This is a genomic window from Pleomorphomonas carboxyditropha, from assembly GCF_002770725.1.
GTDB classification, from domain to species: Bacteria; Pseudomonadota; Alphaproteobacteria; order Rhizobiales; family Pleomorphomonadaceae; genus Pleomorphomonas; species Pleomorphomonas carboxyditropha.
The window spans coordinates 56048-112520 of sequence record NZ_NQVN01000002.1 but is presented as its reverse complement, the minus strand read 5'-3'; the positions used below and the strand labels follow the sequence as shown (position 1 = coordinate 112520).

52 protein-coding genes and 2 pseudogenes (2 of these 54 cut by a window edge) are annotated in these 56473 nt (G+C 65.1%); 31 read left to right on the top strand and 23 right to left on the bottom strand.

The window, feature by feature from the left end:
* The 4 genes from CJ014_RS05040 to CJ014_RS05025 all read left to right on the top strand — a co-directional run.
* Positions 1 to 85 carry the final stretch of an ABC transporter substrate-binding protein gene (locus tag CJ014_RS05040; RefSeq protein ID WP_100079448.1) on the top strand. The gene continues 1130 nt to the left of window position 1, outside the view, so the window shows 85 of its 1215 coding nt (coding positions 1131-1215); the start codon falls outside the window, past its left edge; its stop codon occupies positions 83 to 85.
* Positions 86 to 159: 74 nt separating this feature from the next.
* Positions 160 to 1092 (top strand): carbohydrate ABC transporter permease, encoded by a 933-nt coding sequence (locus tag CJ014_RS05035; RefSeq protein WP_207765672.1) that lies wholly within the window; start codon positions 160 to 162, stop codon positions 1090 to 1092.
* Positions 1082 to 1936, top strand: a complete 855-nt coding sequence (locus CJ014_RS05030) for a carbohydrate ABC transporter permease (protein ID WP_100079447.1) — start codon at positions 1082 to 1084, stop codon at positions 1934 to 1936. The genes CJ014_RS05035 and CJ014_RS05030 overlap by 11 nt, the downstream gene beginning before the upstream one ends.
* A gap of 31 nt (positions 1937 to 1967) precedes the next feature.
* Entirely contained in the window at positions 1968 to 3035 is a 1068-nt protein-coding gene (locus CJ014_RS05025) for an ABC transporter ATP-binding protein (RefSeq protein WP_100079446.1), read from the top strand.
* Positions 3036 to 3063: 28 nt separating this feature from the next.
* Here the strand turns inward: CJ014_RS05025 and CJ014_RS05020 are convergent.
* Positions 3064 to 3234, bottom strand: a pseudogene (locus CJ014_RS05020) (DUF736 family protein); the annotation flags it as partial.
* A gap of 135 nt (positions 3235 to 3369) precedes the next feature.
* Positions 3370 to 4095, bottom strand: coding sequence for an SDR family NAD(P)-dependent oxidoreductase (locus tag CJ014_RS05015; RefSeq protein WP_100079444.1), 726 nt, complete (start codon positions 4093 to 4095; stop codon positions 3370 to 3372).
* A 93-nt stretch (positions 4096 to 4188) separates the two neighbouring features.
* On the opposite strand from CJ014_RS05015, the gene CJ014_RS05010 reads away from it, so the two are divergent.
* Positions 4189 to 4581: a winged helix-turn-helix transcriptional regulator gene (locus tag CJ014_RS05010; RefSeq protein WP_100079443.1), complete on the top strand. Its 393-nt coding sequence runs from the start codon at positions 4189 to 4191 to the stop codon at positions 4579 to 4581.
* A gap of 141 nt (positions 4582 to 4722) precedes the next feature.
* Entirely contained in the window at positions 4723 to 4881 is a 159-nt protein-coding gene (locus CJ014_RS27770) for a hypothetical protein (RefSeq protein ID WP_165790749.1), read from the top strand.
* A 193-nt stretch (positions 4882 to 5074) separates the two neighbouring features.
* Here CJ014_RS27770 and CJ014_RS05005 read toward each other — a convergent pair whose 3' ends face one another.
* The 5 genes from CJ014_RS05005 to CJ014_RS04985 are packed head-to-tail and all read right to left on the bottom strand — an operon-like array spanning position 5075 to position 9257.
* On the bottom strand, positions 5075 to 5968 hold the full coding sequence (locus CJ014_RS05005; RefSeq protein ID WP_100079442.1) for a sugar phosphate isomerase/epimerase family protein: 894 nt from the start codon (positions 5966 to 5968) through the stop codon (positions 5075 to 5077).
* Position 5969: 1 nt separating this feature from the next.
* Positions 5970 to 6416, bottom strand: coding sequence for a C-glycoside deglycosidase beta subunit domain-containing protein (locus tag CJ014_RS05000; protein WP_245427115.1), 447 nt, complete (start codon positions 6414 to 6416; stop codon positions 5970 to 5972).
* Positions 6417 to 6430: 14 nt separating this feature from the next.
* Positions 6431 to 7195 (bottom strand): ATP-binding cassette domain-containing protein, encoded by a 765-nt coding sequence (locus tag CJ014_RS04995; RefSeq protein ID WP_100079441.1) that lies wholly within the window; start codon positions 7193 to 7195, stop codon positions 6431 to 6433.
* Positions 7192 to 8211: an ABC transporter permease gene (locus CJ014_RS04990; RefSeq protein ID WP_100079440.1), complete on the bottom strand. Its 1020-nt coding sequence runs from the start codon at positions 8209 to 8211 to the stop codon at positions 7192 to 7194. Before CJ014_RS04990 ends, CJ014_RS04995 begins: the two co-directional genes overlap by 4 nt.
* A 56-nt stretch (positions 8212 to 8267) precedes the next feature.
* Complete coding sequence (locus CJ014_RS04985; protein WP_100079439.1) at positions 8268 to 9257, bottom strand: sugar ABC transporter substrate-binding protein; 990 nt, start codon at positions 9255 to 9257, stop codon at positions 8268 to 8270.
* A gap of 233 nt (positions 9258 to 9490) precedes the next feature.
* Between CJ014_RS04985 and CJ014_RS04980 the strand changes: the two genes are divergently transcribed.
* The 8 genes from CJ014_RS04980 to CJ014_RS04945 all read left to right on the top strand — a co-directional run bounded on the left by CJ014_RS04980 (position 9491) and on the right by CJ014_RS04945 (position 19185).
* On the top strand, positions 9491 to 10747 hold the full coding sequence (locus CJ014_RS04980; RefSeq protein ID WP_245427113.1) for an ROK family protein: 1257 nt from the start codon (positions 9491 to 9493) through the stop codon (positions 10745 to 10747).
* Between the two features lie 536 nt (positions 10748 to 11283).
* A complete protein-coding gene (locus tag CJ014_RS04975; protein WP_100079438.1) occupies positions 11284 to 12600 on the top strand; it encodes an ABC transporter substrate-binding protein in 1317 nt (438 codons plus the stop codon).
* A 91-nt stretch (positions 12601 to 12691) separates the two neighbouring features.
* Entirely contained in the window at positions 12692 to 13837 is a 1146-nt protein-coding gene (locus CJ014_RS04970; protein ID WP_133121807.1) for an SIS domain-containing protein, read from the top strand.
* Entirely contained in the window at positions 13834 to 14238 is a 405-nt protein-coding gene (locus CJ014_RS04965; protein WP_100079436.1) for a secondary thiamine-phosphate synthase enzyme YjbQ, read from the top strand. The genes CJ014_RS04970 and CJ014_RS04965 overlap by 4 nt, the downstream gene beginning before the upstream one ends.
* A complete protein-coding gene (locus CJ014_RS28030; RefSeq protein WP_100079435.1) occupies positions 14231 to 15154 on the top strand; it encodes a PfkB family carbohydrate kinase in 924 nt (307 codons plus the stop codon). The genes CJ014_RS04965 and CJ014_RS28030 overlap by 8 nt, the downstream gene beginning before the upstream one ends.
* Positions 15151 to 16098 carry a nucleoside hydrolase gene (locus tag CJ014_RS04955; protein WP_207765671.1) on the top strand — a complete coding sequence of 316 codons (948 nt, stop codon included), beginning with the start codon at positions 15151 to 15153 and terminating at the stop codon, positions 16096 to 16098. Before CJ014_RS28030 ends, CJ014_RS04955 begins: the two co-directional genes overlap by 4 nt.
* A gap of 3 nt (positions 16099 to 16101) precedes the next feature.
* A complete protein-coding gene (locus CJ014_RS04950) occupies positions 16102 to 18162 on the top strand; it encodes an ADP-ribosylglycohydrolase family protein (RefSeq protein WP_100079433.1) in 2061 nt (686 codons plus the stop codon).
* Between the two features lie 105 nt (positions 18163 to 18267).
* Positions 18268 to 19185, top strand: coding sequence for a phosphorylase family protein (locus tag CJ014_RS04945; protein WP_100079432.1), 918 nt, complete (start codon positions 18268 to 18270; stop codon positions 19183 to 19185).
* A gap of 129 nt (positions 19186 to 19314) precedes the next feature.
* Here the strand turns inward: CJ014_RS04945 and CJ014_RS04940 are convergent, their stop codons facing one another.
* From CJ014_RS04940 to CJ014_RS04920, 5 genes are all read right to left on the bottom strand, one after another.
* On the bottom strand, positions 19315 to 20316 hold the full coding sequence (locus tag CJ014_RS04940) for a LacI family DNA-binding transcriptional regulator (RefSeq protein WP_100079431.1): 1002 nt from the start codon (positions 20314 to 20316) through the stop codon (positions 19315 to 19317).
* A 181-nt stretch (positions 20317 to 20497) separates the two neighbouring features.
* Positions 20498 to 21574 (bottom strand): ABC transporter ATP-binding protein, encoded by a 1077-nt coding sequence (locus CJ014_RS04935; protein ID WP_100079430.1) that lies wholly within the window; start codon positions 21572 to 21574, stop codon positions 20498 to 20500.
* A gap of 2 nt (positions 21575 to 21576) precedes the next feature.
* Entirely contained in the window at positions 21577 to 23727 is a 2151-nt protein-coding gene (locus tag CJ014_RS04930) for an ADP-ribosylglycohydrolase family protein (RefSeq protein WP_100079429.1), read from the bottom strand.
* Between the two features lie 3 nt (positions 23728 to 23730).
* Positions 23731 to 24564, bottom strand: coding sequence for a carbohydrate ABC transporter permease (locus CJ014_RS04925; RefSeq protein ID WP_100079428.1), 834 nt, complete (start codon positions 24562 to 24564; stop codon positions 23731 to 23733).
* Positions 24565 to 24567: 3 nt separating this feature from the next.
* Positions 24568 to 25437: a carbohydrate ABC transporter permease gene (locus CJ014_RS04920; protein WP_245427112.1), complete on the bottom strand. Its 870-nt coding sequence runs from the start codon at positions 25435 to 25437 to the stop codon at positions 24568 to 24570.
* Positions 25438 to 25993: 556 nt separating this feature from the next.
* Here CJ014_RS04920 and CJ014_RS04915 point away from each other — a divergent pair.
* From CJ014_RS04915 to CJ014_RS04875, 9 genes are all read left to right on the top strand, one after another.
* Entirely contained in the window at positions 25994 to 27520 is a 1527-nt protein-coding gene (locus CJ014_RS04915) for a DUF4153 domain-containing protein (RefSeq protein WP_100079427.1), read from the top strand.
* Between the two features lie 7 nt (positions 27521 to 27527).
* Positions 27528 to 28232 (top strand): response regulator transcription factor, encoded by a 705-nt coding sequence (locus tag CJ014_RS04910; protein WP_100079426.1) that lies wholly within the window; start codon positions 27528 to 27530, stop codon positions 28230 to 28232.
* Positions 28229 to 29827, top strand: a complete 1599-nt coding sequence (locus tag CJ014_RS04905) for a sensor histidine kinase (RefSeq protein ID WP_207765670.1) — start codon at positions 28229 to 28231, stop codon at positions 29825 to 29827. Before CJ014_RS04910 ends, CJ014_RS04905 begins: the two co-directional genes overlap by 4 nt.
* Before the next feature lie 140 nt (positions 29828 to 29967).
* Entirely contained in the window at positions 29968 to 30852 is an 885-nt protein-coding gene (locus tag CJ014_RS04900) for a MurR/RpiR family transcriptional regulator (protein ID WP_100079425.1), read from the top strand.
* Between the two features lie 159 nt (positions 30853 to 31011).
* Positions 31012 to 32265, top strand: a complete 1254-nt coding sequence (locus CJ014_RS04895; protein WP_100079424.1) for an ABC transporter substrate-binding protein — start codon at positions 31012 to 31014, stop codon at positions 32263 to 32265.
* A gap of 77 nt (positions 32266 to 32342) precedes the next feature.
* Positions 32343 to 33212 carry a carbohydrate ABC transporter permease gene (locus CJ014_RS04890; RefSeq protein ID WP_100079423.1) on the top strand — a complete coding sequence of 290 codons (870 nt, stop codon included), beginning with the start codon at positions 32343 to 32345 and terminating at the stop codon, positions 33210 to 33212.
* Complete coding sequence (locus tag CJ014_RS04885; RefSeq protein ID WP_100079422.1) at positions 33202 to 34011, top strand: carbohydrate ABC transporter permease; 810 nt, start codon at positions 33202 to 33204, stop codon at positions 34009 to 34011. The genes CJ014_RS04890 and CJ014_RS04885 overlap by 11 nt, the downstream gene beginning before the upstream one ends.
* 49 nt (positions 34012 to 34060) lie before the next feature.
* Entirely contained in the window at positions 34061 to 34810 is a 750-nt protein-coding gene (locus CJ014_RS04880) for a glycerophosphodiester phosphodiesterase family protein (protein ID WP_100079421.1), read from the top strand.
* Positions 34807 to 35847 carry an ABC transporter ATP-binding protein gene (locus tag CJ014_RS04875; protein ID WP_100079420.1) on the top strand — a complete coding sequence of 347 codons (1041 nt, stop codon included), beginning with the start codon at positions 34807 to 34809 and terminating at the stop codon, positions 35845 to 35847. The genes CJ014_RS04880 and CJ014_RS04875 overlap by 4 nt, the downstream gene beginning before the upstream one ends.
* 319 nt (positions 35848 to 36166) lie before the next feature.
* Here CJ014_RS04875 and CJ014_RS04870 read toward each other — a convergent pair whose 3' ends face one another.
* The 3 genes from CJ014_RS04870 to CJ014_RS04860 form a co-directional block, all read right to left on the bottom strand.
* The gene (locus tag CJ014_RS04870) at positions 36167 to 37636 is read right to left on the bottom strand and encodes a glycoside hydrolase family 1 protein (protein ID WP_100079419.1); all 1470 of its coding nucleotides are present in this window, start codon (positions 37634 to 37636) and stop codon (positions 36167 to 36169) included.
* Between the two features lie 87 nt (positions 37637 to 37723).
* Complete coding sequence (locus CJ014_RS04865; protein WP_100079418.1) at positions 37724 to 39133, bottom strand: PTS transporter subunit EIIC; 1410 nt, start codon at positions 39131 to 39133, stop codon at positions 37724 to 37726.
* Between the two features lie 127 nt (positions 39134 to 39260).
* Positions 39261 to 40121: a PRD domain-containing protein gene (locus tag CJ014_RS04860; protein ID WP_100079417.1), complete on the bottom strand. Its 861-nt coding sequence runs from the start codon at positions 40119 to 40121 to the stop codon at positions 39261 to 39263.
* A 506-nt stretch (positions 40122 to 40627) separates the two neighbouring features.
* Here CJ014_RS04860 and CJ014_RS04855 point away from each other — a divergent pair.
* Together CJ014_RS04855 and ptsP are read left to right on the top strand one after the other, a co-directional pair.
* Positions 40628 to 42052 carry a glycoside hydrolase family 1 protein gene (locus CJ014_RS04855; RefSeq protein WP_280952320.1) on the top strand — a complete coding sequence of 475 codons (1425 nt, stop codon included), beginning with the start codon at positions 40628 to 40630 and terminating at the stop codon, positions 42050 to 42052.
* Positions 42053 to 42139: 87 nt separating this feature from the next.
* Positions 42140 to 44662 (top strand): phosphoenolpyruvate--protein phosphotransferase, encoded by a 2523-nt coding sequence (gene ptsP, locus CJ014_RS04850; RefSeq protein WP_100079415.1) that lies wholly within the window; start codon positions 42140 to 42142, stop codon positions 44660 to 44662.
* Between the two features lie 139 nt (positions 44663 to 44801).
* Here ptsP and CJ014_RS04845 read toward each other — a convergent pair whose 3' ends face one another.
* From CJ014_RS04845 to CJ014_RS04825, 5 genes are all read right to left on the bottom strand, one after another.
* A complete protein-coding gene (locus tag CJ014_RS04845) occupies positions 44802 to 46220 on the bottom strand; it encodes an amidase (RefSeq protein WP_100079414.1) in 1419 nt (472 codons plus the stop codon).
* Between the two features lie 79 nt (positions 46221 to 46299).
* Positions 46300 to 46500, bottom strand: a complete 201-nt coding sequence (locus tag CJ014_RS04840) for a hypothetical protein (RefSeq protein ID WP_100079413.1) — start codon at positions 46498 to 46500, stop codon at positions 46300 to 46302.
* A 73-nt stretch (positions 46501 to 46573) separates the two neighbouring features.
* On the bottom strand, positions 46574 to 47596 hold the full coding sequence (locus tag CJ014_RS04835) for an ABC transporter substrate-binding protein (protein ID WP_100079412.1): 1023 nt from the start codon (positions 47594 to 47596) through the stop codon (positions 46574 to 46576).
* A gap of 1 nt (position 47597) precedes the next feature.
* Positions 47598 to 48452, bottom strand: a complete 855-nt coding sequence (locus CJ014_RS04830; RefSeq protein WP_100079411.1) for an ABC transporter permease — start codon at positions 48450 to 48452, stop codon at positions 47598 to 47600.
* Positions 48453 to 48463: 11 nt separating this feature from the next.
* Positions 48464 to 49240 (bottom strand): ABC transporter ATP-binding protein, encoded by a 777-nt coding sequence (locus CJ014_RS04825; RefSeq protein WP_100079410.1) that lies wholly within the window; start codon positions 49238 to 49240, stop codon positions 48464 to 48466.
* Positions 49241 to 49272: 32 nt separating this feature from the next.
* Between CJ014_RS04825 and CJ014_RS27490 the strand changes: the two genes are divergently transcribed.
* The 3 genes from CJ014_RS27490 (at position 49273) to CJ014_RS04815 (ending at position 52130) form a co-directional block, all read left to right on the top strand.
* Positions 49273 to 49473 (top strand): hypothetical protein, encoded by a 201-nt coding sequence (locus CJ014_RS27490; RefSeq protein ID WP_133121806.1) that lies wholly within the window; start codon positions 49273 to 49275, stop codon positions 49471 to 49473.
* A 190-nt stretch (positions 49474 to 49663) separates the two neighbouring features.
* Positions 49664 to 51175, top strand: a complete 1512-nt coding sequence (locus CJ014_RS04820; protein WP_100079409.1) for an amidase — start codon at positions 49664 to 49666, stop codon at positions 51173 to 51175.
* A gap of 79 nt (positions 51176 to 51254) precedes the next feature.
* A complete protein-coding gene (locus CJ014_RS04815; protein ID WP_100079408.1) occupies positions 51255 to 52130 on the top strand; it encodes a DMT family transporter in 876 nt (291 codons plus the stop codon).
* A gap of 7 nt (positions 52131 to 52137) precedes the next feature.
* Here the strand turns inward: CJ014_RS04815 and CJ014_RS04810 are convergent, their stop codons facing one another.
* Positions 52138 to 52569, bottom strand: coding sequence for a MarR family winged helix-turn-helix transcriptional regulator (locus CJ014_RS04810; RefSeq protein ID WP_245427110.1), 432 nt, complete (start codon positions 52567 to 52569; stop codon positions 52138 to 52140).
* A 253-nt stretch (positions 52570 to 52822) separates the two neighbouring features.
* Between CJ014_RS04810 and CJ014_RS04805 the strand changes: the two genes are divergently transcribed.
* A complete protein-coding gene (locus CJ014_RS04805; protein WP_100079824.1) occupies positions 52823 to 53881 on the top strand; it encodes a substrate-binding domain-containing protein in 1059 nt (352 codons plus the stop codon).
* A gap of 17 nt (positions 53882 to 53898) precedes the next feature.
* Here the strand turns inward: CJ014_RS04805 and CJ014_RS04800 are convergent, their stop codons facing one another.
* Both CJ014_RS04800 and CJ014_RS04795 read right to left on the bottom strand, forming a co-directional pair.
* Positions 53899 to 55005 (bottom strand): NADH:flavin oxidoreductase/NADH oxidase, encoded by a 1107-nt coding sequence (locus CJ014_RS04800; RefSeq protein ID WP_100079406.1) that lies wholly within the window; start codon positions 55003 to 55005, stop codon positions 53899 to 53901.
* Positions 55006 to 55081: 76 nt separating this feature from the next.
* Positions 55082 to 55371 (bottom strand): annotated as a pseudogene (locus CJ014_RS04795) (FAD-linked oxidase C-terminal domain-containing protein); the annotation flags it as partial.
* Between the two features lie 96 nt (positions 55372 to 55467).
* On the opposite strand from CJ014_RS04795, the gene CJ014_RS04790 reads away from it, so the two are divergent.
* Both CJ014_RS04790 and CJ014_RS04785 read left to right on the top strand, forming a co-directional pair.
* Positions 55468 to 56217 (top strand): GntR family transcriptional regulator, encoded by a 750-nt coding sequence (locus CJ014_RS04790; protein ID WP_165790748.1) that lies wholly within the window; start codon positions 55468 to 55470, stop codon positions 56215 to 56217.
* Positions 56214 to 56473 carry the 5' end (the start) of a carbohydrate kinase family protein gene (locus CJ014_RS04785; RefSeq protein ID WP_100079404.1) on the top strand. The gene runs 649 nt beyond the window's last position, so the window shows 260 of its 909 coding nt (coding positions 1-260); the start codon lies at positions 56214 to 56216; its stop codon lies beyond the right edge, outside the window. Before CJ014_RS04790 ends, CJ014_RS04785 begins: the two co-directional genes overlap by 4 nt.

The window sequence follows — 56473 nt, the reverse complement described above, 5'->3', positions numbered from 1 at the left end:
TGTGATGCAATATGTACCCGTGGCGTTGACGGGAGACACGGAACCCAAGGCGGTGCTCGCCGACATTCAGAACCAGCTTCCCTAACCCTCGGTACCCGGCCGGTCTTCGGCCGGGTGCGCCGGCCTGGCCGACACGGCCCTGCCGGAAAGGAGAGGCCTATGATGCTGGACAAACACCGCAGTGCAATCACGCAATCAAAAACGCGCCCGAGAAGATGGTTTCGGGCCGGGGAAGGACGAACGGCATTCTTCTTCCTGCTGCCGGGCCTGATCGGCATTCTGTTGTTTCTCGTCCTGCCAATCTTTGCTTCGATCGCACTGAGCTTCACCGACTGGCAGTTGCTCGGTACGCCGCATTTCGTCGGCTTTGCCAATTATACCCGCCTGTTTACGGCCGATCCGCAATTCTGGACGGTCCTGCGCAATACCGTGTTCTTCACGGTAGAATATCTGATCCTCAACATCGTCGTATCGCTTGGACTGGCGACATGGATCTCCAGCCTGAAGTTCGGGCAGCGATGGTTCCGGGGGATCTTCTTTCTTCCCACCTTCACGCCGCTCATCGCGGTTGCGATCGTCTGGATGCTGATCTTCACCAGCGGCGGCCTTTTCGACAGTCTTATGGAGCGGCTCTCGCTGCCGTTTTCGGGCGTGCTCAACAGCCAAACCCTGGCCATGCAGGCGGTGATCCTCACCTCGATCTGGGCCGGCGTCGGGTACAATACGGTGCTGTTCAACGCCGCACTCGACATGGTGCCGGCAAGCTACCTGGAGGCCGCGCGGATCGACGGCGCCACAGCCTGGGATCGCTTCTGGAAAATCCGTCTGCCCTTGATCTCGCCGACGCTGTTCTTCGGCACGGTCATGACGGCGATCACCTCGCTGCAGGTCTTCGACCAGATCTTCGTCATGACCAAGGGTGGGCCAGGCTCGGCAACCGCAACGCTCGGCTATGCCATCTATCAGCGAGGCTTCCAGAATTTCCAGATGGGCTACGCTTCGGCCATCGCCTGGGTCATGTTCGCGTTGATCATGGCACTGACGGCGCTGCAATTCTGGTTCCAGCGTAAATGGGTGCATTATGACAACTAAGTCCAAGGCCAAGGCACGCCGAAGACTGGTGCTCGACGTTATCAATCATGCCGCATTGGCCATCGTCGCGGTTGCCTTCTTGTTCCCGTTCTTCTGGATGGTTTCCAACGCCGTGCGCTCCAACGCCGAGGTGATGGCGATACCGGTGCGCATCCTGCCGAAGGTTTTCGAATGGGGCAATTTTGTAGCCGCCTGGACCAGATTGCCCTTCGGCCGGTTCTTCCTCAACAGCGCCATCATCGCCGTCTGCGTTACGGCGATCACCGTCGTGGTTTCATGTCTTTCCGGCTATGCCTTCGCGCGGCTGAAATTCAAAGGGCGCGAGACGCTGTTGCTCGGATATATCGGCACACTCATGGTGCCGCCGCTGATGCTGATTATCCCGCTGTTTCTGATCATCAACAGACTGGGCATGGTCAATACCTTTCCAGGGGTTATCCTGCCGATCTCGTTCGGCACCTTCGGCGCTTTCCTGATGCGGCAATTCTTCCTCTCCATTCCCATGGAACTGGAGGAGGCCGCGAGGATCGATGGTGCCTCACGGCTACGCATCCTAATCGGCATCATCGTGCCGCTGTCGATGCCGGCCATCGGGCTTTTGTCGCTGTTCACCTTCATGGGGCAGTGGAACAACTTTCTCTGGCCATTGATCGTGATGACCGGCGCCGACAATGCAACGCTGCCGGTGGGGCTCACCATGTTCCAGACCCAGCAGGGCACGCAGTGGAACTATTTGATGGCGGGCGCGACCCTTTCCATGCTTCCCGGGATTTTCCTCGCGATCATCCTCCAGAAGCTCATCTACAACAGCATCGCTCTCAATGCGGGCATGGGCGGGCGCTAGGCACCTTGCAAACACTCTCGGGAGCTGGGACATGGCGAAACTGACGATCCGCAACGTCATCAAGCGTTATGGCGCGCTTGAGGTACTGCATGGCGTATCCGTTGCCGCACAGGACGGAGAGTTCGTAGTGCTCGTCGGCCCGTCGGGCTGCGGCAAATCCACTTTGCTTCGGATGATCGCCGGGCTGGAAAGCATAAGCGACGGCGAAATCGAAATCGGCGACCGTGTCGTCAACGATCTTGAGCCCAATGAGCGCGACATCGCCATGGTCTTCCAAACCTATGCGCTCTATCCGCATATGACCGTTCGCGACAATATGGCCTTTTCGCTCAAGCTTGCGCGTCGCAGCAGGCAGGAGATCGAACAAAAGGTCGATGACGCCGCCGGCATTCTCGATCTCACCGCGCTTCTCGATCGCTACCCACGGCAATTGTCCGGCGGACAGCGCCAGCGCGTGGCAATGGGGCGCGCGATCGTACGCAATCCGGCAGTCTTCCTGTTCGATGAGCCGCTCTCCAATCTCGATGCCAAATTGCGCGTGCAGATGCGCACGGAAATCAAGACGCTGCATCAGCGACTAGGCACCACCATGGTCTATGTAACTCATGACCAGATGGAAGCGATGACCATGGCCGATCGCATCGTGGTGATGCACGGTGGCGGTATCGAACAGGTCGGTCCCCCGCTCCAAATTTACGATGAGCCTGCCAACAGTTTCGTCGCCGGGTTCATTGGCTCGCCGTCGATGAATTTTATCGACGGTCTTGTCGTGGAACGGGGCGGAACGGCGGAGCTGCAAACGGAAGAGGGTGTGCACTGGCCACTACCGGAGAGCGCCCGCGCTTATCTCGGACAGTCGGTTCGCCTTGGAATCCGACCAGAGCATATCGCCGTCGGCCCGGACGGGGTCCAGGCCAGAGTAAACATCGTTGAGCCAACGGGCTCCGACACGCATCTGCAATTGCAGGTGGGCTCTCAATCGATCATTGCTGCTGTCAGGGATCGCCCCTCGGTATCGGTTGGCCAGCCTGTCCCACTCAGGATCGATGCGAATAAGGTACATTTGTTCGATCTGGCGAGCGGCAAGCGGCTGCACTGAACAAAGCCATCAGTGGGGGCACCGCAGTGGCGGCGCCGAAGGCGGCGCGGCCGACCATGATGCGGTGGTTGGGGGCGTTCTCGCCGGTGGCGCGGGTGTCGGGGACGATGCGCACGCCCTTGGCCTGGACGCTGAGGGGGGCGATGTCGCCGGTGAATTCGTTCGAGCCGGTCTTCTTGAAGGTGCCGATGGTCGCCATTTTCAAATCTCCGTTTTCCGTTTCCGAGCCCGTTCCATGCGGCCTCGATGGCGATCGACCGGAATGCCAAATGCTCGTGACCATGCGGCATGGGCTACGTTTCATCATCTTGAAGGGAGCAGCTACATTCTTCCATCAGGACTGAGGTAGTGGCGGCAGGATGAGTTCAGCCCTATCGCGTTTGTTGATCAAGACCCATATTTCTTCGGCGATGTCGTCGGGATCGACCACCGGAAAACTCGGGTCCAGTTCCTTGCCTCCAGCGGTCGCCGCGCGAAGGCCTGCGGAACGATCGATCATTGCACCGATATTCACGGTTCCAGCGTAGATGCCCTGCCGTGCCACCTCAGCATTGAGTGTAAGAGCATAATTACGTGCGGCCGCCATCAACGGACCAACCCCACTCAGCCCAGGCATCGTAACCAACGCGCTCAGTCCGCCGACGATGACGATCGCGCCATCACCGCGTGCCAACTGGCCGGGCAGCACAGAGTGCGCGACCTCGACGGGCGCGAATGTAAAAACGCTAGCCATGGACCGAAGAGTTGCCGCATCAAGATCCACGGCAGGCACGAACCCGACGTTGGACGGGAGGGCCGCATAAATAGCGACATCGATGGAACCGAAGCGTTGTTCAATGGAGCGCACGAGCGCAGGAATGCCGTCGAGATTGGTAAGATCGGCCGGGAAAGCGGCGGCCTCGATGCCTGTACGCGCGAGTTCGGCGACGCTCTGGTCGAGCGGATTGGCACGACGTGCAACGAGCGCTACCGCATATCCTTCCCGTCCGAACCGCGTGGCAAGCGAGGCACCAAGCCCGGACCCGGCACCAAAAATGGCAATCGTCTTCTTGTCAGCCATAACCTACTCCTGGAGGGCGGTATGTTTTGCTGACCAGATATGGTTTACTGACTGCCTTTACTGCAAGAACGCATATTTTAGAGGCCTAGTCACATGGATATGCCTACGCCCCCAGACCAGCCCGGTACCAACGCCGACTGTCGGAAAGTCAACGCCATCTTCGGCCGCCTGGGAGACAAATGGACTATTCTCGCCATTACGATGCTCAGCGGGCAGCCGCGACGTTTCAACGAATTGAAGCGCCTGATCGGTGGAATTTCTCAGCAAATGCTCACTCGTACGCTGAGGTCTCTGGAACGCGACGGCATGGTGACACGCCAAGTCTTTCCAACCGTGCCGCCCCAGGTCGAGTATGGTCTTACTGAGCGCGGCCAATCACTCGCTATACCCCTTATGCAACTCTCGATGTGGGTGCTGGGGCACATAAGCGACATTGAAGCCCACCAGGCATTATACGACAGAGAGGCTAAACAGCAGCGGAAGTGATTGGTTCGAGCAAGAGCCGTCTATCGAGCCTCGCGGCTTTGATCACCGGCCTTGCGCAGTCGCGCACGGTGAACCTGTCGCATCTTGCCAGCCATCTGACCGGCCGGGCGCTGCCCGCCTCGCACTATAGCCGCCGGGATTATGCCGTGGACGAAGGTCCTACCGGCCGCCAATGCCGCCGGCGCGAAGTGGTACATCATCGAGCAGGACGATCCCAATGCCCCCACCGATGCGGCTGCGTCGATCAAGGCCAGCGCCAGCTACCCGATGGACCATGTTCCCGCCGGCACGACGCGCTGAGCCACCAGATCTGTCCGGTTTGGCAAACGCTTCCGCCGACCCGTTTGGACCGGCGGAAGCTCTATCCGATAATCGGCGGTACGGAGTTTTGGTCTAGATGGGCTGTCTTGCGGCAATCCACAGTGAACGTGCGAAATCACAAGGCTCAAGTTCAAGACATCTCAGTCTAGTTGGTTTTGGAAGAAGGCACGGCTCAATGAGAAGGCTTTGTGCCGACCGATAAATGGGCCTTCAGCAAAGCAACGCACCGCCGGGTCTCGACGATGCAATCGCGGTCCGGATCGATATCGGGGATCCATCCTTCGAACTCGATGTCGAGGATATGGTCCTTTTCGCTCTCCCGGACCGCGCGCATCAGCTCGTCGAGCGGAAAATGCGGCTCGCTGCCCGTCTCGTCGAGCCGTAGCAGCTTGGCGTGGATGAGCGACGCATGCGGGAGACATCGCCTGAACAGGTCGATCGACGCCGGCTCCGTCGGTAGGCTCATGCTTTCGACGTGAGTCAGTGGCAAGTCCGGGGTTTCATGGCGCCAAGCCTCGAAGTCCGGCACCACTTTCAGCCGGGTGGAGCACAGGTCGGCGATCAATTTCAGGGCACCCTCGGGCGTCTGGTAGCGGCCGATCATCCGGCCCACTTCAAGGCCGATGTCGACGCCGTAATCGTCCGCTACGGGAAGGGTTTTGGCGAATACATCAGTCAGGATGCCGTATCCGCGCTCAAAGGAAAGGTCGGACGGCCCTTCCCCGATCGGAATGGTAATGCGCGGGCTGCCGACCAGGGCGGCGATGGCGAGGTAATCCTTCAACTGGTCGGCGACCGCGTCGACGCTGGTCAATACGCTAGCCCCGATCAGGTCGGTGTAGAACCAGAGCGAAGCTATCTTCACCCCGTTTTCGGCGGCAGCTTTGCGGAGCAAGCGATGGCCGTGCGGCGTGTCGTAGGGCGCAAGGCGAAGGTAATCTTCGTTGATTTCGATCTGGTCGACGCCCATGCCGGCGATGATGCCCATGAGGTCGTTGAGCGGAGTGCCCAATGTCAGGGTGAGCCGTTGCAGCGACCAGACGCTGACGGCGAGGCTGTGCTGCATTTCAGAGTGTTCCGGCAATGAGAGTGGCAGTTATGGTTTGCTCCAGCGACGGCCAGCAATCGTCCCGGTCGATGTTGGGCGTGTGGACATGCAGGGAAACGGCGAAAGTGCAGGTTACCTGATGCTCGCCAGCGGGTATGGGCGGCCCCTTGATTACGATCCTGGCCTCCTCGTGCATGTACCACCAGATGTCGGTGATCGAGGCGAGATGTTCGAAGGCGATCCACTGGTCCCGCACGACGAAGGCCATGCGCTCGGGGGGCACGGACTTGCCGTCGATGGCCACGTCGAGCTTGCGGATCCAGCCCAGCGGATGGTTAGGGTGCAGAAACTGGTTGAAAACCGGAATGGCGACATGGTCGGTGACGCCGTCCCGGTCGCGGTCGAGTTCGATGAACTGCTTGCCGAGCATTCCCTCGGAAATGCAGTAGTTCGTGCCTGCCGGCATTGGCTATGTCCTTATCAGATTGGGCTTATCTGGGCAGCCGGGGACGCAGAGCCCATGATGATCATGGAGAGTATCTGCTCCCGGGTGGCGTCTTTAGTGTCGACGCGGCCGACGACGCGTCCGCCGGCCATCACCACCATGCGGTCGGCGAGCTCGAAGACGTCTTCGATGTCGTGGCTGATGAGGATGATGCCGACGCCCCGGGCCTTGAGGCGCTCGACCAGTTCCTTAACCTGCGCCGTCTCGCCCGGGCCGAGCGCGGCGGTGGGTTCGTCCATGATGATAACCTTGGCGTTGAAATAGACCGCCCGGGCGATGGCGATCGACTGGCGCTGTCCGCCGGACAGGTTGCGCGCCGGCGAGGTAAGGTTGGTGAAGCGCGGGTTGATCTGCGCGCACACCTCGCGCGCCTCCGACAACATTTTCCGGCGATCGAGGAACAGTCCGGCCTGGCGGATTTCCCGGCCGAGGAAGAGGTTGCCGACGGCGTCGAGATTGTCGGCCAGCGCCAGCGTTTGGTAGATGGTCTCGATGCCGAGGTCCTTGGCATCGCGCGGCGAGCTAATGTTGACCGGCTGCCCGGAAATTCTGATTTCCCCGCTGTCGAGTGGCTGGGCGCCGGCAAGCATCTTGATGAGCGTCGACTTGCCGGCGCCGTTGTGGCCGAGCAGGCCGACGACCTCGCCGGGGGCGACCGCAAGGGACACGTCATCGACGGCTTGCACGCCTCCGAATGCCTTGCTGACATTGATCATTTCGACAATCGGCTGGTCGGTCATCGTCCACCCTCCCCACGCAGGCGCTGCATGCGCCGTTTGTCCAGCCGCAACAGGAGCTTGGCGGATTCGACATCGAGAACGAGGGCAAGAAGAATGAGCAAGCCCTGTACGATCACCTGGAAGTTGGCGTTGACGCCCAGAAGGTTGAGGCCGTTGCTGATCATGCCGAGGATCAGGCAGCCGAAGAAGGTGCCGATCATGTCGGCCTTGCCACCGAGCAGCGGTGTGCCACCGACGACCACCGCGGTGATGACGAGCAGCATGAGGTTGGAGCCGGCGGCGATCTGCGCGGACGCCGACCGGGCCGTGAGCAGCACGGCGGCGAGGGCATAGCAGGCTCCGGCCAGCGCGTAGACCTTCAGCCGCAACATTTCGATGTTGATGCCGGCGACGCGGACGGCTTCGGGATTGCCGCCGAGCGCGATGACATGCTGGCCGAACACCGACCGCTTGGCGACGAGGTAGAAGGCGATGGCGACCGGGAAGAGAAGGATCACCGGCAGCGGAATGACCGTAGCGACGCGGGTTCTGGCAATGGCCAGGAAGCCCTCGGGCAGGTTCGACACCGGGATGAGGTTGGACACGATGTAGAGCGTGCCGGTGAATAGCGCGCCGGTCGCCAGCGTTACGATGAACGGCGGCAGGTCGAAACGGGAGATCAGTGTGGCGTTGATCGCGCCGCACAGCGCGCCGAGCATGATGCCGATGACAATGGCGAACTCGAAGGGCACGCCATAATTGGCCATGAGCTTGGCCATGACGATGCCGATCAGCGGGATGACGCCGCCGAGCGACAGGTCGATCTCGCCCATCGCCAGGATCAGCGTATAGCCGAGCGCCACGACCGTCATCACGACGATCTGGTCGAGCAGGGCCAGGAGATTGGCCTGCAGAAGAAAATAGGGCGAGGTGGCCGACAGCGCCGCCGCCAGCAGAATGGCGAAGATGACCGCCTTGTTGGCAAGCAGCAACCGTCGGACCGGACTTGCGTCGGCGGTCGAAGCATTAAAACTCATGGCGAAACTCCGGTTCGGGGCCGGATGCAGATCCGGCCCCGCTGCCAAGAGGAAGGTCAGGGCTTGGATGTCTTGGCGAGATAGTCGCCGACATTGCTCGCGTCGATGGCGTAGACGGGACTGACGTAGTAGGTCTTGTCCTTGAAGGTGCCTTCGACGAGGCCCACCGCGACATCGACGATCTGGCCGTTGTCGGCCAGGCTGGTGCCGACTGTCAGGGTCTGGGTACCTTTCGACACGCGCTGCACGCCGTCGGCAGTCAGATCATAGCCGCTGACCAGCACGTCGGAACGGCCGGCATTGATCAGTGCGTTGGACGCGCCAAGGGCCATGATGTCGTTGGCGGCGGCCACATAGTTCATGTCCGGATGGGCAAGCAGCCAATCCTGGGTTAGGTTCTGCGCCGTCGTGGTCAGCCAGTTTCCGTAGCCTTCGGCCACGATCTTGATGCGGTCGGGGATCTGCTTGGTGAGTTCCTTGATGGTATCGGCGCGGCGGAGCTGGGCCGTCTGGGCCGGGGCGCCATAGATGAGGCCGACCTTGAGGACGACATCGGGATGGGCGTCGAGATAGGCCTTGATCCAATCGTTCGTCGTGTTGGCGTAGCGCGCCTCGTCATAGGCGTAGAAGGCCACGTCATAGGCGGCGGGCTCCGGATCGGACGGCCGGCGGTCGATGACTAGGACACCAGCTCTCTTGGCGGCCTCGGCGGCCGGCAGCGAACCAACCGCGTCGACGGCGCTGAAGATCAGCACATCCGGCTTCTTGATCAGTGCCGTCTGCACGTCGGAAAGCTGTTTGTCGACGCTGGTCTGAGCATCATAGGTCTCGAAGGTGACCTCGATGTCGTCGCGTTCGGCGTTGATCTGCTTGACGCGATCCAGCATGTATTGCAGCGCCACGTTCTGCGTTTCGTCGAGCACGTCGACGCTATAGGCGATGGAAATATGCCTGGGCGCATCCTTCGCAGCGGCAAGGCCGGTCGCTGCCAGCAGGGTTACGCCGGCGATTGTCGCCGAGGCGATCCAGAGAGTTCTCGCGCTCATGAAATCCTCCTTTTGCAAGTCCTCACGCACGACCGGACGCCTGGCGAGGTGCGCCACCGCTCGATGCAGTGTTAGTGAGGTCTCCTCCCGCACCATGTATCTGCACATGACGATCAATCTTTTGCATTATTAATGCAAAAGTGCAAGGGGCGTGTTACAACAGGTATCCCAATTGACTTGCTGGCCACCTGGTATCGTATTGAAGATCGGTGGGTTTCGGATCGGAAGAGAGCATGGGCGCGGACGTGCAAATGACGGCGTTGGCCACTGTACTGGACCATATCCGCAGTGGCCGGGCACGGTCGAAGCCCGAACTCCAGCGGGCAACCGGCCTCGGTCGAACGATCGTCGTCGAACGGGTCGCGCAACTGCTGGCCTCTGGTCTCGTGCGCGAAGGCGAGCTCGGGGCTTCGACGGGTGGGCGCGCGGCGCGTGAGTTGCAGATCAACGCCGAGGCCGGGGTGCTGCTCGTCTTCTACGTCAATCTCAAAGGCGTCGATGTCGGCATCACCGATCTTTCCGGACATCTTCTGCACCGGCAACACGCCGAGAACGACTTCGCCTCCGGCCCTGAACCTCTCGTCGAATGGCTGATCAAGACCTGGGACGGCCAACTTTCGGAGCTGGGCAAGACCAGGACGGACGTCTGGGGTATCGGAGGAGGTATTCCGGCCCATATCGACTTTGCCAGCGGCACGCTTATCGACTCGCCCTCGCTGCCGGCCTCCTGGCGCGGCTTTCCTTTCAGAAAGCATCTTTCGGCGCCCTTTGGCGCGCCGGCGTGGCTCGACACCGACGACAACCTCCTGGCCGTTGCCGAGCTCAGAACCGGCAACGCCCGCGACCACGAGAACTTCATCTACGTCCACGCCGATCTCGCATTGGGGTGCGGCATTGTCACCGGCGGCACGCTTGTGCGCGGAGCCCAAGGAGCGGCCGGCAACATTGGCCATATCGCTGCATACGGCACCGATGACGCCCTTTGCCGCTGTGGCCGGCGGGGATGCATCGAGGCGGTATTCGGTGGCGAGGCCTTGGTTCGCAAAGCGGTGGCCGCCGCCGAGTCCGGGGAGAGTCCCGCCCTTGCGCGCCAGGCCGACATCGATCTCGGTGCTATCGGGGAGGCAGCCCGGCTGGGCGACCCATTTGCCATCGAGCTGTCGCGGGCCGCCGGATACAACATCGGCCGAATTCTGTCAGCCACCATCAATGTCATGAACCCCGCGCTGCTGATCGTCGGCGGCCGTTTGCTCCAGACCGGCACGTTGTTTTTTGCCGCGTTGCGCGAGGCGATCCTTCATCACTCCCTGCCGTTCGTCACCGAAGGACTGACCATTCAGGCAGTGGAACATCCTCAGACAGCCGGCCTGATCGGCGCGGCAAACATGGTGCTCGACGAGCTGTTCTCGCCACAGGAACTGGCGCGGTGGTTTGCAGCCGGCTCTCCTGAAATAACGGTTCCCGAATCCGTCGAAGTTGAACACCCCTAAACCCGCAACTGTATTTGTGCGAGGCTCTGACGTCTCCTGGAATAGCTGGCTTTCAGGATAGCATTTGCGGTAGTTACCAATCTTCTTGCGACAGCGGCGACAACAAGCTTGTGGGGGGTTGCCGCGGCGAGGACGTTTCCACGACATGATGCAGTTTATGACAGCAGGCCTGTAGCCACGTGGATTGCCGGCATACTGTTTCCGTGCGCAATAGCTATATCCGCGGGAGCCAACTGGCCACCACCTTCCGCTTCAACTGTTCTCCATGGAGAAGGCGGTCCTTGGAAGCATATGAGCCGAAGCTGATGGCCCCATCCAAAACGTCTTATCGATTCCGAAGACCTTGCAGATTTCGACCGGTTTCCCACTTCCATAGCCCAACCTCCTCCTCGAACTGAAGGCGGAAATGCCATCTCCCTCCCGTGGGAAATGGACTTGACGCATTAAATGAAACGTTTAACTTCCTTGCTGGAGAGACCTGAATAACGGGCTCTCAGGGGAACGTCCGGAAAGGACACCAACAGGGAAGTTCACATATGTCGAAAGTCGCCATTGCAGCAGCATCGCTGCTGGTCGCCGCGTCTTCGCAGGCCCTGGCCAGGGAGCCGATCACGCTATGGTTCTGGGGAGCTCCGCCCAACCTGCAGGAAGCCTTTCAAAAGAACCTGGTCGAGCCGTTCAACGCCAGCCAGGACCAATATGAATTGCAGATGGACTACAACAACGACGTGGACAACAATGTCCGCGTCTCCGTACTGGCCGGCGAAGGCCCCGACCTGGTCTACACCTCGGGGCCGTCCTACATCGCCCCGCTCGCCAAGGCCGGCGCGCTTGAGCCCCTCGAGCCCTACGCCGAGAAATACGGCTGGTCCGACAGGCTGCTGAAGCCGGTGCTCGATACCTGCCAGCAGCTCGGCCACCTCTACTGCCTGCCGCCGTCGTTGATCTCCGACGGCATGTTCTACAACAAGGCGCTGCTGGCCGAAAAAGGCTGGGCCGTTCCCAAGACCCTCGAGGAGGTCGAGACGGTGATGAAGGCGGCGCAGGCCGACGGCCTCTACGCCTCGGTGACCGGCAACAAGGGCTGGCAGCCGGTCAACGAGAACTACGCCTCGATCTTCGTCAACAACATCGTCGGGCCCGCCAAGTTCTACGACATCCTGACCAGCGGCGAGGGCTGGACCTCGCCGGAAATGACCAGGGCGATCGACGAGTCCGCCCGCTGGTTCAACGCCGGCTATCTCGGCGGCAAGGACTATTTCTCGCTGAACTTCGACGAGTCGATTTCCCTGGTCAGCCAAAAGAAGGCGCCGTTCTTCTTCGCGCCGTCGATCGGCTTCCAGTGGGCGACCAATTATTTCAAGGATGCCACGGCCGACGATTTCGCCTTCGCGCCGATCCCCCGTCTCGATGCCGCGCAGCCCTATCCGATCTACGACATCGGCGTCGCCTTCACGCTGTCGATCAATGCCCATTCCGAGGTCAAGGACGGCGCCGCCCTTGTGCTCGACCGCATTTTCTCGCCCGAGTTCGCCGCCGGCATGGCCGAAGTCTGGCCGGGCTACTGGGGCATTCCGCTGAAACAGTTCCCCAGGGATCCCGAGGCCACCGGTCTTACCAAGTCCTTCCTCGACGCCATGGCCGATATGACGACCGCGGTCGACAAGGGCAGCTTCGGCTTCAAGATCGGCACGTTCTTTCCCCCTGCCACCAACCAGGTGATGTTCGAGGACATCGAATCCGTCTGGCTCGGCAGGATGAGCGCTGCCGATATGCTCAAGAAGGCAGAAACGACCTTCGCCGAAGAAAAGGCACAAGGGCTCACCCAGAATTTGCCCAAGCCTTCTCTCTGACCGCCAGTCCACGGCGCGGGCCTACTCCCCAGCGAGGCCCGCGCCGCCCGCTTTTTCTCTCCGTATCCGGACCCGTTCCGGGAGGTTGAACTTGTCTTCATCCAATCCAATGCGCGAACAGATCCTGGCGACACCCTCCGCCGCGCTCGCCGCGTTCGACGCGCTGGAACGCGGCGCACGCCTCGCCGTCGAGACGCCGGACATCTACCGCAGCCGCCGCGTCGTGCTGACCGGCAGCGGCGATTCCTGGTTTGCCGCCAAGGCCGCCGAGACAGCCTTTTGGTCCGATGGCGGCGTCGCTGCCGAGGTCAGGACGCCGCTGGAGGCCGGCCGTTACCAGTCGCAGTTGTTCCCGCGCCGCGAAATCGAGAATGCGCTGCTCGTTGCCCTATCCAACTCCGGAGCCGCCGCCCGGGTGGTGGAGGCCGCCGGCCTGTGGAAGGCTGCCGGCGGCCGGGTGCTTGCCGTGACCCGGAACGCCGAAGGCCGCCTTGCCGTCACCGCCGACCGCCGCCTCGTCCTGCCCGTCCCCGAGCTGCCGAGCGCGCCGGGGTTCTGTCCCTATGTGTTCGCGCTGCTCGGCCTTCAGCTCCTCGCCATCCGCTTTGGCGAAGTGCGGATGCGGATCACCATGGACGAGGCGCAGGCGCGCCGCGCCGGCCTCCGGCGGCACCTCGGTGACATCGGCGAGGTGATTGCCGCCCTCGACGCCCCCGCCAGGGCGGCCGCCGCCGGCCTCGCCGACCGCCGGCTGTTCGAGTTCGTTGGCGCCGGGCCGAATTTCGCGGTCGCCGAATACGGCGCCGCCAAGCTGCTCGAGGCATCGGGCCGCCACGCCCTCGCCCGCGACCTCGAGGAATGGACGCATCTCAACTATTTCGACGCGGCGCCGCAGGAGATCGCCACCGTCGTGGTGGTACCGGCCGGCAGCGTCGCCGAAAGCCGCGCCCTCGAACTCGTCGCCTACATGCATAGACTCGGGCGCCGCCTGCTGCTGGTCGGCGGCGGTGCGACGGCGGCGCTCGCCCGTTCGCTCGGCCACGCCGTGCTGGAGATCACCCCGCCGATCGCCGAGGGTTGGTCGCCGCTTCCGACCAGCGCCGTGCTGGCGCTGCTCGCCGCCCATCTCAGCGAGCAGGACGGTGCCGAGTACGGCCGCGGCGGCAAGGGCCCATGGGCCGACAGCTCCACCGCCGCCACCGTCCAGCAGAGCCTGCTCTGGGAGCCCGGCCGATGACGCTCACCAACCACAAGCTTTCGACCGACGGCAACCGCGCCTTCGACATCACCGCCGATATCCGCGAAGCGGTCGGCGCGTCGGGCATCCGCGAGGGGCTTTGCGTCGTGTTCGTGCCGCATACCACCGCCGGCCTGTCGATCACCTCCTTCTGGGATCCCAAGGGGCTCGAGGATGTGCATGACGACATCAACCGCCTGGTGCCGACCCGCATCGACTTCAAGCACCAGTTCGACACGCCGCAGGACGCCGCCGGTCACGTCAAGTCGGTGCTGGTCGGCGTCAGCCTGACGCTGATCATCAGCGAGGGCGCGCCGCTGCTCGGCCACTCCCAGGGCGTATTCTTCAACGAATTCGACGGGCCGCGCCAGCGGCAGTTCTTCGTGAAGTGTCATGGCTGAGCGGTCCGATCTCGTCGTCGGCGCCGTCCTGATGGATGACATCGTCTATGCCGACGGCACCAGCCGCCGCTCGGTGCCGGGCGGCGCCGGCCTCTACGCGCTGGCCGGCGCGGCGCTGTTCAGCCGCAGCGCCGTGCTGGTGACCGGCACCGGCCGCGATCTGCCCGACACATTCGGCCCCTGGCTGCAACGCAACGGCCTGTCGGCGGCCGGGCTCCGCCTCAGCGAAGAGCACGCGCCGCGCAACATATTGCGTTATATCGACGAACGGACGCGGACCGAGATGCCGGTCTACGGCATGGCGCATTTCCGGGCGATCGAACCAGGCCCCGACGACGTCGCCAGAGTGATCGGCGATGCCCGCTCGCTCTATCTGTTCCGCAACCTCGATGCCGCCTTCTGGTCCGGGCTGGAGCCGCTTCTCGCCCGCCACCGGCCGGTGACCCTCTGGGAGATCGCTCTTGACGCCTGCGCGCCGGCCAACCGCGTCGAGATCGAAGACCGGGCGCGCCGGGTCGCCGCCCTGTCGATCAACCTCGACGAGGCGTCGCTCATCTACGGCAGCCGCGACGAGGCGACGCTCATCGCCGGCCTGAGGGCCATCGGTACCGGTACGGTGTTCCTGCGGGCCGGCGCGCGCGGCAGCTACGTGCTGACGCCCGACGCCGTGCGTTTCGTGCCGAGCCTTGCCGGTGACGCCGTCGACGTCACCGGCGGCGGCAACGCCTTCGGCGGCGCGGCGTCGATCGGCCTCGCCGAGGGGCGATCGCCGGTCGAATGCGCCGCCATGGCGACGGCAGCCGCCCGCCTCGCCATTTCCCAATATGGCCCGCCCGAGAGCGGCAGCGAGCCGGTCCGCCAGGCCGCCGCCGATCTCACCGCCACCTTGATGTCCCGATTGGAGCAGACCCCGTGAAGAAGATCCTGATCGACACCGATCCCGGCATGGACGACACGCTCGCCATCATTCTCGCCGTGAAGTCGGCCGAGGTGGACGTGCTCGGCATTTCGTCGGTGGCCGGCAACTACCCGATCGACGTCACCACGCGCAACGCGCTGAAAACGCTGGAACTCCTCAAGCGGACCGACATACCGGTGGCGCGCGGCATGGGCAAGCCGCTGGCCCGGCCCCTCGCCAAGGATCCGTTCTCGCACGGCGCCGACGGTCAAGCCGAGATCTACCTGCCCGAGCCGGTGACGGCGCCGGCCGCAAGGCACGGCATCGACCAGATCATCGATACCGTCCGCGGCCATCCCGGCGAGGTGACGATCGTGACGCTGGGCCCGCTCACCAATCTTGCCATGGCGCTGATGAAGGAGCCGTCGATCGGGCCGGCAATCAGGGAGGTGGTCTCCATCGCCGGCTCCTTCGGGCTCAACCGCTATGCCTTCGCCAACGCCACCGGCGACACGCCGCAAAGCGAATGGAACGTCTTCGTCGATCCCGAAGCGGCAAAGCTGGTGTTCGAATCCGGCGTGCCGGTCCGCGCCGTCGGCATCGACGTCGCCACCCATTTCGACATCAACTTTTCCGAGGCGCAACTGGTGGCGCTCAGGGCGTCGCCGCGTCCGGAAGCCAACATCGTCGAAAAGATGGTGCGCTTCGTCCAGGGCCGCGGCTTCGAGTCCTACTGCGTGCTGATCGACTCGCTCGCCGTCGCCGCGGTGATCGATCCCAGCCTGATCGGCACGACGCGGGCGCGGGTCGGCGTCGAAACGCGCGGCGAGCTGACGCTCGGCCAGACGGTGGCCGATTTCCGCCACCATCACGCCTGGGCGCATCTGCCCGAGATCGAGGTGGCGTCGAGCGCCAATTTCGCCCGCTTCCTCGAACTGGTGATGCAGCGGGTCCTGGAGTGATCGATGGAACGGACAATCGAAGAGAAGATCTACGCGGGCGTCCTCGGCAAGATCCTCGGCGTCTATCACGGCCGTCCGGTCGAGGGCTGGTCCTATGAACGCATCATGGAGACGTTCGGCGAGATCGACTATTTCGTCAACGATCGGATGAAGCTGCCGATCGTCCTGCCCGACGACGATATTTCCGGAACCTTCGCCTTCTTCCGGGCGCTCGAGGACAACGGCTATCCGGCGCCGCTCGATCCGGCGGCGGTCGGCCGCACCTGGCTCAACTACATCGTCGACGAGAAGACCATCCTGTGGTGGGGCGGCCTCGGCCGGTCGACCGAACACACCGCCTACCTGCGCCTCAGGGACGGGGTGCCCGCCCCGCTGTCCGGCAGCCACGACCTCAACGGCCCATGGATGCCGGCCCAGATCGGCGCGCAGATCTTCATGGACGCCTTCGCCATGGCCTCGCCCGGCGACCCCGATCGCGCCGCGCAGATGGTGCGGGCCGCCGCCTCGGTCAGCCACGACGGCATCGCGCTCGACGCGGCGGTGCTGCTCGGCACCATGGAGGCGCTGGCCTTCGGGGAGCCGGATGTCGACCGGCTGCTCGACGCCGGCCTTCGCTACGTCTCCGACCGGCACCTGCTCCGCGTGGTCGGCGACATCCGCGAACAGTGCGCGGCGACCGACGACTGGCATCGCGTCCGCGCCTGGATCGCCGCCAATCACGGCTATGCCCATTACGACGGGCCATGCCACATCGTTCCCAATCATGCCGTCGTGCTGATGGCGCTGCTGATGGCCGGCGACGACTTCGGCCGCTCGCTGACCATCGCCACCACCGCCGGCTGGGACACCGATTGCAACGCCGGCAACGTCGGCTGCCTCAACGGCATTCGCCTCGGCCTCGCCGCCATCGATCGCGGGCCGGACCTGCGCGGCGCGGTCGGCGACTACATGTATGTCGTCACGGCGGACGGCGCGGCCGGCATCACCGATGCCGTGCGGGAGACCCGCGCCGTCGCCGCGGCGGCCGACGCGCTCAACGGCCGGCCGCAACCGGCGCGCCGGCCGAAATACGGCTTCGACTATCCCGGCTCGGTGCAGGGATTTGCGCCCTGCCCTCGCCATGACGGACGGCAGGCGGTCGCCCGCCTCACGAACGATGGATCGGGGCTCGAGGTGCTGTTCCACGGGCTGTCGCGCGGCATCAGCGGCTCGATCTCGACGCCGGTGTTCGTCGAGCCCTTCGCCGCCCAGTCGAGCTTCGCCATGGTGGCAAGTCCGACCCTCTATCCGGGCCAGACGGTGACGGCGGAGATCGACCGGCCAACCGGTGTGCGGGCGCGCCTCTATGCCGTCGTCTACGGCCGCGACGACGAGACGCTGCGCCTCGACGGACCATGGTCCGAGGAGCGCGATCTGCTCTGGACGGTGCCCGACACCAACGGCCTGCCGCTCTACCGGCTCGGCGTCGAGTTCGCCAGCGACGGTCGCTGCGACGGCGTCGCGACGGTCCGCAGCATCGACTGGTCGGGCGCGCCGGCCGCCTATGAAATCCGAGGCATGCTGATCAAGTCGATCTGGAACCTGACGCCGTTCTGGGTCAGGGCCTGGGTCAGCTCAGCCCGGCATTTTGCCCCCGACTTCAAGTACACGCTGTGCATTTCCCATCCCGACGGCAACGGCGTCGTCACCACCGGCAGCCGCGACTGGGACAACTATTCCGTCGCAAGCTCGCTCGACTTCTCGATCAACGACGGCGCCGGCCTGGTCGCCCGGGCGCGCGGCCATCGCCGCTACTATGCCGCCATGCTGAGAGGTCGCGAGGCGCTGATCATCAGGCGCCGCGACGACGAGGTCACCGTGCTGTCGCGCGTCGCCATCGATCCCGACGCCGAGGGCAAGCGCGACCTGCAATTCAGCCTCGCCGGCGACCGCCTGACGCTGAAAGTCGACGGCAAGCCGGCCGGCGAGGCGCGTGACGCCGCATTCGCCAGCGGCGGCGCCGGCTTCATCGTGGAAAAGGGAACCGTGGTTGCCGACGGCTTTCTGGTCCACGCCATTCGCTAGGGCAACAAAACCGACTTTTGCTCTATCTTCTTGTTTTCGCGCATCCGTTTGGCCCGAAGAGTTGCAGACTGCCGGACTGGGCGGAGGCCTTAGAAAGAAACCGAGATGTCCCGTGACGAAGTGGCCCGGCGGGCCGCGCTCTCCCAGATCCATGACCGCTATCCCTACTGGAACAACGTGCCGCACCGCGGCCTCATGGTGGATGGCCGGCCGGCGATGACCCGCATCGACCCGGACAAGGTCGGCGGCTTCGTGCTGGTGACGGTGCGCGATCCGCTGATCGCCTATGCCGGCGATCCGACCAGCCATATCGGCGAACTGCTGGAGGACGCCGAGGTCATCGGCCAGTCCGGCATGTTCACCTCGATCACCGGCAGCTACCGGGGCACGCGCATCACCGTGGTGTCCGGCGGTTCCGGTTCGTCGGAGGCCGAGCTGCTGCTCTATGACTTCATGGAGTTCTCGCCGGCCCACACCTATCTGCGCGTCGGCGGATCCGGCGGCATCGGCACCGACGTCAAGCCCGGCGACATCGTCATCTCCTCGGGCGTGGTGCGCGAGGAAGGCATGACGCGCGCCTATGTCGACCGGGCCTATCCGGCGGCCAGCCACTATGAGGTGGTCGCCGCCATGGCCGAGGCGGCCGACACGCTCGGCGCCGACTACCACGTCGGCGTGACATTGTCGGTCGACAGCGATTTCGTCGGCGTCGGCCGGCCGGGCGTCGGCGGCTATCTGCAACCCTGGAACATCGAGATGCTCGCCACCTACAATCGCGCCGGTGTGCTCAACGGCGACCGCGAATCGGCGGCCGTGGTGACGCTCGCCGCGCTGTTCGGCTTCCGCGGCGGCTCGATCTGCTCGGTGGCCGACAACGTCATCACCAACGCCGCCTTCAGCCACGGCGCCGGCCACGCCCGCGCGATCGAGGTGGCGCTCGAGGGCTGCGTCCTGCTCGACCGGATGGACAAGAAGCGGACCGCCGCCGGCAAGCGCCACTGGCTGCCGTCGATGGGGCTCTGACCGCCGGCAAGCCATTCGCCGAAGCCGCTAGGGCATCATCCGACCGGAGTGAAACGAGGATCGAAAAGATGATGCTTAAGGAACAAAAACTTGGAGCGCTGATCTGATTCAATCAGATCGAACAGCGCTCTAAGGCATACGGCGGGCGACACTCGCCCTGACGACGAGATCGACGCCGACCTTGAGGTAGTGCGCCGGCCGATCGGGCTTTGCGAAGCGGTCGAGCAGCAGCGTCAGCGCCGCTTCGGCCATCTCGCCGACCGGCTGGCGGATGGTGGTCAGCGGCGGCTCGACGATGCCCGCCCAAGGGATGTCGTCGAAGCCGACCACCGACAGCTCGTCCGGAACGGCGATGCCGAGCTGCCGGGCGGCGCGCAACGCGCCGACGGCGATGAGATCGTTGCCGCACATCACCGCCGTGACGTCGCGGCGGGCCAGCGCGGCGCGGGCGTTCTCCGGCAGGTCGACGGCGAACGGCACCTTCTCCTCCCAGACAATATCGGCGGCCGCCCGCGTGGCCTCGACGAAGCCGCTCCGCCGGTCGTATTTGCTATCGGCGATGGCGCCGGCCGTCAGCATGCCGATGCGGCGGTGTCCCATATCGATGAGATGGCGGCCGAGGATGGCACCGCCGTCGATGTCTTTGGTGGTGACGTTGTCGACGCCGTCGATCGGCGTGCCGATGATCACCACCGGGATGGAGAAGTCGGTCGGCGACATCGCGTCGTGCGCCGCCGTCTGACACCAGACGATGCCGTCGACCCCGTGCTGTTCGAGCCTGCGAATGCCGGGGATCTCCTCGGCGGTCTCGCCGGCGGTATCGATCAGCATCACCGTGTAGCCTTGCCGTCGCGCCGCCCGCTCGAACGACTGGGCGAGCGCCGGGTAATAAGGATTGTTGAGATCGGGCACCAGCAAACCGAGCGTCATGCTTCGGCCCGTGCGTACGGCGCGCGCCGATTGATTGGCCCGATAGCCAAGGCGTTCGGCCACATCGAGGACGCGCTGCCGCACCTCCTCGCCGATGGTACCGCCGCGGTTGAGGGCATAGGACACCGCGGCGATGGAAACCCCCGCTTCGCGCGCCACGTCCCGAATGGTTGCTGCCTTCTTCTTCCCGAACCCGACCATCTTCCAGCTTTCATCGGCGGGCGGCCGATCTTTTCAGGCGGAATGTGCTCGCCTTTCCTCAATGCCGCGATCGGCACCCTTGCCCTTGATCGCCGTGCGCCCCGACGGACGCATGGCGATCCAATCTTTGTTATCGCATCGGATTCTCCGAAAACCGGAGTCCACTTTTCGGTCCGATGCTCTAAAGCCGTTTGCCGTCCGCGTCGAACAGGAAAAGCCCTGTCGCGTCCAGCGAGAAGCGAAAGGCCTCGCCTGGCCGAAGATCGGAGTGGCCACGCTCCTCGATGGTGACCGATGCCCCCGCCACGCCGTCGGCATAGACGTAGGAAACGCTGCCGAGCTGTTCGACCGTCCGCGCCGTGGCGGCGATGCTTCCCTCCGGATCGATGGCGGCGCGCTCCGGCCGGAAGCCGAGCGTCACCGGTTGGCCCGGCGCGGCGACCCCGCGCAGGGCGATGAAGACCGGCGTCTCTCCGAGGCCCGGGACGTCGACCTCCGCCACCTTGCCCGTCACCGACAGCACCGTCGCGGAAAGAAAGTTCATCTTGGGCGAGCCGATGAAACCGGCGACGAACAGGTTGTCCGGATCCTCGTAGAGCTCGATCGGCCGCCCAACCTGCTCGACCCTTCCGCCGCGCAGCACGACGATCTTGTCGGCCAGGGTCATGGCCTCGACCTGATCATGGGTGACGTAGATCATCGTCGCCCCAAGTCGCTGATGCAGCGCGGCGATCTCGAGGCGCATCTGCACCCTGAGCTCGGCGTCGAGGTTGCTGAGCGGCTCGTCGAACAGGAAGATCTTCGGGCTCTTGACGATGGCCCGGCCGATCGCCACGCGCTGCCGCTGGCCGCCGGACAGCGCCTTGGGCTTGCGCTGAAGATAGGGCGTGAGCTGCAGGATCTCCGCCGCGGCGCGGACCTGACGCTGTCGCTCCGCCTTGGGAACCCCGGCGATCCGCAGCCCGAAGCCGATGTTGTCCTCCACCGTCATGTGCGGGTAGAGGGCGTAGGACTGGAACACCATGGCCACCCCGCGCTCGATCGGCAACATGCCGGTGACGTCGCGGCCGTCAATGGCGATCGTGCCCGACGTGGTGTTTTCGAGGCCGGCCAGCATGCGCAGCAGCGTCGACTTGCCGCAGCCGGACGGCCCGACGAACACCACGAATTCGCCGTCGTCGACGTCGAGATCCACCGACCTGATGACTTCGGTATCGCCGAAGGTCTTGCCGACGGATCTGAAGGTGAGCGCCGCCATGCCTAATTTCCTCCGATCCTTCGCACGCTGAGGCCGTTTGCCGGTACCGTACCGCCCTCGATGAGGAAGCCGGCGCCGCCCGACGCGTAGGCGTCGTCGGTTGCCGAGAGCAGCGGCACACCACCGATGGCGAGCGCGATCCGGTCGCCTTCGGCACTGACCTCGAAGCGCTGGCGGCTGTTGGGCTCAAAGCCGAACGGCACCGAGGCGAGCACGTCGAGCCGGTCGTCCCGCCGGCGGACGATCGAGGCCCGGCCGGCGTGGACGACGCCGGCGTAGTAGCGACGATGACCGCGCGCCCGGATGACGAGGCCCGCCGTTTCGTGCAGCTCCAGCACCAGTTCGGAGGCGATCGCATAATCCGTCCAGTCGCGGCCGCCAAAGGTGATGACGCCGTTGTCGCCGGGATGCGACAGCGTGAAGGTATTGTAGATATCGGTCGCCCAGTGCCGCGCCGAGGCGACGAATTGCCGCGTCCAGAAGGTGGCGGTGTCCCACGGTGTGAGTGCCGGCGTCAGCTCCCTGGCGGTGCCGAACACCAGGTTCGCCGGCGCTCCCTTCCAGTCGAGCGACAGGAGGCCGATGCGGCCGTCGAGACGCCGCGGCGCACCGAGCTCGATGCCGAGCCGGTGGATCGGCCGCCCCCCGGTATCCGGCACCTCGAAGCGCACCGGATTGTCGCCCCTGCCGACGGCGATCCACGGCCCGTCAAGGCGGGCAAGTTGTTCGGTCCCGTCGAAATAATGGATGAAGAAGCGCAGCGACGGGTTGGTTTCGGCAAAGCTGCGGACGACGCCGGTCACCGTCTGCGTGGCGTAGAGCGACGGGCTGGCGACCACCTCGAAATAGGAGGTGTCGGAGACGCCGCGCGGCTTCGGATCGATGAAGGTCGGAACCGAGACGGTACCGGTGACGCCGGCGGCCAGTCCTTCGAAGGCGATTTCGAGGCCGTTGCCGTCGCCCGTCCGGTCGAGGTTGCCGACCCGCGTCACCGCCTGCCGCCCCCGGTGCAGCGGGCAAGGGCCAAATCCCTGCACCGATCCGGGGAACTCGAAGGCGAAGCGGGCCGGCGGCTCGGCGCAGGTCTCGCCGCGCAGCCGGGCGGCGGTGCGCAGGATCCGCCTGGTTTCGATCACCGCGTCGGTCAGGCATTCGCCGCCATCGGCGCCGACCACATACATGCGATCGGCCACCGGGCCGCGGAAATCCGGGCCGGTCTCCAGGCCGGCCAGTCCGAGACGGATGCCGTTGAGGGCACCGAGGTTGCCAGCGTTGCAATCGGTATCCCAGCCCGACGACACGGCGATCTTCAGCCCTTTCTGGAAATCGTCGCCGCCGAGCAGCAGCGAGGCAATCAGCAGCGCATGGTTGGGAACCATCGGGCAGTTGCCCGGGTAGCGCTCGTAGCCATGGTGGGCGCCGAGCCAGGCACGCACCGCTCGCCAGTCGTCGCCGGACCGGGCGCAAACACCGCGGACGTCGGCGATCACCGTCCTGAGTTCGTCGCTGCGGCAATAGGCGAGGCCGAGGTCGAGCAGACGATCGAGATCGCGTTCGCCATAGGCCGCCGCCTCCATGGCGGCGAGCAGCACGGCGGCCTCCACGGCGACGCCGTCGTGACTGACCGAGGCGGCGGCGCGCGCCATGGCGGCGGCACGCTCCGGATCGCCCGGATTGACCATCGCCCAGGTGTCGATGAAGATCTCGGCGCCGATCTGTTCGGCCATGCCCTTGCCGTTGAGGGCGATCGAGCCGCTGGCGGGCGCCCGGACGCCGGCTTTCAGCCGCAGGTAGGCGGTGTGCTCGGTCGACCGGCCGAGGCCGCCCCACCAGAGCACCGTCCTGTCCTCGACGATATAGTTCAGCCAGCTGTCGCCGATGGCGCCGGCGTCGATATCGGCCGGACAGCCGTTGTCCTCGAGCGCCCGGTAGAACAGGAAGGTGCCGGAGATGTCGTCGTCCGGCACGATCAGCGGCCAGTTGACCTGATGGTTCACGTAGTCGGCAACTTCGCCGAAGGTGTCGGTGATCGCCTCGTATGACCAGCCCTCGACGGCCCGTCCGAGATAGACGCCGATCAGCTTGCCGAGCACGCCGGCATAGGTGCGTTCGGCAATGCCCGGCGACGGCGGCTGAGGAGCGGGTGCGATCATGGTCTATCCTTTGACGGCACCGGCGGTCATGCCGGAGATGAAGAAGCGTTGCAGGACGAGGAACAGGACGATCACCGGAGCAATCAGGATGAAGGCGCCGGCCATCAGCGCACCCTGGTCGGTGGCGTAGGTGCCGTTCATCGACAGATAGCCGAGCGTCATGGTGATATTGTCGCGGCCCTTCTGGAAGGTCGAGGTGATCAGGAATTCGTTCCAGGAGTTGAGGAAGACGATGATCGCCACGGTGATGAGACCGGGCCGCATCAACGGCAGGATGACGTGGCGGAAGGTCTGGAACGGGGTCGCTCCGTCCATGAAGGCGGCGTCGTCGAGTTCCTGCGGGATGGACAGCACGTAGGCGCGCAGGAGGAAGATCGAGATCGGCAGGTTGATTGCCGACAGGATCAGCGCCGTGCCCGCGAAATTCCCGAGGATGCCGAGCTTGGCGTAGATGAAGTAGAGCGGGAACAGGAACAGTTGGATCGGCACCGTCGTCGCGCACAGGAAATATACGGTAATGAACTGCCAGCCTGCGATCTTCCGCCGCGCCAGCGCGAAGGCGGCGAGCGAGGCGCAGGCCAGCGTCACCATCACCGTCGTGCCGCTCAGCAGCAGCGAGTTGACGATGGCGATGCTGAACTTGCCGCCGCTCCAGGCTCGAACGAAATTGTCGGGGCCGAGACTTGCCGGCAGGCTGAGCGGATTGGCGACCACCGCGGCATGCGGCTTGAAGGCGTTGATCACCACGAGAAGGAGCGGCAGCAGCGCCACCAGCACGGCACCGGCCAGAAAGGCGTTGGCCAGCGGACGGGACAGGGCCGAGGAAGCGGATCGCATGGCCTAGAGCTCCAAGCTGGCGCGACTGATGCGCACGTAGACGACCGACGCGATCAGGCCGAAGAAGCACATCACCAGCGCCACCGCCGCCGCCTTGCCGACCTGAAAGCTGGTGAAGGCGAACTTGTAGGCATAGGTGGACAGCATTTCCGTCGCCCTGGCGGGCCCGCCCTGGGTGATCAGGTAAATGTAATCGAAGGTCAGAAACGAGAAGATCGTGACGAGGACCAGCATCAGCCCCAGCGTCGGCAGGATGTTCGGCAGCGTGACGAAGCGGAACACCTGCCAGCCGCTGGCATTCTCGAGCAGAGCCGCCTCGAGCTGTTCCTCCGGCGTCTGACGCATGGCGGCGAAGAACACCACGGTCAGGTAGCCCCAGAAATGCCAGATGTCGACGGCGGCCACCGCGTAGAGCGCCGTTTCCGGCTGGGTGAGCGGGCTTTGCAGCGGCAGGACGTTCTTCGACACGAAGCCAAGCAGACCGGACACCGGACTTAGAATAATATTCTGCCAGATCATGGCGTTGGCGACCGGCGACAGCACGTAGGGCAAGAGAAAGATCGCCTGGAAGGCGGCACTCGCCCGCTGGCGCCGCATCAGCAGCGAGGCGGCCAGCAATGCGATGCCCATCGGAATGGTCAGGAAGATCACCGTCCACAGGCTGTTGTTGGCAATGGCCGTCCAGAAGACCGGATCGGCGAACAAGCTGGAAAAGTTGTTGAGGCCGGCAAACGAGGGCGCCGACACGCCATCCCAGTTGGAGAAGGCCGCCCCGAAGGTCAGCAACGCCGGCAGCAGCACGATGGCGATGCTCAGCACCAGAGCCGGTGTCACGAACAGCGCGTGGTATGTTCTGACGGACAGTCGCTTCAAACTCGCGGTCTCCAACCGGTTTAGATGAAACGTTTAATTGACCATTGTCAAGCGCGAGCTCTTTCTTGAGATCGACCCCGGCGGAAAGCACAACAGCACCCCGGGGCGCCGGACGCCCAGCGCGAAAAACGATGACCCGATCAGCGGGAACCAGATGATAGCCGATGCTGGACCGCACCGATATTCCTTGCCGACGCGACTTGGCCGTCGATAGGGCCGCTGACGTGTCGTTCGTCAGCGCTCTCTCCGCTCCCGAACTCCACTCCCTGCACGAAATCTGCACGAAAATCCTGAAACGCTGCTGAAGCCCGCCCAGGTTCCTGCGTCCGGGCGTGCGACGACGGGGCATGTCGATCCGCGCCCGCTTCCGTCCCCTTCCCGTCGGAACCCTTCCCGACCGTCTCGCCCGCGATGCCTGGTGGCTTGCCGAACCGACGTTCGACAGCGCCGCCACGCCGGGCTGCTCCGCCCCGCCGTCCCCTGCCCCGGCAGCCGAACCGGCCGCCGCGTCGCGCCTCGCCCCCTTGCCGACACATCCCATCGGAGCCTTCCGATCATGAGCCTTGCCGCCAACCGCCGGCCCGCTTTCGTCGCTCCCGCTCTCTGGTTCAAGCAGCGCTTGGCTGCCCTTGTCCTGCTGGTCGCGATTGCCGACTTTCTTTTCTATGAAACGCCGGCTGCCGGCTTGCCGATTGCGCTCTTTCTCATCTTGCTTTTTGCGGCGGCGGCGACGTTCAACCGGCTCCATTCTCGCAGGAACCGACGCCTTGCCGCCGCTGCCTTGCTGGCGGCCGCCGCCGTTGCGCTGGCGACCGACGCGGATCTGCTGTCCGTTCCCCTCGCCATCGGCCTGTCCGCCGTCAGCGTCGTATTGCTCGTTCATGGCGCCGTCGGATGGGCGATGGTCACGAGAGTCGTCGCCCTGTCGCCTCTCTTCGGCTGGCTGCGGCTCGCCGCGGACATCGTGCTTGTTCGGCGGGCGATGGCCCGGCGTGGCCGGCTGCGCTTCGACATTTCCGGATGGATCGTGCCGGTTGGCCTGTCGTTGTTCTTCCTCGCCATGTTCCTGCTGTCCAACCCGGTGATCGACCACTGGGCCGGCTTGCTGAAGCCGGACCGCCTGATGTCCATCGATGGGCCTCATCTCATCTTCTGGGTGGCGGCGGCGCTCATCGTCTGGCCATTCCTGCACCTCGGACGAGGCCGGCACGCCGCTGCGACGCCGCCCGTGCTACCGATCGTTAACGGACTCTGGTCGGGCTTGTTCGGTGAGGTTGCCGTCCGGCGCTCGCTCGTCTCCTTCAACCTGCTGTTCGCGCTGCAGACGCTCAGCGATCTCGGCTATCTATGGGGCGGCATGGAGCTCCCCGAGGGTATGACCCATGCCGAATACGCCCATCGCGGCGCCTATCCGCTGATGGTCGCGGCGATGGTGGCAGCCACCTTCGTGCTGATCACGCTTCGCGGCCACCCGGATGGGCGGGACCCAGGTGCAAAGCCGCTCCTCCTGGGCTTCATGGCGCAGGGACTGCTGCTGGTCGCCTCGTCCATGCTGCGCCTCGATCTCTATGTGGAGGCCTATTCGCTGACGCTCTGGCGCGTGGCCGCCTTCGTCTGGATGGGACTCGTCGCCTTCGGCTTCCTGACCATCCTCATCCGCATCCTCGCCGGGCAATCCACGCGCTGGCTTGTCAACGTCAATGCCGGCGCGGCTCTCCTCGCCCTTTGGGTTTGTTGCTTCATCGATTTCGCCAGCCTGGTCACCGGCTTCAACATCGCCCATTCGCGGGAGGCGACCGGCCGAGGCGCTGGGTTGGATCTCGGCTATATCATCCGCACCTTCGGGGCGCGGGCTATACCGGCGCTCGACGCCCGCCGCGATCTGCTCGCCGGACGTGGCGCCGGCCTGGTCCTCTACATTGGCGGGGCTTGGGGCAGCATGCCCCTTGATGATTGGCGCGATCAGGCGACCGCCCAAATACTTGCGACCGATGATGATTGGAGAACCTGGAGCTTTGCGGATTGGCGGCTCAGGCGCTATTTGTCCGAAGCGCCTCAGTGGACCGCCTCCGAACCCCGGTGACTCCGTCATGCAGCCTGCTTCCATCCTGGTGGTCGATGACGATCCCGCCATTCGCTCGGTCATTACCTTCGCCTTGGAAAAGGCAGGGCATCGCACGCGTGCCGCCGGCGACGGAAGGGAAGCGCTCATCCTGTTTGCCGCCGAAGCGCCCGACCTCGTCGTTCTCGATATCGGCATGCCGGAGATGGATGGATTCGCCGCCTGCCGCGAAATCCGCAAGACCAGCGAAGCGCCGATCCTGTTCCTGTCGGCGCGCGACGAGGAAATCGACCGGATACTCGGTCTCGAACTCGGAGGCGACGATTACGTCACCAAGCCCTTCTCACCGCGCGAGCTGGTGGCGCGCGTCGCCGCCATTCTGAAACGCAGCCTCGGGGCTTCGAAGCCGAAGTCCGAAGCCCGGCGCCTCGGCCGTGGCGTCGTCTCGCTCGACCCCGATGGCTATCGTACCTTTGTCGGCGAGCGGCCTGTGGCGCTTACGGCCCAGGAATTCGCCATTCTGCGTGCCCTGATGAGCCGCCCGAACCAGGTATTTGACCGTCGGCGAATTCTGGAAACGGCCTGGCCCGACGCTATCCACGTCTCCGACCGTACCGTCGACAGCCACATCCGCAACATCCGCGCCAAGCTCGGGGCAGCCGGTTGCGCCACGGCCATCGAAACGGTGCATGGCGTCGGTTTCCGGCTCGGCCCTTGCGCGGCGGCATCGTGAGCGCGCCGGCGCCGCGGGTGCGGCAAAAGTGGCGGCCGCGTCTCAGCCTGATCATCGCCTCCGTCCTGGCGCTGGTGGCCTGCCTGCCGCTCGGCAGCGTCGTCTTCTTCCGCATCTACGATAACCAGCTGGTCCGCCAGACCGAGGCCGAGCTGATCGCCCAGAGCGCCGCCATCGCCGCGCGGATCGGCGCCGAGCTCTCGGCTCGTGCTCCTGCCGGCCTGCGGCTTGGGCCGCCGGTTCGGGCGGGCACGCCGAATGCCGACGGTCTCGCTGCCATTTCGCCTCGGCTCGATCTTGCCACCGACGAGGTGTTGCCGCCGCGCCCCGAAGCGATGCCCGCCGCCGGCACCGCTCATTCGGCTCTCGCCGACCTTGGTCTTCGTCTGACGCCGGAGCTGGCGGCGATCAGCGCGGCGACGCTGGCCGGCTTCCGCATCCTCGACGCCGACGGTATGGTGGTGGCTGGCGGTGATGAGGTCGGGCAGTCGCTGGCCACCTTGCCCGAGGTAGCCGGCGCGTTGGCCGGACACTACCGGTCGGCGCTGCGGCGGCGCGTGTCCCGACATCCGGTGCCGGCCCTCGATTCGATCAGCCGGGGCACCGGCGTCCGCGTGTTCGTCGCCCTGCCGGTCGCCGTCGACGGGCGCGTTGCCGCCGTCGTCTACGCCTCGCGCACGCCGGCCGATGCCCTCAAGCAACTCTATCAGGAGAGATACAGGATCGGATTGGCGCTGCTGTGCGTGCTGGCGGCAACGTCGGCCATCGGCTTCGTCTTCCACCGCACCATCATGGGGCCGATGCAGGCGCTGATCGCGCGCACCACGGCGATCGCCGGCGGTGACCGCGCCTCGCTGAAGCCGCTCGACCATCACGGCACGGCGGAATTCGCCCGCCTTTCCCAGAGCTTCCTCGACATGGCCGCCAGCCTCGCGGCCCGCTCGGATTATGTCGCGACCTTCGCCGCCCATGTCTCCCACGAGCTGAAGTCGCCGCTGACCGCCATCTCCGGGGCGGCCGAACTGCTGGCCGACGACGCCTCCGAGCCGGCCATGACGCCCGCCCAGCGCGCCGACTTCCTCGCCGCGATCCGAGCCAATGCCGACCGGCTTGGCGCGCTGGTGAGCTGCCTGCGCGATCTCGCCCGCGCCGAGACCATGCCGACCGCCGGTGCCTGCCGGCCGACCGAGGCAATCGCGCTCCTGCGCGACGACAAACCGAAAGTGGCGATCGAGGCGACCGGCGAGCTCGACCGAAGCGTCGCCATGTCGACCGAAACGCTTGCCCTCGTTCTCGGCCACCTTATCGACAATGCGGCGCGGGCCGGCGCCGGACGCGTCACCATCTCGGCAGCGTCGGCAGCCGGCCGGCGCGCCATCGTCGTTGCCGACGACGGTCCCGGCATCTCGCCGGCCAACCGCGCGCGTATCTTCGATCCCTTCTTCACCACCCGGCGCGCCGACGGTGGTACCGGCATGGGCCTTTCCATCGCCCGCGCCATGGTGACGGCCCACCGGGGCAGTCTCGATCTCGTCGACAGTGGCAAGGGAGCCGCCTTCCGGATCGATCTGCCCGCGACCACCGATCCGACATAACTGTCACCCGTCTATAGCGCATCAAGTGGACCGTTCTCGCAGAGGGAGGTCCTTCCCACCGCGAAGGCCATCATGTCCCCGTAATCAAAATTTCATGAAATCGACGTCTGCAATTCAAATTGCAGACCTATCGATCCTGCATGAACACCAAGCCCCAGCTCCCCGGCTTTCTCGGCGCCGTGCTTTCCCAGAGCGGCGCCCGCCTCACCGAAGCCGACGTGCGCCTGATCGACGTGCTGCTGCAGGACCCGCTGCGTGCCGCCATGGAAAACGGCAAGGACGTTTCCTCGCGCGCCGGCCTCCATCCCGCCGCCGCCGTTCGCCTCGCCCAGCGCCTCGGCTTCGCCGGCTACCCGGAATTTCGCGCCTTTCTCCAGAGCAACCTGGTCGAGGGCACCGGCGATTTCGAGAGTGGCTCGGCCCGCATCGCCGCCCGCCTGATCCGGGCGAGCGAGAGCAGCGCCCTGTCTCTGGTGCTGGACAGCGAGATTGCCGCCCTTCAGCAGTTGCGGGCCGCCGTCACCGACGACGGCATCCGCACCTTCGCCAAGGCCATCCGCGGCGGCCGCCGCGTCTTCGTCCTCGGCCGCAGCCACGCCGCGACGCTGGCGGCGCTGATCGCCATGCGCCTCAGGCGGTCCGGCTACGACGCCGTCGACCTCTCCGCCGTCACCCACCAGATGTCCGAGCACCTGGTGCCGCTGTCGGCGGGCGACGTGGTCTGGCTGCTGGCCTTCCGCCGCCCGTCACCGGTCGTGCTCGAAGTGCTGCGGCTCGCCCGGCGGCGCGGCGCCACCGTTCTCGCCCTGACCGACGTCGGCGGCACCCGCCTCGATCCGGCGCCGGACCACCTCATCGCCGCCTCGCGCGGCGGACCGGGCGACTCCCAGTCGCTGGTCGTGCCGATGACCATCGCCAACGCCGTCATCCTCGATCTCGCCGCCATCGACGACGGCAAGTCGTTCAAGGCGCTGGAAGACTTCCGGGCATTCCGAAACGAGCTGCCGGCCATGATCGGCCGATAGAACTATCGTCGCCATCAACGGTCAAATAAAACCGGAATTTAAAATAACGTCACAATAAAAATGTAGTATAAAATAGCAATACTCGACAACAACGCGAAATACAGGCCGCAACGATTGCCGTTTATTGCAAATCACAACATAAACGCTATCGGAGGCATCATGTCCAGTCGCTTCGCATCGACCGTTCTAGCCAGCCTTGTCCTTCTGGCCAGCACAATTCTCCCGGCATCGGCGGCGGTGACCGTCAAGTTCTGGCACAGCTTCAACAAGGAAGGCGGTGAGGCTCTCGACAAGATCATCGCCAGCTTCGAGGCCGCCAATCCCGACGTCGACGTGGAGGCCGAGTTCGTCGGCAACTACAACGACATCGTCGCCAAGCTGCAGGCCGCCATCCCGGCCAATCGCGCGCCCGACGCCGTCATCCTGGAAGTCACCCGCTACGGCCTGTTCGCCGACCGCGGCGTGCTCACCGACCTGACGCCCTATTTCGACGCCGACCCGCTCAAGGACGACCTCTACGGCTACGCCCGCGAAATCGGCGTCTACAAGGGCAAGAACTATATCGTGCCCTTCAACTCGTCGACGCCGGTCCTCTACTACAACAAGGACATCTTCGCGCGCGCCGGCTACACGGCCGAGCCGCCGCTCAAGACCTTCGACGACATCCTTGCCGTGTCCAGGACCATCACCGACAAGCTCGGCGCCGACGGCATCACCGGCATCGCCGCGCCCGGTCAGTTCGCCCGCTGGGGCCTCGTCATGGGCAACGACAGCGAACTGATCGATTCCAAGACCAACGACATCCTGCTCGACACCCCCAACACCATCGATGCCTACAAGTGGATGTCGTCGCTGGTCTACGAGCACAAGGTCGCCTCCGCCGACGGCGTGACCGAGGAAGACAACGGCCGCGACGCCTTCCTGGCCGGCAAGGTCGGCATCATGCTGAATTCCACCGGCAACTACGGCGGCTCCAAGAAGGCGCTGGGCGACAACCTCGTCGTCAAGCCCATGCCCTGCAACAAGGTCTGCTCGGTTCCGATCGGCGGCGCCGGCATCGGCATCCTCGCCTCGTCGCCGAAGGACGTGCAGGACGCCGCCTACAAGTTCATCAGCTACGCCGCCTCGCCGGAAGCCAACGCCACCTGGTTCGCCGCCACCGGCTACCTGCCGATCAACAAGAAGAGCGCCGCCCTGCCGGTAGCCGCCGAGGCGCTGAAATCGCAGCCGGGCATCGACGTCGCCATCGAGCAACTGCCGTTTGCCCATGGCCGCGCCCGTCCGCCGGTCGTCACCTGGATGCGCACCACCGAATACAAGATGTGGGAAGCGATGGCGCTCGGCCAGCGCGGCGTCGAGGAGACGATGAAGGACTTCGCCGCCCAGACCCGCGCCGAAGCCGCCCGCCAGTAAGCGCGTTCCCCAGCGTCCCACGCCTGTCGCGGCGGCCCCTTTTGGGGGCCGCCGTCACCGCAAGCCCGGCCGGACCCATGCTTCGCAAGCTCACGCCCTACCTGTTCGTCGCGCCGCTGATCGCCTTCATCGCCGTCTTCACCTACGTGCCGATCGTCAGCAGCCTCAATCTCAGCTTTCGGGAATGGGACTTCCTCACCCCGAACATGCCCTTCGTCGGCCTCGACAACTATCGCGAACTGCTGAGCAAGCGCGACTTCTGGGCATCGCTCCACGTCACCGCCGGCTTCGCGGCGATCTCGGTGCCGCTGCGCCTCGCGCTGGCGCTGTTGATCGCCAGCTACCTGACGCGCGAAACCCTGGTGTCGCGCCTGTTGCGCGGCGCGCTGTTCCTGCCCTACGTCACCTCCACCGTGTCGATCGCCGTGGTGTTCTCCTGGGTGTTCTCCACCGACTACGGCATGGCCAACGCGGCGCTCCGCTTTTTCGGTGTCGCCAAGGTGTCCTGGCTGCAGGACCCGACCCTGGCGCTCTGGGTGCTGATCTTCGTCAACACCTGGAAGCAGCTCGGCTACGACGTCGTCATCTACATCGCCGGCCTCCAGGCCATCCCGCAGGAACTCTACGACGCCGCCGCCGTCGATGGCGGCCGCCCCGGCCACGTCTTCCGGCGCGTCACCATGCCGCTGGTCATGCCCACCACCTATTTCCTGCTGGTCATCTCGGTGATCGAGGCCTTTCAGGTGTTCACCATCGTCAACGTGATGACGCGCGGCGGCCCGGCCGGCGCCACCGACCTCCTCGTCAACCAGCTCTACCGCATCGGCTTCGTGCTGTTCGACATCGGGCAAGGCTCGGCGCTGGCGGTCATCCTGTTCGTGCTCCTGGTGGCGCTGGCGCTGATCAAGTCCCGCATCCTCGGCAAGAGGGTCCACTATGAAGCCTGACAACCCGATCCTCGCGGCGGCGGCGCTGGTTGCCGGCCTTCTCTTCCTGTCGCCGGTGCTCTACTCGATCTTCATGTCGTTCCAGACCGCTGACGCCTACTACCGGGGCGGGCTCGACTTCACGCTCGACAATTACGGCCGCGCCATCGGCCAATATCATTTCGCCCGCTATCTGATGAACAGCCTGATCGTCTCCGGTTGCGTGACGGTGATCGCGCTGACCGTCTCCACCATGGCCGCCTTCGCCTTTGCCCGCTTTCGCTTTCCGGGCGGCGACCTGCTGTTCGCGGCGACGGTCGCCACGCTGATGATCCCCAGCCACATCAGCCTGATCCCCAACTACCTGACGCTGGCCAAGGCCGGCCTGCTCGACACCTATGCTGGGCTGATCCTGCCGGCCATCTCCAACGGTTTCGCCGCCTTCTTCCTGCGCCAGTACATTCGCGGCATCCCCAGGGCGCTCGACGAGGCCGCCTACATGGATGGCGCGACGCCGTTGCAGGTGCTGTGGCGGGTGATCGTGCCGCTCAGCCGACCGGCCATCTTCTCCATGGGGCTCTACGTCTTCCTCACCGAATGGAACAACTACATCTGGCCGCTGGTCGCCATCGGCAAGGACGACCTTTACACGCTGCAGATCGGCCTCGCCCGGCTCTATCGCGTCAACCCCGGCGAAGGCCTGGTCGACTGGCCGCTGGTGATGGCCGCCTCCACCATCACCATCATTCCCGTGCTGTTCGGTTTCCTGCTGGTCGAACGGCATCTGGTGCGCGGCATCACCATGGGCGCGGTCAAATGACGACGGCCCACCCACGCAAATCGGATTTTTCATCAAGAAGGACCAGACCATGACACGCATCGCCTCGCATCGCGGCGGGACGCTGGAATTCGGCGACAGCACGCCGGCAGGCTTTGCCGCGACGGCCAGGATGCCGGTCGAGGAGGTGGAGTTCGACGTCCATCCGACCGCCGACGGCGCCATCGTCATCCATCACGATGCGACGCTCGACGGCACCACCGACCGCAGCGGTGCCATCGCCAGCCTCAGCGAGGCCGAGGTCAGGGCGGCGACCATCAATTACGGCCAAGGCGGCCACCCGCTGACGCTCACCGAACTCTGCGCGATCTTCCGCGACAGTGCGGTGGATTTCCGTTGCGAGATCAAGCCCGGCGCCGATGGCCGGCCCTATGCCGGCTTCGTGCCGCGCGTCGTCGAACTGCTCGACCGCGAAGCCATGCTGGAGCGGACGATCTTTTCGTCCTTCCTGGTCGCCTCGCTCGACGACATCCGGGTGGCAACAAACCGGCCGCGCCTCTGGCTGGTCAGCCCGCCGGTGCTGCAGCAGCTCGGCGCGGCGGCGGTGATCGAGGTGGCCAGGGCGCACGCCATTCCCGAGATCGGCGTTCACATCGACACCGCCGACGCGGCGCTGAGAGCCGAGGTGACGACGGCGGGGCTCGATTTCGGCTGCTGGGCCGCTCACACGGCCGCCCAGATCGGCAGGGCGCTCGATCTCGGCGTCAAGGTGTTCACCTCCGACCGGCCAAGTCTGGCCATCGCCATCCGCGACGGCGCGATCAGGGAGAGCGGGGCATGAGCGGCATCACGCTTCACGATATCCGCAAGGCCTATCCGGGCGGACCGGAGGTGCTGCACGGCGTGTCGCTGGACATCCGGGCCGGCGAGTTCGTGGTCGTCGTCGGGCCGTCGGGCTGCGGCAAGTCGACGCTGCTGCGCCTGATCGCCGGCCTCGAGCGCTGCGACCGGGGCGAGATCGTCATCGGCGGCCGCCGCGCCAACGATCTGGCGCCGCAGAACCGCGACATCGCCATGATCTTCCAGAACTACGCGCTCTACCCCCACATGACGGTGCGCCAGAACATCGCCTTCGGGCTGGAGCTGCGCGGCATGCCGAAGGCCGAGCGCAACGCCCGCGCCGAGGCCGTCGCCCGCACGCTGCAGCTCGAAGCCTATCTCGACCGCAAGCCGGGCGCGCTCAGCGGCGGCCAGCGGCAGCGTGTGGCGATGGGACGGGCGATGGCGCGCAACGCCTCGACCTTCTTGATGGACGAACCGCTCAGCAATCTCGACAACGCACTGCGCGTCGCCATGCGCACCGAGATCAAGGAACTGCACCGCGCGCTCGGCGCCACCATCGTCTACGTCACCCACGACCAGACCGAGGCGCTGTCGCTGGCCGACCGCATCGCCGTGCTGAAGGACGGGCACCTCCTGCAATTCGGCACGCCGGCCGAGATCTACGATACGCCGGCCGACATGTTCGTGGCCGGCTTCCTCGGCACGCCCGCCATGAACTTCCTGCCGCTCGACCGCCTTTCGCCATCGCCCGTTCCGCCCGGCCGGACGATCGGCCTCCGGCCGGAGGCGATCCGCGTCCATGCCGACGAACCGTCGGGCCTCGCTCTGCCGGCCAAGGTGCTGCTGTCGGAGATGAACGGCGCCGAGCTGATACTGCACTGCGAAACCGACGCCGGCCGCGTCACCGCCATCGCACCCCGCCACGAGTTCTCGTTCCATCCGGCCAGGGTCTGGCTCGGCTGCGACATGTCGCGGGCGCACGTGTTCGACAGCCGGACGGGTCTCAGGCTGGAGCATGCTGCCATGGAGGTCTGACCGGGCGGGGCGAACCGGCTGAAAGTCCGTCGAACATTGGCGATGCGGATCGGCCATCCACTCGAAATCGTTCATTTCTGGTCCTTGGTTGCGGCGACGAACGCGCCAGCGACGCCACCCGACGGATAGCGTCCTCGCCCCAAGAGATCGGCAACGGCTGTTCCGTCCGGCACGGCGGAGCTTTGCGGCAGCGGGCCCAGCGCGCGCGCCACTTCTCGCGCCGGAAGACGACCGACCATATGGGCGACGCCAGCTACACTGACGTCGCCAATAATTGATTGTTGCCTTTAGTGGCACTCAAACTATATTTTGGAAATTCCTATTTATTAAGAACTGCTCCATTGGACTCGATCACGTCCTTATACCAGTGGAATGACTTCTTCCGGGTGCGATTCATAGTGCCATTGCCGTTGTCGTCGCAATCAACATAGACGAAGCCGTAGCGCTTGCTCATCTGGCTGGTCGATAGCGACACGATGTCGATGCATCCCCACGGCGTGTAGCCCATGACGTCGACGCCTTCGGCAATGGCGGCGGCGATGGCCAGGATGTGGTCGCGGAAATAAGCGATGCGATAGTCATCGTGAATGCTGCCGTCCGGCTCGACGGTATCGCGGCTGCCCAACCCGCTCTCGACGATGAACAGCGGTTTGCGGTAGCGATCGGAGAGATCAATCAGCGCGTGGGTCAGGCCGACCGGATCGATCTGCCAATCCCATTCCGAGGTCGGCAGGTAGGGGTTCTTGACCCCCGTCGTCAGATTGCCGCCGACCTTCTCGCGCCGCTCGGCGTCGACGCTCGACACCATGGACATGTAGTAGCTGAACGACACGAAATCGACGGTGTACTGACGGATGATCTCCTCGTCGCCGCGCTCCATCACCACGTTGACGCCGTCGCGCTGCCAGGCCAGCCGCCTGTGCTGCGGATAGGCACCGAACACCTGGACGTCGGAATAGAACAGGTTCTCGCGGTTGTCCTTCAGCGCCAGCAGGCAATTCTCGGGCGCGCAGGTCTCGGGATAGGTCAGCCGACGGGTCACCATGCAGCCCATTTGCGCGCCGGGAATGATTTCCCGCATCTGCCTGGTCGCCAGCGCCGAGGCAACGAACTGGTGGTGCATCGCCTGCCACAGGGCTTCCTCGCGCTTCTCTTCGGGGATGCGGTCGGTCAGCACGCCCATGGTCGAGAACGGGTGGCGGAAGGCGCTGTCGATCTCGTTGAAGGTCAGCCAGTACTTGACCAGATGGCGGTAGCGGCGGAACACCGTCTCGCTGAAGCGCAGGAAATGGTCGATGACGGCGCGGTCGCACCAGCCGTTGCCGAGTTGCGCCAGATGAAGCGGCATCTCGTAATGGTGCAGCGTGACCAACGGCTCGATGCCGCGTTGCCGCATTTCCGTGAACAGGCTCTCGTAGAACTGGAGGCCCTTCTCGTTCGGCTCCGTTTCGATGCCCTTCGGAAAAATGCGCGACCAGGCGATCGAGGTGCGCAACACCTTGAAGCCCATTTCCGCGAAGAGATCGAGGTCCTCGCGATAGCGGTGGTAGAAATCGATGCCACGCCTTTTCGGATAGAGGTCGATGTCGTCGCTAGCCATGGCGGCGGCGACATCCTCGCTCGATATGGCATGTTGCGCCTTGTAGTCCTTGAGGTCGACATGCGCCTTGAACAGGGAACAGTCGGCGACGGACGGTCCCTTCCCGTCGACGTTCCAGGCGCCTTCGGCCTGGTTGGCGGCAATGGCGCCGCCCCACAAGAAACCTTCCGGGAAAAGCACGGACGACATGGGGATACCCTCGGTTGGATTACGGTTTCGGTCCGGAAACGGGCGCCGCCGACATCGCTCCGGATGCCGGCGGCGGGTCTGGTCAGGTCACTTGGCCGGTTGGGCCGCCGGCGCCTCCTCCTCGATGCCGAAGATGAAGGTCAGTGCCGCGGTGATGAAGAAGGACATCGCGATGCCGATGAGGTAGTAGACGAAGGTTTCGCCGAAGAAGGCCGGCAACGTAATGATCGACGGGAAGATGTAGGCGTAGGCCTTGACCGACATCGCCCCCATGAAGGCGCCGCCGATGCAGCCGCCGATGGTCGCGGCGAGAAGCGGACGCTTGTAGCGGATGGAGATGCCGTAGACGATCGGCTCGGTGATGCCACCGAACAGCATCGGCATCAGGCACGACAGGGCGAACGCCTTGGTCTTCTTCTGCCGGGCGCGCAGGAACACGCCGAGCGCCACGCCGCCCTGGGCGAAGGTGGCGCAGGCGATCGGCGGGCGGATGATGTCGTGACCGAAGGTGGCGAAATTATTCAGCATGATCGGCACGACGCCGAGATGGACGCCCAGGATGACGAGATAGGTCCAGCCGGCACCGATCACCGCGCCGAGGAGCAACCCGGACGTACCGCTGAGGTAGGTGACGAGCTTGGCCAGGCCGCTGGCGACATAGACACCGAACGGACCAATGGCCATCGCAGTCAGCGGCACCATGATCAGAAGCGACAGCATCGGCACGATGAACAGGGCGAGATTCGCCGGCACGTATTTCTCGAGTTTGCGGTGCACCCAGGCATAGACCAGGATCGACACCACGGCCGGCACGATGGTCGAGGAGTAGTTCATCATGACGACCGGCAGGCCGAAGAACGACACGATGTCGCCGGGCGCCGTCATTAGGCCGGTGAAGCTGGGTTCCATCAGCGCGCCGACGATGATGAGCGCGTTGATGACCGGCACGTTCAGTACGCGCGCGGTGGAGGCGGCGAACAGAAGCGGCAGGAAGTAGAACGTGCTGTTCGACGCCGCGAACAGGATCTTGTAGCTCGCCGACGCCGGATCGATCCAGTTGAGGCCGGCGGTGCCCAGGATGACCAGTAGCGCCTTCAGCATGCCGGCACCGGCCAGCGCCGGGATCACCGGCGACACGATCGACTGGATGAACGCCAGAATCTTCTGGGTCATGGTCCGTTTGTCGGCGCTGGTAGTGTCGGCGGCGGTTTCAGCGGCAGTCGCCTCAACGGCGCCGCCGCCCTGCTGCGGCAGCAGGGCGGCAACCACCTCGTAGACCTCGGGCACGCGCGGACCGATCACGACCTGGAACTGGCCGCCGCTCTCCACGATGGTCAGCACGCCTTCGCGCCGTGCCAATGCCTCGCGATCCGGCTTGGCCGAATCCTTCAGGCGAAAGCGCAGGCGGGTGGCGCAATGAGCGGCCGAGACGATGTTGTCCGGTCCGCCGACGAGACGCACAATGTCCTGCGCGAGCCCATCGAAGCTGTTGCTCATGATGTTGTTCTCCACTCTTCAGGGCTGCCGTTTGGATGCGCCGAGGCAAGACTTTTCCGTTTGCGCCATCGACGATGGCGCAGGCGAACGAACCGGCAGGGTAACGTGAATAGACGGGCGGATTTCGTCAGGCCGTTTGCGGCCGCGGATCCTCCGGCTGGTAGGTCATGCGCTGGATGTGCAGCGCTATGTAGACGATCTCATCATCGTTGATGCTCCATCCCATCTTCTGCGTGAGGTGGCGGGTGACCCGCTCCGCACATGCGTAGGCATGCGGTTCTTGCTCGCGGATCGATTTCGCAAGTTCGGCGATGAGCGGCGCATGTCGCCCGCCGCTCAGGTGGCTGAGGAAAAGGTAGCGCAGGTGCGTCGCAAAACGGGCACAGCCGAGCGATGTCATCGCATCGTCAGCCAGACCATATTCGGCCTTGATGATCGCCAGAATCTCGCGGATCAACTGGACGGTCCGCATGGCCTCGGCCATCTGGTCGGCGCCAATCTGCGCATTGACGAAGTGGAGCGCCAACGGCACGATCTCCGCCGCCGGCAGCCGGACACCGGTGCGTTTTTCGATAAGATCCAGTCCTTGCGAGCCGAGGTTGACCTCCCGCACGTAAAGGAGCCGAACTTCCCATTCGAGGGGATTGTCGAAAGTCTGTCCCAAGGCGTGACGCTTGATCGCGATGGAGATGTGGTCGGCGAGGGCGACGAGCACGCGCTTGTCCAAATCCAGCCCGAACCCGGAGCCCAGCGACAGGATTTCCTCAGCGACGGCGATATGGTCCTGCGGGATGCTGGCAACCATTTCGGCGAACTCCTCCGGCGTGTCGGAGGGTTGGGGGATGAACCTGCGGTCGACCAGCGCCGCATCGATGCGGCCGGTGGCATTGGCGTTGAAGGCGATGCCGCGCCCCTGGACAACGACCTCGCGCCCCTTTTCGTCGAGCACCAGCGCCACGTTGTTGTTGAACACCTTGACCACCTTCATGGGGCTCACCCTCCCAGGCGTTTTCCGCCGTCATGTCCTGGTCTTCGCCAGGACATGACGGCATTCGAGGATGGTTTTCGACCGACTTTCTCTCCCTCGATCGCGCAGCACGGTCCCACCAAACCGGCTGCCGGAACGTACAAGACAAAAAAAAACCTGACCCCGGCCAGTTGGCCAGACTCAGGTTTTGCCCGCCGAAGCGGTCACAATCCATCTCCGTCTTGTTAGCCGGCCTCGGGTCGGTTGGCAATACCGTTCGACATCAGACTAAAGGCGATCAGGATTTGCCCGATATCATCCATGGGAAATACGTCATACTACTTACATAACGGTGCGCCGGATTGACATCAGGCCAACGTTGCTCCGAAATAACAGCAGCGGCAGTCGTTCGCCGCAAACCATACAGGGTGTCACCGCGTCAGCGGGCAAAACCTGAGTTCGGCCATTCCGTGGGCCGGCTCGGGTTTTTTTGTGCGCGTTGTCTGCCGGCCGTGGGGATGGAGAGAATGACGATGGACAGGTTTCCGGCAGGCTTTCTCTGGGGCGGCGCGATTGCCGCGAACCAGGCCGAGGGAGCATGGAGCGAGGACGGCAAAGGGCCGGCAATCCCCGACGTCGTGCGTGGCGGGTTCGCGGCCGGGACTGCGGACCCGGAGATCGTATCGGAACGCTATTATCCGAGCCACGAGGCGGTCGGCTTCTACCACCGCTTCCGCGAGGATCTCGATCTTTTCGCCGAAATGGGCTTCAAATGCTTTCGGACGTCGATAGCTTGGAGCCGCATCTTCCCCAACGGCGACGATGCCGAGCCCAATCCCCAAGGGCTGGCATTCTACGACGCGCTGATCGACGAACTCCTGGCGAGGGGCATCGAGCCGGTCATCACGCTGTCGCATTACGAGACCCCGCTCCACCTGCTGCGTGCCTATGGCGGCTGGTCGAATCGCAGTCTCGTCGGCTTCTTCGAGCGTTACGCGCGGCTCGCCTTTGAACGCTGGGGAGGGAAGGTGCGCTGGTGGATGGCGTTCAACGAGATCAACAATGCCCACACCATGCCGCTCGCCGCCGCCGCGCTCGAGTTGCCGGCGGACATGGCCCCGGCGGAGCGCGCGCGGCGCATCTATCAGGCGGCGCACAACATGTTCGTCGCCTCGGCCCTCGCGGCGAAGGCGCTGCGCGAGATTGCGCCTGCCGCGCGGATGGGGGCGATGCTGTCGCTGAGCGGCGTCTACCCTAAGACGTGCGCACCGGATGACGTCCTGGCGACCATGCAGTTGCGCCGCCGCTCGCTGTTCTTTTCCGACGTGCTGCTGCGCGGCGCCTATCCCGGCTACGCGCGTCGGATCTTCGATGAATTCGGCGTCCGGCTCGACATCGCCGACGGCGACCTGGGTCTGATCGCGGCGAATACCTGCGACTATCTTGGCTTCAGCTATTACCGCACCACGGCATTCCGAGCCGGTCTGCCGATTATTGGTCACACCGGCGGCGTCCTCGGGGTCGAAAATCCGTACCTTCCCAAGACGGAGTGGGGCTGGCAGACCGATCCGACCGGCTTCCGCTACGTGTGCAACGAATTGTGGGACCGCTATCAGAAACCGCTGTTCGTGGTGGAGAACGGCCTCGGCACCGCCGACGCGCCCGGACCGGACGGAGCGATCGACGACCAGTACCGCATCGCCTATCTCGAGGCGCACCTGAAGGAACTGGCCGAGGCGATCGCCGATGGCTGCGACGTGGTCGGCTACACCTGGTGGGGGCCCATCGACATCGTCTCGGCCGGCACTGGCGAGATGAAGAAGCGCTACGGGTTCATTCATGTCGACAAGGACAACGACGGCCGGGGGACGCTGAAACGCACCCGCAAGGCCAGTTTCCACCGCTACAAGGAGATCATCGCCACCAATGGCGCCTGCCTGTTCGAGGCGTGAGGCGCAGACGCCCTTCCACATCCGGATGGGCCCCTTCCGCGTGGTCTGACTGCCGCGTTATGGTTGCAAGTCCCAGAGGTTCTCGACGTGTCCGTATTGCAGTTGTTCTCCCCCTTCGCCGGTCGCGCGCTGCCGCTGACCGCCTCGCCCGATCCGGTCTTTGCCGGTGGCCTCATCGGTGACGGACTCGCCATCGATCCCGAAGTCGGCGAACTACGCGCGCCCTGCGCCGGGATCGTCGCCTCGTTGCAGGCGAGCGGCCACGCGCTGACCATCCGGAGCGATACCGGCGCCGAGATCCTCCTCCACATCGGCGTCGATACGGTCAATCTCGGTGGCGCCGGCTTCACGCCTCTGGTTCGCGAGGGCCAGCATGTCGCAACGGGCGAACGGCTGATTGATTTCGACCTCGCCGCCATGAGGCCAAAGGTGGCTTCCATGGTGTCCATGATGGTGGTGGCGAACGGCGAGGCTTTCGGGGTCGCATCGGTGGTTACCGATCGCCCGGTCGGGTTTGGCGATCCGATCATGACCGTGGCAGCCGTAGGTGATACGGTTGGGACATCGGCCAACAGCTCAGAGGCCGCCGAATTCTCTTTGCCGCTCAAGATCGCGCACGGTCTTCACGCCCGCCCCGCCGCCCAGTTCGCCAACGCCGCCAAGGCCCACGCCGGTGCGGTCCATGTCACCGCCAACGGCAAGACCGCCAACGGCAAGAGCGTCGTTGCGCTGATGGGTATCGGAACCCGCTTCGGCGATATTCTCAATGTTCGCGTCGAAGGACCTGGTGCCGACGCAACCGTCGACACGCTTCTTGACCTCGTCCTTTCGGGGCTCGGCGATCCGATCGCCGACGGTCCGGCACCGGAAGCGGATGTGGCGGCCCTGGCGGCTAGAACTTCGGGCGATGCACCGGTGAAGCCGTTTCGGCCGGGGACTGCCGTTGCCGTGCGTGGCCGCTCGGCAGTTGCCGGCCTCGCCGCTGGTCGGATCGTGCGCCGGTATCATGATGCGCGCAATCTGCCGCGCGACGGTACTGGGATCAGCATCGAGCGCGATCGTCTGGCTGCCGCCCGCGCCCGGGTGCTGACCCGTCTTTCGGAAGAAACCGAAGGGCCGCGTGCGGCCGTTGCCGCCGCCCATCGCGAGATTGTCGACGACCCGGCTCTCGTCGAGGCTGCCGAGGCGGACATCGCCGCCGGACGCTCTGCCGAATGGGCATGGAACGCCGCCTGCCTGGCTCAGGCCGACATGCTGGCAGGTCTCGCCGATGCGCGCATGGCCGAACGTGCGGCCGACATGCGCGATGTTGCCGGCCAGGTCGTCGCCGCGCTGGCTGGCCGTGACGCTGTTTCCGGCCTCGCCGATCTACCCGCCGGTTCGCTCGTGCTCTCCGACGAGATCCTGCCTTCCGAGACCACCGGCCTCACCCCCGGTCATATCGGCGCCATCCTGATGCGCGACGGCGGCCCCACGTCTCATGCGGCCATCATCGCCGCTGGCCTTGGGATTCCCACCATCGTTGCACTCGGCCCGGAGGCCGACCGCATTCCCGACGGCGCCGAAGTCATCGTTGATGCTGGGCTGGGTACCGTGACGGTCTATCCGACCGAAGCCGAGCTCGCGGCCGCGCGGAGCCGCATCGCCGGCGATGCCGGGCGCAAGGCGTCGCAGCGTGCCAACGCTCAGGCCGAATGCCGTCTCGCCGACGGCACGCGGGTGGAGGTGTTCGCCAATCTCGGCCGCGTCGGCGAGGGAGCGCTGGCTGTTGCGGAAGGAGCGGAAGGCTGCGGCCTGCTGCGCTCGGAATTCCTGTTCCTCGATCGGACGAGCGCGCCGTCCGAGGACGAGCAACTGGCTCAATACCAAGCCATCGCCGACGAACTCGGCGGGCGGCCGCTGATCATCCGCACGCTCGACGTCGGCGGCGACAAACCGTTGTCCTACCTGCCGCTGCCGAAGGAGGAGAACCCGTTCCTCGGGTTGCGCGGCATCCGCGTCGGACTGATCCGACCGGAGCTTCTCAGGACCCAGTTGCGCGCCATCCTGCGCGTAAAGCCCTACGGCGTGGCGCGCATCATGGTGCCGATGGTCGCCTCCGTCACGGAGATGATCACCGTTCGGACGATGGTAGAGGAGGAACGGCTGCGGCTCGGCCGCGTCGAGCCCATCCAGTTGGGGGCGATGATCGAGATTCCGGCGGCGGCGGTGGCAGCCCGACAACTGGCGGAGGTCTGCGACTTCTTCTCGATCGGCACCAACGACCTGACGCAATACGCGCTGGCCATGGACCGGGGCAATCCGGCCGTGGCGGCGGGCGTGGACGCGCTGCATCCCGGAGTCCTCGGTCTTATCCGGCTCGCCTGCGAAGGCGCCGGCGCGCATGGCCGTGTCGTGGCGGTCTGTGGAGGGGCGGCCTCCGATCCGTCGGCGGCGCCGATCCTGGTTGGCCTCGGCGTGCGCGAGCTTTCTGCCGCTCCAGCCGCCATCCCGGAGATCAAGGCGGCGCTCGCTGCTTTCACCGTCAACCAGTGCCAGGCGCTGGCCGAACGGGCAGTGCAGGCGCAGGGCGCTGAGGAGGTCCGCGCGTTGACGGGCGCAAGCGCGTGAGACGCAAGGAAAAGATTGAACTCACGGTGGTGCGGAATTGATACCAACCGCACTCTGCGCCTACGGTCATCCCGGTTGGCGCGGCAACCATTCTCGGTCCAAAGGTTACTGATTGACGCGATACTTTACCTACCCTCGACTAACCCGTTGTTGCCGAGGTCAGCGACTGACCGGCCGACGGCCGCCGGAGATGGTGGTCCGACGCGCCCTGGAAGGCGTGCACAGCGGCGAGGATCGCCATCTCGCTGTCGTGGGGGCCGATCAATTGGCCGCCGACCGGCAGGCCGGCCGTATCGAAGCCGATCGGGAAACTCGCCGCGGGCAAGGCGGCCAGGCTGGCAAGGCAGGTGAAGCGCATGTTGCCGGTAAGCGTGCTTTCCTCGCGGCCGCCGAGCATCACGGTCGCCTGACCGATCAACGGAGCGGTAAAGGGCAGCGTCGGCGTCAGCACCAAGTCGTGATCGATGAAGATCCGCTCGAACTGCCGCCTGAGCAGCGTGCGGTAGCGCTGGGCCTGAATGTACTCCTCGGCGGTAAAGGCAAGGCCGGCCTCAAGCAGGATGCGGACGTCGTCGCCGTAGTCCTCCGGCCGCGTCCGCACCCAGTCGGCGTGGATGGCGCTCGGCTCGGCGGCATCGACGATCACCTGCGCGTCGACGGCAATGTCGAGATCGGCGAGGGAAACGGGATCCACGACGGCGCCGAGCGCTTCGAACTGGCGGAGCGCGTCGCGAAAGGTGGTCTCGACGTCCGTTTGCAACGCCGCGAAGGCATAGGGGGTGGGCACGGCGATGCGCTTTCCGGATAGCGAGGCCGGCCGGCCGGCGGCGGCAAAGCCGGCCGGTACGCTCTCGCCGCAGAGGGCAGCGTGGACGATGGCGCAATCGGCGGCGCTCGGGGCGATGGGGCCGACGGTATCCATGCTCCAGGCGAGCGGAAAGATGCCGCCCGTCGACAGGCGGCCGACGCCCGGCCGAAGCCCGGTGAGGCCATTCATCGACGCCGGCAGACGGATGGAGCCGCCAGTATCCGTGCCGAGAGCGGCAAAGACCGCGCGGGCGGCGACGGCGGCGCCCGATCCGCCGCTCGAGCCGGCGGGAATGCGGTTACGGTCCCAGGGATTGCGGCACTGGCCGAAATGCGGGTTGGCGGTGGTGCCGCCCCAGGCGAATTCGTGCATGTTGGTCGCGCCGATGATGATGGCGCCCTGTCGTTTCAGCGCCTGCGTCGCGTCGGCATCGGTATCGGCGATCCGATCGGCAAGCAGCTTGCTGCCAGCGGTCATACGCTTGCCGGCGACGGCGACGTTGGCCTTGACGGCGACCGGGATGCCGTGCAGCGGCCCAAGATCGCAGCCGTTGGCGATCAGTGCCTGGTGAGCGCGGGCGAGCGCCTTGGCATGGTCGGCGTAGATCTCGGTGAAGGCCGCAAGATCGGCGATGGCGTCGGCCTGCGCCAGCGATTGCTCCACGAGATCGGGAACGGAGACGGCACCGGCCCTGAGGCCGCTGGCCGCCGTGATGATGGAGAACTCTGGCGCGCCGGTGTGGACAGTCATGAGATTTCCCGAAGCTGGTCTGGAGCATCCGCCCGAAAATTCGTACGGCGGGCGGAGGGCACGGGCCTGGAACCGGGGATCAGCGCGAAGCCGTCGGCCGGCTTTCCGAGGAGACGAAGGCGGTGATCGGCGATACGTCGGCGGCGATGCGGGCGCGCCCGAAGGCAGTCACCCGCTCGCCCCGCTCGGCCCATTCGGCGAGCGTCGCCGCGAGGGCACCGCGATGCTCGTCGGAAAGCGGACCGATCATTTCCAGGCGGGCGGCAAGCGAAAGCGGCATGCTGGCTCAACTCCTGAGGCGGGTCGTGTCGGACGGGCCGGCCGCCGGCGGTTGGCGGCAGCCGGCCGGCCGCTCACTTGAACTTGGCGTCGGCGATGTCCTTGGCCTTGGTGGCCAGCTCGACGTTGACGTTGTTCTCGTAGGAGGTCGCCTCGGAGGGATAGGCTTTCACGTTCTTGGCGTAGAGGGCGATATTGAGGTTGTTGTCCCACGAAGTCTTGGTGACGAGCACGTTTTCGGGATAGCCCTTGGCGTCGATCTCGCGCTTGACTGCTTCGGCGACGATCTCCTTGGGCAGGTTGGGGAAGTATTTGGCCGCGATCTCCACCGTGCCGTCGAAATCCTTGTAGATGTAGCGCGAGGCCATCTCGAAGGCGGTGATGACGCCCTGCGCCACCTCGGGATTCTTGCTGATGTAGTCCTTGGTGGTGGTGAGACTGGAGAAGGCGAAGGGGAACCAGTCCTTGTTGGCCGAGAAGGAATAGACCGACGACAGGCCGTTCTGGCGGATCGACTGGGTAACCTGCGGCTCGACGGCAAGCGCGTAGTCGGCGCGGTCGGAGACGATGGCCGGCACCTCGTTGCCGATGGAGACATTGACCAGCTTCACGTTCTCAAGCGTCTGCTGCTTGACGAGATAGCTCATGAACGCCCAGGTGGTGTCGGGCTGCGGGCTGACGATGACGCGCTTGCCGGACAGATGGGCGAGGTTGTCCTGCAACGGGGTGCCGTCCTTGCCGATGATGAACACGGTCGGGGCGTTCTGGATCGCCGCCACCACGACGCCGTCGCCGCCATTCTCGCGCGTCTTGGGCACGAACACCGGGTCCTGGATCGAGAAGTCGGCCGAGCCGCCGATCACGGCCGCCCAGGACTGGGCACCGCCGCCGCCGGTGGAGATGGTGACCTTGAGGCCTTCATCGGCGAAATAGCCTTTTTCCTGCGCAACGTAGAGCGGCAGGTAAAGCAGCGACTGGAAGGCCTGGTTGATACGCACCTCGGTTTCGGCGCTGGCCGGCAGGATGCCGGACGAGATGAGGCCCGCCGCCAGGGCGATGCCGGCGAGAAGCTTGTTCGTCTGCTGCAGAACGGTCATGTCATTTCCTTTCCCAAGACAGGATGGCCCGCTCGAGGAGAGAGACGAGCGCGTTGAAGACCAGCATCATCACCATCACCAGCGCGACGCCGGCGAGGACGATGTTCATTCCGAAGTTGGAGGAGCCGAGCAGGATCATGTGGCCGACGCCGGCCTCGGAGGAGATGTATTCGGCGACGATGGCGCCGACGAGCGCGAAGCCGACGTTGAGCTTCAGGCCGGAGACCACCCAGGTCATCGAGGCGGGAACCACCAATTTGGTGAAGATCGTCGTCCGCGAGGCGTTGAAGGAACGCATCAGGTTGATCAGGTCGGGATCGGTCCGCATGGCGCCGCGATAGGAAGTGGTCAGCGACACCACCACGCAGGAGAAGGCGACGATCATCACCTTGGAGAGCATTTCGGTGCCAAACCAGATGATGGTGATCGGGGCGATGGCCAGCACCGGGATCGAGCCGATGGCGGCAATGAACGGTGCGGCGAGGTCGGACAGGAAGCGGGAGTACCAGAGCGAGAGGCCGATCACCGAGCCGCCGACGGCGCCGATCGCGAAGCCCACCAGGGTTTCGATCGTCGTCGTCTGTATATCGACGAGCAACTCGCCGCTCTCGAAGCGCTGGACCAGCACATCCCAGATCTGGCTGGGACTCGAGAACAGAAAGCTCGATATGGCGCCCGACCGTGCGCCGTATTCCCAATAGAGCAGAAGGCCGGCGACGATGGCGATCTGGAGAATGATCAGGACGTAGCGGCGCGTCGCCTCGTTGCGGAAAATGGTCGCCCTCAGCACCGGGCGACGCGAGGGTGCGATCTCTTCGGTCACGGCGCGTTCCTTGGCGTCGGCTGTGATGGTCATGGCCTTGTCCCTCAGATCACCGGCTCGATGCCGATGTTGCGCCAGATCATTTCGTAATAGTCGTTGAAGCGCCGGGACATGCGCCGCTCCGGGATGAGCGGGCTATCGGTTTCGAGATCGACCTTGATCTCGTTGATGATCTCGCCAGGCCGGGCCTTCATCACATAGACGCGGTCGGACATGGTCACCGCTTCCTCGATATCGTGGGTGATGAAGATGACGGTCTTCCTCTCCTTGCGGACGACGCCGAGCAGCTCGCTTTCGAGCGCTATTTTCAGCGGGTAATCGAGCGCCTTGTAGGACTCGTCCATCAGGATGATCTGCGGATTGGTGATCATGGTGCGCATCAGCGCCACACGCTGTCTCATGCCGCCCGAAATCTCGCCGGGAAGTTTGTCCTCGTAGCCCTCCATGCGGTAGAGCTTGAGCAAGGCCCGGGCGCGCTCGCGGGCTTCCCTGCGGCCGACGCCCCGGATCTCGAGGCCGAGGATGACGTTGTCGAGCACGCTCCTCCAGGGAAACAGCAGATCCTTCTGCAGCACATAGCCGACGCGCTCGCTGGTCGAGCCGGTGGTCTCGCTGCCCTCGATGAGGATGGCGCCGCTGTCGGGAGCCAAAAGGCCGGTGATGATGTTGAACAGGGTCGACTTGCCGCAGCCGGACGGGCCGACGAAGGAGACGAACTCGTTGTCGTCGGCATGGAAGTCGAGGTTCCTGAGAACGGGGACGCCGCCGGACGAGGATTCATAGGTTTTCGCGATGCCGACAGCTTCGAGCGCGTGTTTCAAAGGCTTCTCCCTGGCGGAACGGTCGGAGAGGGATGGCGGAGCGGAAGATCTGCACGACCATCCGTGGCGGGCTCGCTATGGCACCTGAAGAAAATATTGAAATCACCTTATATGAAAAATCAAGCAATTTTTTGAAACGATCGGATTATTTTTCCGGCACGCTGAAAATGGCGGCAGAACAGCATGGACGAGGCGCAGCCCGATCTCGGCCGTCGGCGGCTCGGGTTTCATGACAACCCGAAGCCAGCCATGACGTTCGGCTCGCAAGTCGTGAAAGGCTGCATCTGCAACAGCTTGCCCGCTCGGCGACGACCGGTTTTTCCCCGCATTTGAGAACCCGGCGCCAACCGATGCGATTATTTTGTTGATTTTTCAAATAAGTCATTTTCATATTGTTCCGTTTCAACCGTCAGGACTACGAACATGCCGATCGTCCGCCCCACAATCGCCGACCTTGAGGACATCGCCGCCGGGTTCGGCATGTCCTTCACGCCACATGAACTGGCCGAGATGTTCGACCTGATGCAGTCCAGTTTCGACGACTATGACCTTGTCGACGCGCTTCCCGACCCCGAGGCACGGAGTTACGATCGCTCACGCGGCTATCGGCCGGAGGGCGAGGAGAATCATCTCGGCGCCTGGGCGCGCAAGGCGACGATTGCCGGCTCGGCCAACGGACCGCTGGCGGGCCGCACCATCGTTCTCAAGGACAATGTGGCGCTTGCCGGCGTGCCGATGATGAACGGCTCGTCGACGCTCGACGGTCATCTGCCGGCGCTGGATGCGACGGTGGTCAGCCGCATCCTCGATGCGGGCGGCACGATCGTCGGCAAGGCGACTTGCGAGAAATTCTGCATGTCCGGCGGCAGCCACACCTCCGACCCAGGTCCGGTGCACAACCCCTGGCGTCGCGGCTACTCGGCCGGCGGCTCCTCGTCGGGCTGCGGCGCACTGGTGGCGTCCGGCGAGGTCGACATGGCCATCGGTGGCGACCAGGGCGGCTCGATCCGCATCCCCGCGTCCTACTGCGGCATCTACGGCCTCAAGCCGACCCACGGCCTCGTACCCTATACCGGCATCATGCCCATCGAAGCGACGCTTGACCACACCGGGCCGATGACGGCATCGGTCGGCGATAACGCCCTGTTGCTCTCGGTGATCGCCGGAGCCGATGGGCTCGATCCGCGTCAGGGCGCGCCGCGGCTCGACGACTATCGGACCGCTGTGGGAGCCGGTGTCGCCGGCCTTCGCATCGGCCTCGTCGCCGAAGGCTTCGCCGCCAAAGGCATGCGGTCCGAGGTGGCGGAGAAAGTGAGGGAAGCGGCCCGTCGCCTCGCCGGTCTCGGGGCCGTGGTCGGCGAGATTTCGCTACCCGAGCATGTGACGACCGCCTCGGTATGGTCGCCCATCGGCCTCGAAGGACTGACGCAGCAGATGATGCGCGGCAACGGCATGGGCTTCAACTGGAAGGGGCGCTACGATGTCGGCCTGATGGCTGCCCATGCCCATTGGCGCGAGCGCGCCAACGACCTGTCGCCGACACTGAAGCTCTCCATGCTGACGGGCGAATGGGGTATCCGCCGTTACGGCGGCCGCTATTACGCCAAGGCGCAAAATCTGGCCCGCGCCATGCGCGCCGCCTATGACCGGGCGCTTTCCGCCTGCGATCTCTTGCTGATGCCGACGCTGCCGCGCGTTGCCTCGCCGCTGCCAGACCCCGGGGCTCCGCTATCCGAGGTCGTCGCCCGGGCCTTCGAACTCAACGTCAACACCGCGCCTCTCGACGTCACCGGCCATCCGGCCATGTCGGTGCCCTGCGGCCTCGTCGACGGGTTGCCGGTCGGCATGATGCTGATCGGCCGCCATTTCGGCGAGGCGTCGATCTACCGGGCGGCGGGCGCCTTCGAGGCGAGCGGCGACTGGCGCGGCTTCTGATCGCGCCATCGCCTTCTCCAGACCGGAGCCCCTGCCCCGAAAGGAGCGCCGGGATCGCATCCCGAGCGTCCACAATTTCATGAGCCGTCGTGATTTCCTGTTGCTTGCCGCCATCTGTTTCGTCTGGGCGGTCAATGCCGTCGTCAGCCGTTATGCCATCGCCGATGCCGGAGTGCCGCCACTCTTGCTTTCGGCTGCGCGCTTCGCGCTGGCGGCGGCGGTGCTGTCGCCGCTCCTCCGACCGCTGCCCCGGCCGCTGGCGCCGCTCATCCTTGTCAGCCTTCTGATGGGAGCGGGGCATTTCGGCGTGCTGATGATCGGCTACGGTCTCGTCGATGCCTCGGTCGTGGCCATCCTGTTGCAGGTCGGCATTCCCATGACGGCACTGTTCTCCGCCCTGATCCTCGGCGAGCGGATCGCGGCCCGGCGCCTCGTCGGCATCGCGCTCGCACTCGCCGGCATCGTCGCGGTGCTGTGGCGACCGGACGCGCACATGTCGGGCCTCGGGGCTGCCGCCGTGCTGGTGGCGGCTGCTTCCCTGGCGCTCGGATCGGTGCTGATGAAGCGGCTCGCGGCCATCAGCCCGATGCGCCTTCAGGCCTGGACAAGCCTCAGTTCGATCTGGCCGCTCGCTGCCGCCTCGCTGGCGTTCGAGCCGGGACGGGCAGCCGACGTTCTGACGCAGCCGCTGGTCTTCGGCGGAACGGTGCTGTTCGCTTCGCTGGCGGTCACCGTGATCAGCCACACCGGCTATTACCGGCTGCTCCGCCGCTACGAGGCAAGCCTCGTGTCGCCGTTGACGCTGATGTTCCCACTGATGACGGTCGTTCTCGGTCAAGTCCTGCTTGGCGAACGGCCGGATGCGGCCTTTTTCGCCGGTACGGTGCTGGTGCTGGCGGGAGTTGCCCTGGTGGCGACCAGCGCGGCGCGTCCAACTGCCGACCATACCACCTGAGACAGGTTCAATTGGGCGGCAGCAACGACTGCAGGAGCCCCCGCAGTTGGCCGGCCGCCGATCGGTCAATCCGTTCGGAGAAATCGTAGAGCGTGTCCTTGAGCCGTTCCCTGAGCGCGACCAGTTGAGCGACGCCCTTCTCGGACTTGAAGATCAGGACGCGCCGCCGGTCGCCGGGATCGGGAGCGCGATAGACGTCGCCGTTGGCAATCATCCGGTCGATGATCTTGGTAAGGGTCGGCGAATCGACGAAGACCCCCTGGGCAAGCTCGCCCATCGGCTGGCCGTCGTGCCGGTCAAGGGCTTCCAGCACACGATATTGCTCGATGGTGAAGCCAAGCGGTTTCAGTCTGGCCTCGACGGCCAGTTCGAACCGGCGATTGACGCCGCCGATGAGCTGCATCAGTTCGTGCGATTCACCACCGGTCAAGGTTTCCACCGCGATATCCTCTTTTTCAAATATTTCCTTTTCTATAGTTTCAGAACCGACGACGCAAGTATGGTCAAGTGATTAGCCCGATCCCCGATGACAATCGCGGCCTACGCCGCATGCCCGCGCCTTGGGCAGGACAAAGCGATTTCGCCCATTGCGCGGGCAGGATACCGCCCGTCGGCGCCATCGTGATCTGGCATGGAAAATGCTGCGAAAGCCCAATTGCCGCGTCTTGGCGGCCGGCCTGGGGAATGTGGTCATGCGCACTGTCAGGATAGGGCTGCTTCTGTGCCAGCAAGGTCCTGCAGGGTTGTGGGGGCCTTCGGCGATCGCGTGCGCCCAACTGGCAGTGAATGAGATCAACGCCGCCGGCGGCCTGCTCGGCCGGCAGGTCGAACTCTGGCCCCTCGATGCCGGCGTCACCGCGTGGAGCGCCGCCACGACTGCGCACGACGCCGTGGTCGTCGACCATATCGACGCGCTGATCGGCATGTTCCCGAGCTACGCCCGTCGCCAGGTCAAGGAAGCGATCGGCGGCAAGGTACCCTTCATCTACACGCCGCAGTTCGAGGGCGGCGAACACGATCCCAGCCTGCTCACCACCGGCGAGACCTCGGGCGAACTGCTGCGGCCGGCGATTGAATGGCTGATGACCGAGCGCGGCGTCTCGCGTTTCTTTTTGTGCGGCAGCGACTATCTGTGGCCGCGTTCGTCTTTCTCGACGGCGCGACAGATCATCCGTGACCTTGGCGGGGCGATCACCGGCGAGGATTATCTGCCGCTCGAAAACCACGACTTCGGTCCCCTCCTCGACCGTATCCGCTCCACCAAGTCGGATGTCGTGCTTCCCCATTTTCTCGGGCTTGACGCCGTGCAGTTCCACCGTGCCTTCGCTGCCGAAGACCTTTCGGCCTGCACGGTCCGCTTCGCTTCCGCGGTCGACGAGACGGTGATCTACAATCTCGACGATGGCGATACCGAGAACCTCTACATCGCATCGTCCTATTTCGCCTCGATGCGGTCGCGGAACAACGGCGCCTTTCTCGAGCGCTACCATTGCGCTTTTGGCGATACGCCGCCGCCGGCCAACGCCTATGGCCAATCCTGCTACGAAGGCATCTACAGCTACGCGGCGCTGGTCGAGGCGTCGGGAAATTTCTCCGCCACGGCGGTGCGGCGGGCGGTTGGCCGGGCACGGCTGCGCAAGACGGCGCGCGGCCTCGATAAGGCACCGCTGGTCGGCGGGCGCCACCCCATTTTTGTCGCGCGTGTCGAAGGCTTCGACCTCAAGATCGTCACCGGGACTGCGGTGGCCTAAGTGTGCGTCCCGGCTTTTCAGCCAGACGTGAACAGGCCGCTCAGCCGCCGCGGCTGGCTGCGCAGATACTGGTCGGGCACCCTGATGCTGGCGCCGAGCGCCGCCGCCGCGTGCCAGGGCCAGCGCGGATCGTAGAGAACGGTCCGGGCGACCGCCACGAGATCGGCGTCGCCGGTGGCGACGATCGCCTCCGCCTGCTCCGGCTCGGTGATGAGGCCGACGGCGACCACCGGCATCTTCACCGCCGCCTTCACAGTGCGGGCGAACGGCACCTGGTAATTGGGGCCGAGGACGATGCGCTGATGTTCGGCAAGCCCGCCGCTCGACACATGGATCGCGTCGCAGCCATGCGCCTCGAGCGCCTTGGCGAAGGCGACGGTGCCGTCGATATCCCAACCGCCATCGGCCCAGTCGGTCGCGGAGACGCGAATGGTCACCGGCCGTTCCCCCGGGAACGCGTCGCGGACCGCGTCGAACACTTCCAGCGGAAAGCGCAGCCGGTTTTCCAGGGAGCCGCCATAGGCGTCGTCGCGGTGGTTGGACAGGGGCGACAGGAACTGATGGAGCAGATAGCCGTGCGCGGCATGGATCTGCACGGCCTCGATTCCGAGATCCCCGGCCCGCTTGGCAGCCTCGGCGAAGGCCTTGCGGATGCGGGCGAGGCCGTCCCGGTCGAGCGCGGCCGGGACCTCGTCGCCGGCCCGGAACGGAATGGCGGACGGCGCCACCGTCGGCCAGCCGCGCTCATGAGACGCCGGCAGCAGCGCGCCGGTCCGCCATGGCAGGTCCGTCGACGCCTTGCGGCCGGCGTGGGCGAGCTGGACGGCGATCGGCATGTCCGACCAGCGGCGGATGCCGGCGAGCGTCCGGCCGAGCGCCGCCGCGCAATCATCGGAATACAGGCCGAGGTCGGCATAGCTGATGCGCCCCTCCGGCGACACGGCCGTTGCCTCGATGGTCAGGAGGCCGGCGCCGGAATGGCTGAGGCCGCCGTAGTGGATGAGGTGCCAGTCGGTCGCCTTGCCGTCCTCGGCCGAATACTGGCACATCGGGGCGATGACGATGCGGTTGGCGAGCGACAGCTTGCCGATGGAGATCGGCGTGAAGAGTGCCGGTTGAGCCAAGGAAGACTTCCTTTTCCGTTGGGCGGCCGACCGATGGCCGCCGCCGTTGCCCTACTCTGTATAGCATCCGCCCGCTTCAGGGCAGGATCTTGCCGGGGTTGAGGATGCCTTGGGGATCGAGCGCCGCCTTGATGAGGCGCATGACCTCGAGGGCTTCCCCGTATTCGGCGGCGAGGTATTTCTTCTTGCCGAGGCCGACGCCGTGCTCGCCCGTCGACGTGCCGTCGGCGGCGATCGCCAGCGCCACGATCTCGCCGTTGAGGCGCTCGACGACACCGGCACGCAGACATCGCTCGGCCAGCCCTTCGCGCCCGGCTTCAGCGCCACCGTCGCGTAGAAGGCGTCATGCCGCGCCTGCCAGAGTCGACGCCATGCCCTCTACAATGAACGCCCATAATTTCAGCAAGCCGCATAACCATGCAGCTTGACCAAATGTCATGACATATGAATGTAATGACAATCATGTGGAACGATACTGAACTCACCTCCGGACCGTTGCCCCTCTGGTGGCAGATTGCCGATCGCCTTCGCCGCTCCATCGAGCATGGCGAGTTCAAGGCGGGCGACGTCCTGCCATCGGAAGCGCTGCTCAACGAAACATTCGGCGTCAGTCGAACCACCGCCAGAGCGGCGCTCGACCGCCTGGAGCAGGAGGGGCTGATCCTGCGCAAGGCCGGCCGGGGATCGGTGGTGCTCGACCCCAAGGTCGAGCAGCCGCTCAGCCGCCTGTCGAGCTTTGCCGAGGATATGCGCCAGCGTGGCCTCAGCGCCAGCTACCAGACCTTGGGCATCTCCCTGGCTCCGATCTCGGGCGAGGCGGCGAAGGAAATCGGTGTGGAGGCCGGACGGCCGGCGCTGCACATCGAGCGTGTGCTCAAGGCCGACGGGCTGCCGATGGCGCTGTCCGACGCCTGGATCCACCCTGGGGTGATCGGCGACGCGCCCCTGCCCTCGCCGTCCGAATTCGACAACCGCTCGCTCTACGACTGGCTGGAAACCTCCTTCGGGGCACGGATCGTCGGCGGCAGCGAGACGATCGAGGCCGCCATCGCCGACCGGCGCATGGCCCGGCATCTCGAAATCCCGGTCGGCTCGGCCATGCTGGTCGCCCGCCGCCGGTCGCTCGGCCGGGACAAGACGCCGATCGAATACGTCGTGGTGTCCTACCGCGCCGACCGCTACCGCTTCACCGTCGATCTGGTGCGATCATGACCGCCGCCCTGTTCGCCGGCGACGTCAGCCTCGACCTGACCCTGGTCGCCGACCACGTGCCGGCGCCGGACGAGAAGGTACATGTGAACGAGGCCGTCGAGGCTCCTGGTGGCGTGGTCGCCAACGCCGCCGTGGCCTGTGCGCGCGCCGGCGGCCGGGCGCGGCTGCTGGTGCAGGTCGGCAGCGACGCCGCCGCCCGTATCGTCGCCGATGGGCTCGCCGCCGCCGGGGTCGATGTCGAGGCATCGCCCGCCGA

Excerpts from the sequence above, each read along its gene's own strand:
- CJ014_RS05015 (WP_100079444.1), bottom strand. The coding sequence starts at position 4,095 with ATGGCTGACAAGAAGACGATTGCCATTTTTGGTGCCGGGTCCGGGCTT.
- CJ014_RS04855 (WP_280952320.1), top strand. The coding sequence starts at position 40,628 with ATGACGATGGACAGGTTTCCGGCAGGCTTTCTCTGGGGCGGCGCGATT.
- CJ014_RS05010 (WP_100079443.1), top strand. The coding sequence starts at position 4,189 with ATGGATATGCCTACGCCCCCAGACCAGCCCGGTACCAACGCCGACTGT.
- CJ014_RS04890 (WP_100079423.1), top strand. The coding sequence starts at position 32,343 with ATGCTTCGCAAGCTCACGCCCTACCTGTTCGTCGCGCCGCTGATCGCC.
- CJ014_RS04790 (WP_165790748.1), top strand. The coding sequence starts at position 55,468 with ATGTGGAACGATACTGAACTCACCTCCGGACCGTTGCCCCTCTGGTGG.
- CJ014_RS04940 (WP_100079431.1), bottom strand. The coding sequence starts at position 20,316 with ATGGTCGGGTTCGGGAAGAAGAAGGCAGCAACCATTCGGGACGTGGCG.
- CJ014_RS04965 (WP_100079436.1), top strand. The coding sequence starts at position 13,834 with ATGACGCTCACCAACCACAAGCTTTCGACCGACGGCAACCGCGCCTTC.
- CJ014_RS04910 (WP_100079426.1), top strand. The coding sequence starts at position 27,528 with ATGCAGCCTGCTTCCATCCTGGTGGTCGATGACGATCCCGCCATTCGC.
- CJ014_RS04885 (WP_100079422.1), top strand. The coding sequence starts at position 33,202 with ATGAAGCCTGACAACCCGATCCTCGCGGCGGCGGCGCTGGTTGCCGGC.
- CJ014_RS05025 (WP_100079446.1), top strand. The coding sequence starts at position 1,968 with ATGGCGAAACTGACGATCCGCAACGTCATCAAGCGTTATGGCGCGCTT.
- CJ014_RS04820 (WP_100079409.1), top strand. The coding sequence starts at position 49,664 with ATGCCGATCGTCCGCCCCACAATCGCCGACCTTGAGGACATCGCCGCC.
- CJ014_RS04835 (WP_100079412.1), bottom strand. The coding sequence starts at position 47,596 with ATGACCGTTCTGCAGCAGACGAACAAGCTTCTCGCCGGCATCGCCCTG.
- CJ014_RS04900 (WP_100079425.1), top strand. The coding sequence starts at position 29,968 with ATGAACACCAAGCCCCAGCTCCCCGGCTTTCTCGGCGCCGTGCTTTCC.
- CJ014_RS05035 (WP_207765672.1), top strand. The coding sequence starts at position 160 with ATGATGCTGGACAAACACCGCAGTGCAATCACGCAATCAAAAACGCGC.
- CJ014_RS04875 (WP_100079420.1), top strand. The coding sequence starts at position 34,807 with ATGAGCGGCATCACGCTTCACGATATCCGCAAGGCCTATCCGGGCGGA.
- CJ014_RS04845 (WP_100079414.1), bottom strand. The coding sequence starts at position 46,220 with ATGACTGTCCACACCGGCGCGCCAGAGTTCTCCATCATCACGGCGGCC.
- CJ014_RS27490 (WP_133121806.1), top strand. The coding sequence starts at position 49,273 with ATGGCGGAGCGGAAGATCTGCACGACCATCCGTGGCGGGCTCGCTATG.
- CJ014_RS04980 (WP_245427113.1), top strand. The coding sequence starts at position 9,491 with ATGGGCGCGGACGTGCAAATGACGGCGTTGGCCACTGTACTGGACCAT.
- CJ014_RS04995 (WP_100079441.1), bottom strand. The coding sequence starts at position 7,195 with ATGACCGACCAGCCGATTGTCGAAATGATCAATGTCAGCAAGGCATTC.
- CJ014_RS04945 (WP_100079432.1), top strand. The coding sequence starts at position 18,268 with ATGTCCCGTGACGAAGTGGCCCGGCGGGCCGCGCTCTCCCAGATCCAT.
- CJ014_RS04915 (WP_100079427.1), top strand. The coding sequence starts at position 25,994 with ATGAGCCTTGCCGCCAACCGCCGGCCCGCTTTCGTCGCTCCCGCTCTC.
- CJ014_RS04870 (WP_100079419.1), bottom strand. The coding sequence starts at position 37,636 with ATGTCGTCCGTGCTTTTCCCGGAAGGTTTCTTGTGGGGCGGCGCCATT.
- CJ014_RS04815 (WP_100079408.1), top strand. The coding sequence starts at position 51,255 with ATGAGCCGTCGTGATTTCCTGTTGCTTGCCGCCATCTGTTTCGTCTGG.
- CJ014_RS04975 (WP_100079438.1), top strand. The coding sequence starts at position 11,284 with ATGTCGAAAGTCGCCATTGCAGCAGCATCGCTGCTGGTCGCCGCGTCT.
- CJ014_RS05000 (WP_245427115.1), bottom strand. The coding sequence starts at position 6,416 with ATGCCGGCAGGCACGAACTACTGCATTTCCGAGGGAATGCTCGGCAAG.
- CJ014_RS04880 (WP_100079421.1), top strand. The coding sequence starts at position 34,061 with ATGACACGCATCGCCTCGCATCGCGGCGGGACGCTGGAATTCGGCGAC.
- CJ014_RS04840 (WP_100079413.1), bottom strand. The coding sequence starts at position 46,500 with ATGCCGCTTTCGCTTGCCGCCCGCCTGGAAATGATCGGTCCGCTTTCC.
- CJ014_RS04925 (WP_100079428.1), bottom strand. The coding sequence starts at position 24,564 with ATGCGATCCGCTTCCTCGGCCCTGTCCCGTCCGCTGGCCAACGCCTTT.
- CJ014_RS04805 (WP_100079824.1), top strand. The coding sequence starts at position 52,823 with ATGCGCACTGTCAGGATAGGGCTGCTTCTGTGCCAGCAAGGTCCTGCA.
- CJ014_RS28030 (WP_100079435.1), top strand. The coding sequence starts at position 14,231 with ATGGCTGAGCGGTCCGATCTCGTCGTCGGCGCCGTCCTGATGGATGAC.
- CJ014_RS04990 (WP_100079440.1), bottom strand. The coding sequence starts at position 8,211 with ATGAGTTTTAATGCTTCGACCGCCGACGCAAGTCCGGTCCGACGGTTG.
- CJ014_RS04935 (WP_100079430.1), bottom strand. The coding sequence starts at position 21,574 with ATGGCGGCGCTCACCTTCAGATCCGTCGGCAAGACCTTCGGCGATACC.
- CJ014_RS04950 (WP_100079433.1), top strand. The coding sequence starts at position 16,102 with ATGGAACGGACAATCGAAGAGAAGATCTACGCGGGCGTCCTCGGCAAG.
- CJ014_RS05005 (WP_100079442.1), bottom strand. The coding sequence starts at position 5,968 with ATGCAGCACAGCCTCGCCGTCAGCGTCTGGTCGCTGCAACGGCTCACC.
- CJ014_RS04985 (WP_100079439.1), bottom strand. The coding sequence starts at position 9,257 with ATGAGCGCGAGAACTCTCTGGATCGCCTCGGCGACAATCGCCGGCGTA.
- CJ014_RS04830 (WP_100079411.1), bottom strand. The coding sequence starts at position 48,452 with ATGACCATCACAGCCGACGCCAAGGAACGCGCCGTGACCGAAGAGATC.
- CJ014_RS04865 (WP_100079418.1), bottom strand. The coding sequence starts at position 39,133 with ATGAGCAACAGCTTCGATGGGCTCGCGCAGGACATTGTGCGTCTCGTC.
- CJ014_RS04860 (WP_100079417.1), bottom strand. The coding sequence starts at position 40,121 with ATGAAGGTGGTCAAGGTGTTCAACAACAACGTGGCGCTGGTGCTCGAC.
- CJ014_RS04895 (WP_100079424.1), top strand. The coding sequence starts at position 31,012 with ATGTCCAGTCGCTTCGCATCGACCGTTCTAGCCAGCCTTGTCCTTCTG.
- CJ014_RS04930 (WP_100079429.1), bottom strand. The coding sequence starts at position 23,727 with ATGATCGCACCCGCTCCTCAGCCGCCGTCGCCGGGCATTGCCGAACGC.
- CJ014_RS05030 (WP_100079447.1), top strand. The coding sequence starts at position 1,082 with ATGACAACTAAGTCCAAGGCCAAGGCACGCCGAAGACTGGTGCTCGAC.
- CJ014_RS27770 (WP_165790749.1), top strand. The coding sequence starts at position 4,723 with ATGCCGTGGACGAAGGTCCTACCGGCCGCCAATGCCGCCGGCGCGAAG.